The organism is Bacteroides sp. AM23-12, assembly GCF_003434395.1.
Classification (GTDB): domain Bacteria; phylum Bacteroidota; class Bacteroidia; order Bacteroidales; family Bacteroidaceae; genus Bacteroides; species Bacteroides thetaiotaomicron.
Genome location: NZ_QTLF01000018.1, coordinates 57,672 through 115,342, shown reverse-complemented (window position 1 = coordinate 115,342; position 57,671 = coordinate 57,672). Strand labels below are relative to the sequence as shown.

The following is a 57,671-nucleotide window of genomic DNA, read 5'->3' as shown; positions in this document are numbered from 1 at the left end:
ATATAATTACATAGATTACTCTAAAGCCTTTGCAATTTTACTCGTGATTACAGGTCACATCTGTTTATTTTGTATAAATAGAGGTAATGTGAATAATGCTGACAACATGAGAATATATAGTTGGCTTACAGTTTTCCAAATGCCATTGTTCTTCTTTTTAAGTGGAATTGTTATCAAACATAAAGACTACTCAATAAAAGAAACAATTAAACATCTATATAAAAAGACAAGACAACTTTTAGTTCCATTTTTCTTGTTCGGTACAATTTTTACGTTATTTATTCATCAAGGTTTTTGTGAATTCATTACTCCAGTTATGAAACAAGGCTATTAGTATCTTCTGGTATTATTTGAGCTCTATCTTATTTATTATTTTTTTAATCCCATAAGTTTATTGTGTAAAAGCAAAATGTTTTCATTTGTTGTGGATTTGATATTCATTGTTCTTCTATACTCCATGCTCCAATTGTTAAACAAAGGAGTTGATTTAAATAGTTCATGTTGGCAGAACTATCTAAGTTTAATCCAAGTAAAAAGATATGCACCATTCTTTTTTGTAGCAATATTTTTAAGAAAATACGATGCGGTTAATACGCTTTTCAATAATAAATATATTATGTTAGCATCCCTTCTAATTGCTGTCATAACGGAGCTCTTGAAATGTTTTAATTTTAACATACATGCAATTGGTTATTGGTTACCATGGATTTATATAGTTCTCAGTATATCTATTATTATGAAACTTGAAGTTTTAGATAATAAGATGACACAACTGCTGTCGTTTATTGGTGCACATACACTTGATGTATACGTACTTCATTTCTTTATTGTAAGGAGTATAAGCATGGCATTTTTGTGTTCTTATTTCGATAATTATAATTATCTGATCTTAGAATTGTTAATTATTAGTCCTATTTCTATTCTCATCGCCGTCATATCGGTATATATTGGCAGGGTAATCAGAGCTAATAAAAGAATTGAGTCCTTCATCTTTTTTAGATAATAATTTGTGCCTAATAAAGAATCTATCTCAGTAGGAAAATCTGACATTATTTGGAGCTATATTGCCAAATTTTTAGGAATAGCATCTGGTTTATTAGTCCTGCCTTTTATTTTGAATCGATTGACGGCAGAGGAAATGGGGCTTAATTATTTGATGCTTACTATAGGATCCATGGTGTCATTGTTGGACTTTGGCTTTTCACCTCAATTCGGACGAAACATTACATATGTATTTAGTGGGGCTAAGGAGCTTGCAAAGGAGGGATTTTCAAAGAAGGAAGTTGATAGCAAACCTAGTTACAGGCTGGTTGCTACTGTTATCATCACGGCAAAGATGGTATACAAGCGGCTATCATTATTGGTACTCCTAATCATGTTAACTGCTGGTACATGGTATATCCATTATGTTACCGATGGGTTTAGTCAAGTGCCTAACACTCTCTTGATATGGATTATCTATTCCTTATCTGTATATTTCAATATATATTTCAATTACTATAGCAGTCTGCTCACAGGTCGAGGGTTAATTAAGGAGAATTCCATTTCAATAATCCTATCAAAGTTATCATATATTATGATTACGCTTGGTATGATATTTATGAATTGTGGTCTTCTTTCCATTGTTGTTGCTAACTTTATTTCTCCGTTCATTCAAAGATTCTATGCATACAAGATGTTTTATGGCAGAGGATTAAAAAAGTTACTACCTGTTGATATTAAAAAGGATGAAATACAGAAAACATTCTCTACTATTGGGTATAGCGCAAAGAAACTTGGTCTTACGTTTGTTGGTGCATACGTTGTCAATAAAATGAATATGTTTATTGTTGGCATCTATCTATCCTTGGAAGTAACTGCGTCGTATGGATTGATGGTTCAGCTTGGCACCACAATGGTAACAATGGCGTCTGTTTTCTTTGTTTCGTATCTTCCAGTGTTCTCAAACTACCAAGTGACCCGAGAATATCAGAAGTTGACTGAACTTCTCTCATTCACTATGATCATATTTTGGGCGTTAATGATTTGTGGTTGTATAGGAATGTTCTTTTTCGGAAACTGGTTGCTTGATTTAATAGGTTCTCAAACGACTCTACCATCAAGATGGATTTGCCTACTATATTTTCTATTCTCAACCCTTGAATTGAATCAGTCTAATTTTGCAACAATTATAGTTACTTCCAATCGAGTTCCTTTTGTTAAGCCTACATTGATTTCTGGTGCAGTAATTTTTGTTGGCACTTTTGTTGTACTCAAATTGACAACGTGGGGTATACTCGGTGTTGTGCTTGTTCAGGCTGTTGTTCAGTTATCATACAATGATTGGAAATGGCCAAAACAGGTGTTTGAAGAGCTTAATGTGAGTCTTTTGCAATTTGTTAAACTTGGAATAATCAAATGCAATACATTAATAAAAAGAACGAAATGAGTAAAAAAATTGGAATATTACTCGTCGAATCTCTTCCTCTTCCTCCTGTCAAGGGGGGGGCTGTTGAGAACTTGACGCAACTCATTATTGATAATAATGAGGATAGGCATGATTTGGATATCTATGTGTTTTCAAAATATGATGGTGCTGCGGCAGCTGAGGCAAAGCAATATCATAATACCCAATATAAATATTGCAATCCGTCAGGAATCTACGTTCTGATAGATATTTTACTCAAAGTTGTCAGACGTATCTGTAGGAATTATTTGCATATAAATACCCCTTCACTTTATGAGATAAAGGCATATCGCTATTTCAAGCAGCAGGGTATCAAGACATTGATTCTTGAAAACTGTCCTGCATACGCTCTATATCAAAATCGCAAGTCTGAGTTTGAACTTATTCAGCATTTGCATAACGATTATCTCAATGCATCAAGCAAAATAAACGATCTAATATTCCAACATACCCAAAGGATATTTACTGTGAGTAACTTTATTAAGTCTCGCTTGCAACCTATTGTGCCTTCTTCTATTCCAGTGGATGTTTGTCACAATGGTATAGACTTGCAACGGTTTGAGTTGCCTATAGAAACACAGAAGAAGCAAGAACTACAGAAAAGGTATGGTATCAGTTCTACTGATAGAGTAATTACATTCACTGGGCGATTAGTAAATAACAAGGGTGTTAAAGAGCTTATGCTTGCTTTTGAGAAGGTTGCAGCAAAACATAATGATGCGAAATTACTAATCGTTGGGGGGCAGTCATTCTCTAATAATGTTAAGGATGATTACGTCATTGACCTTGAATTTATAGCTTCTAGAATAGGAAATGGTGTCATTTTTACTGGATATGTAGATTACTCAGAGATTACTTCTTACCTACAACTCTCTACCATTGTTGTCGTACCATCTACAAGTTTTGAGGCTTTCCCCCTTTCTATACTCGAAGCAATGGCTGCTGGAATCCCAGTTGTCGTGTCCGATGCTGGTGGAACGCTTGAGGTGATTGACGAAAGATCAGGGATAGTTGTGAATCGTGGAGAAGGTTTAATTGATGGTCTATCAACGGCTATTGAAGACCTGTGCTTTGATGACGAAAAACTCCACAAAATGTCTGTTGCTGCAAAGCGAAGATCAAAAGTCTTCTCCGACAAGACTATGTATAATAGATTTGTGGATTTATTGAAATGAACCTACTTTATATTTACAGTTCAAATATCAATCCTACGCATGGGGGGGTACAGAGAGTGACAAAAGTTCTATGTGACTACTTCCGCACTCTAGGACATAATTGTTACTATCTTTCCTCTCAACCTACTAATGGTGGTATTAAGAACCAATATGTACTTCCCAATACAGAACTGCTGAATGAGCAGAATATTTACTATATCCAATTATTGTTGAAGGAACAAAAAATAGATGTGGTTGTGAATCAGGATGGATTGTACAAGAATCTGACTAAACTTGTGCATACTAGCTGCTACGGTCATGCCAAGATATTTACGGTAGCTCATAATTCTCTCCTTGCTCCCGTTACTAGTTTTACTATTGTTCGTTATTCTCTATTTAAGAAATTTCATCTCGCATGGCTACTCCCTTTGCTTAGAACGTCAGTTGTCAAGGGAGTGATGAATGCTATGTATAAAAAGAAATACAAACAGCATTATCAAGATATTCTTAAGTATTCCAATCAATTTGTACTACTTTCTAATGCATACAAGAAAGAACTTGCATTTTTCCTACCCGATTTCCCTCAAGACAAGGTATGTGCTATCTATAATCCTTGTACCATTGTATGCAAAGATGATGAGATAATAGAAAAAAAGAAGATTGTACTTTATGTTGGGCGCATCTCATTTGCTCAAAAACGTAATGATCTCCTACTGCATGTGTGGAAGAATATCGAGCTACAACATGCAGATTGGCAACTTAAGGTAGTTGGCGAAGGTGAAGATCTTCCAAGACTCAAAATTATGGCAAAAGAAATGAGTCTTACAAATATATCGTTCGAGGGTTTCAAATCTCCAGAGCCATATTACAAGGAAGCCTCTATCTTCTGCTTGACTTCTGCATATGAGGGTTTTCCCCTTGTATTGGTAGAGGCTATGAGTTATGGTGTGGTACCTGTTGTTTTCAATAGCTACGGAGCAGCAGAAAATGTGATTGATAATTGTGTGAACGGATATCTTGTAAAGCCATTCGATAAAAAGGGTTATACAAAGATAGTTGAATACTTAATTGGAGATAATTTACGTTTGCTTGAAATGTCAACCCAATCGGTACTGAAAGCTAAAGCTTTTAGTGTTGATAATATTGGGAACCAGTGGGTAAAACTGTATCAGGAGAAGTAAAAATGGATAGATTATATAAGTTAAAATGTTGGATATATCCCCTTTCCTTTTTAGGTGCAGAAATGTTCTCGGCTTTCTGCGGAATTACAGGTTATAAACAGGAAGAAGGTAGTACGTTGTACCTTTATTATATGATATCATTGTTTGCATTTTCAATGCTATTAATTGTACATGATATTTTCATATTGGGTAAACCTTTTAGCAAGATGGTTTTATTAATCCCAATTATATTTACTGCATGTTATTTTTCTGATATTAGTTCTGAATCGCCTCCTTTAGAATGGACAAAAAAGGCTTATCAGTTTTTTTTATTCTTTTCGCTGTCACCAATGTTAATTGCTAGCTTAATTGCAAAAAACAATAGTATTGAAGGTATGTATAAATACTTAGATGTTATCTTGATTATTCTTGGTATAGGAATGATAGCAAGATTGCCTAAGATGATGATGCTAGGAGAATTAATAGAAGGTTATAATGGCATTTCTTACCAGTCAGCACTTGCCTTTGGAGCTATATATTATGGTTTATTGTCGAAACGAGAAGATAGATTTAAATTTCTAAAAAACAAAGTCTTTAAGTTAGTAAGTATCGTAATGTGTGTGCTGCTTCCTTTAACATGTCTTTCTTCTGGAGGAAGAGGTGGCGTAGTCTTTCTATTTGCATTAGCGGGGCTGATTAGTTTAATCTTTGTCAAGAAAAGAAATATATTTAAGGTCCTGTTTTTTGTCCTTCCGTTGGGTTTACTAGGAGTTGTCATTATATTTGATCTTGTTCAAAATTCAGTTCTTGAAAATACTTTTAATAGAGGTATGGATCGTGCCTTTTCCTATATTTCTTCAAGCGGTATTGATATGGCGCAAACATCTAATCGTGATATTGTATTTGAATTAGCACAAAAGAATATTGAGGCAAATCTATATACTGGTTATGGAATCTTTCATACTATTGGTGCATTTGGATATCCTCATAATATCTTTTTAGAAATTCTGGAAGGCGGTGGAATTTTCTATTTTGCATTTTGGATAATAATACTAATTATAAGTATAAAAAGAGCATATTTTATAATAAAAATAGAACGAAATCTTTTGTTCCTAGTACCCTTGTTTATATATCCGTCTGTAAATCTTTTATTTTCAGGATCATATCTTATGACTGGTATGTTTTGGTTTGTTCTTGTATTCGTTTTAATCTATAAACCGCAACAATATTGAATAATGGCAAAAGTATTAATCCTTCAAAACGAAATATCTGCGTATAATGTATCAACCTACAATTGTATTTCAGAACTTCACGAACTGACGGTTGCATATTACTCAAAAGATAAATCGTCAATTCCATGTAGTTTTCAAAAACATAAACTAAATTACATAAAGATCAAGTCTATAATTTTAGTTAGTGACTTAAAATCTCTTTGTAAACAATTTGATGTTGTCATATTCGTACCAGATTTCCATGTACCAGCTTATTGTTTATTGCCATTTGGTAATAGACGATATAAAGTAATCTCATGGAGTATTGGTTTCCGAGTGTCTTATGTCCATCCGTATATTACCTACAGAAAACACAATTTGTTGGATCGTTTTTTCCAGAAAGTGTTATCAGCATGTGATGCTAATATCTTCTATATAAATAAGTCACGAGAATTTTGGAAGAACACTAATTTACGGATGGACAATATATTTGAAGCAATCAATACTACCGATGTAGAGAAAATAGAATTCAAACCTGAGCTAAAGAAAGACTTTCTTTTTATAGGGACGCTTTATAAAGGAAAAGGGCTCGATTTGCTGCTTGAGGCTTACAATAAGTTCTACAAACAGAGTTCATGCAATACAAAATTGCGAATTGTTGGTGCAGGTTCTGAACGAGAAGTGTTGGAACAATATGTTAAAGATAATGGACTTCAAGACAATGTTGCTTTTCATGGAGCAATCTATGATGAGAAGGAAATTTTGAAGATCTTCCAACAGTCATTGCTGTGCTTTTCTCCGACACAAGCCGGTTTGTCTGTTCCAAAAAGTATGGGTTATGGCGTTCCGTTCGTCTCACGCAAGGATGCTATTACTGGTGGAGAAATCTATCATATACAGAATGGCGTAAATGGTATAATGTATGAGAAGGACGAAGATCTCTCGGCAATTATGTTAGATGCTTTTGAAAATCGTATTAAATATATCGATATGGGACGCAGGGCAATGGATTATTATTATAGTAAAGCGACTAATGAGATTAAAGCTGAAGGAGTGATAGATGCAATTAACTATGTAATTAGCTAATCACAATGATGAAGAATATAGCGATTATTAATAATGTAGATTTTGGTAGCACTGGACAGATATCACTAAATCTCCATCGGAATTTATTAGCTAAGGGATATCGATCATATTTTTGCTATGGTCGTGGTGCATCTCCAACTAATTCGTCTATGAAAAAAATAGGTAGTTTCTTATCTGTTAATATTCATGCTTTGATGGTTCGCATGACAGGACGACAGGGATTTTATTCTAGTTCTTCAACAACCAAACTTTTACGATTCTTCTCAAAAGCCAATATTGACACAATATACATAGTTTGTATTCATGGATACTATTTGAATGAGTATAAATTGTATAAATATGTGGCAGATAATAATATTGCTTTAGTTCACATAATGATAGACGAATATGCTTATGGTGGCAAGTGTGCATATAATAATGGTTGCAATCGTTATTTTTTGGGGTGCGGTAACTGCCCAAATAAGGCTTCATATCCAACTAGTCTCATTTTGGATGGATCAAAAGCAGTGTTTAAAATGAAACAAAAAGCGTACCAAATGTTATCAAAAGCTGCTTTTGTCGGTCCACGTTTTGTTGTCGAAAAAGCGAAAGAGTCTCCCTTGCTGCAAAATGCTAAAATTGTGGAATTAGATGAATCTATTGATATGGATATATACTATCCTAGAAATACAGATAATCTGTATAGTGAACTTGGAATAAGTGATAATAAAATCGTTATCACCTGTATTGCGCCATTTAATAATACAGTGAATGACCGTAAAGGATGTCGATTCTTTATCGAACTAGCAAGAAGATTTGAAAGCAATAATAACTACATATTTATTCATGTAGGATATATGTGTGAGGATAAATCATTTTTGCCAAAGAATTATATTCCAATTGGATTTATTCGTGACCAAAATAAACTGGCAGAGTATTTTTCTATCGGAGATTTATTTGTTTTCCCAAGTTTATTAGATACAATGCCAAATGCTTGTTTAGACTCATTGGCATGTGGTGTTCCCTTATTATGTTTTGATATATCTGGAATGCCTTATGTTTCAGATAATACTGTCGGCACCTTTGTGGAGGCACGTAATGTGACGGAATTACAAAAGGTTGTACAGAAAATTGTAAAGAAGAATAGCGACATTATTCAAAGGTGCAGAAGTTATGCATTGTCGAGATATGATTCAAAAAAATACAATGAGAGATTGATGCAAATTGGTGAATATTTAAATAAAATATAATTATGATTCCATTTAATAAACCCTATTGTTCTGGTCGTGAACTGAAATATATGGAGGAAGTTTGTCATTCTACAACAATGTCAGGTAATGGTGATTTTACAAAGAAGTGTCATACTTTTTTTGAGGAGAAGTATGGCTTCAAGAAGTGTCTGTTGACTACATCAGGTACCGATGCACTTGAAATGTGCGCAATGCTTTGTAATCTCCAGCCAGGTGATGAGGTAATTATCCCTTCATACACTTTCGTATCTACCGCTCTTGCATTTCTTCGTGAGGATACGAAGGTGATCTTTGCAGATTCAAGTAAAGAGACTCCTAATATGGAGGTCGCACAGATTGAACCATTGATTACAGAAAAAACTAAGGTCATTGCAGTGGTACATTATGCAGGTGTTGCATGCGATATGGATGTTATTATGGCATTGGCTGAGAAGTATAACCTTCTTGTAGTTGAGGATGCAGCACATTGTGTAGATAGCTTCTACAAGGATAAGCCCCTTGGTGGTATCGGTCATCTTGGGGCATTCTCTTTTCACGAGACAAAAAATATCAGTAGTGGAGAAGGTGGTATGCTTGTAGTGAATGATGATCGTTTCATTCGTCGTGCAGAAATTCTTTGGGAGAAGGGAACCAATCGTGCAGAGTTCTATCGTGGTATGGTCAACAAATACGGATGGGTGGACATGGGTTCCAGTTTTCTTCCTTCTGAGTTCAATGCTGCATTTCTATGGGCACAGTTGGAGCAATTGGATGACATTCAGGATAAGCGCAAGCATATTTGGGAAATGTACTACAATGGCTTGAACGGTAAGGTTGGTGATATGGTTCGTCTTCCATTTATTCCTGAGTATGCTACAAACAACGGACACATGTTCTATCTCCTTTGCCCATCACTGGAGTATCGTACAGCTCTGATGACATACCTTAAGGAGAATGATGTACAGACAACATTCCATTATTTGCCTCTTCATAGCAGTAAGTACTATGCAGACAAGTATTATGGTGCTGAATTGCCAAATTGTGACTATTATAGCGATTGCCTTGTTCGTCTGCCTCTGTATTATGAGTTGACAGACTTGGAGGTTAAGAAGATAATTAAACACATTATTGAGTTCTGCTCAAAGAACTAAAAAGCACATCCTTACCTGAAGACAATAAGTATAGCGAGATTCGAATTCTCGGTGAGGAACCAATAATCGTAACAATATTATGAAAGGTATAGTTTTAGCGGGAGGCTCAGGAACGCGCCTTTACCCAATTACTAAAGGCATCTCTAAGCAACTCATGCCTATTTACGATAAGCCGATGGTATATTACCCAATTTCGGTATTGATGCTGGCAGGTATTCGTGACATACTGATAGTATCAACACCATTTGACCTTCCGGGATTCAAACGACTCTTGGGAGATGGCTCTGATTACGGTGTTCATTTTGAGTATGCTGAACAACCATCGCCTGATGGCCTTGCACAGGCTTTTACCATTGGTAAGGACTTTATAGGTGATGATTCTGTTTGTCTTGTTTTAGGCGACAACGTATTCTTTGGTAGTGGTTTTACGGATATGCTGAAAGATGCAGTTCGTACTGCTGACGAAGAACACAAAGCTACTGTCTTTGGCTATTGGGTAAACGATCCAAAACGTTATGGAGTAGCTGAATTCGATCGTAATGGTAATTGTCTATCAATCGAAGAGAAGCCAGTAAAGCCCAAGAGCAACTATGCAGTTGTGGGATTGTATTTCTATCCAAACAAAATTGTTGATGTAGCATCAAAGATACAGCCGTCAGCACGAGGAGAATATGAGATAACTACAGTTAACCAGTGGTTCTTGAATGACAGGGAATTGAAAGTTCAGATTCTTGGTCGTGGATTTGCATGGCTGGATACAGGTACACATGATTCTCTTTCTGAAGCATCGACCTACATTGAGGTTGTTGAGAAACGTCAAGGATTGAAAATCGCATGTCTCGAAGCAATCGCCTACCGTAAAGGTTGGATTAGTGAAGAGCGCATGCGTGAACTTGCACAACCAATGATTAAGAATCAATACGGTCAGTATCTTTTCAAGGTTATTGACGAAATGAAGCAAGACATTAATTCAACTAATATACTTGATAAAGTGGGGAAATAAGATGAAAAAATATAGTAATCACTGGTAGTGTCGGTTTCATAAGCTCACTCGTTGTACATTTGTTTGTGAACAAATCCCTAAAGTTATAACATCATCAATTAGGATAAATTTACGCATGTAGGTAGCTGGGCTAATCTGAAAGAAATAGAAGACAAGCCTAACTATAAGTTTGTGAAGATGGATATTTGCGACTTCAATGCATTCCTAAATAATGAGGCTTGGATGGATAGCATTACAAGTGGTGAATATAAGAGATATTATAATGTAATATGTGGTGAAAGATCGTAATGGAAATGCTTTTAAGGACAATATTCTTATTTTTAAACTACTTGAAATATCGTTTAAAATATAAGGATAATATTTGGTTTCGTGGATTTGCTGTGATTTATGCAGAGAAGGGTTCATCAATAACATTTAGTAAGGTAGGTCGCTCTAACATATTCTCACACCCATTTAGCAATATGATTGGTCTTTCGCAAAGATGTATCATTGTTGCAAGAATGGGTGGTAAGATAAATATAGGATCTCATGTCTGTATGAGTGGATGCACACTCTACTCCATAGATTCAATAACTGTAGGTGACCATACTGATATTGGTAGTGGATGTAAGATTATCGATAATGATTTCCATCCTCTATCATATAGTCAGCGTTCTCCAGTTGAACGTTTAGATTTAGTCAAACATCGTCCTATTACCATCGGTGAGGGGTGCTTCATTGGGGCAAACTCAATCATTCTGAAAGGTACTACTCTCGGTAAGAATGTGGTGGTAGGAGCTGGCAGTGTGGTGTGTGGATCATTTCCTAATAACGTAATAATTGCTGGTAATCCTGCAAGAATAATAAAGGAGAATGAGCAATAAGTAATGATTTTTACTTAGTGAAATGATAGCATTGCTTTGGCTTCATTTAATAAAATCTAAGATTTAATGGGCGTTAATTATCTCAAGTGTGCATACATCCAAGAATAAAGGAGATTTAAATAACTAGCGTAGAAATTGGACGTTTACCGAAGTATGCTACAACATTCTTGAGGATATTATTGCTATATGGTGAGCACTTATTTTATCATTATGAAAAAACTTTTAATGCTTGGAGGTGGTTTCCTTCAAAATTTTGTTATTAAAAAAGCACGTGAAATGGGCTATTATGTTTTTTGCTTAGATGCGGACCCAAATGCATTGGGCTTTTTGTCAGCAAATGAACATGCAGTTATCAATATTGTGGATGAAGAAGCATGTCTTGCATATGCTCGTGGAAAAAATGTAGATGGCGTGCTTACAGCGGCGACTGATTATGGTGTACTTACTATGAGCTATATTGCTCAAGAACTAGAACTGCCAGGAATTAATTATGAAGCAGCTAAAAGAATAAGGAATAAAGCAGCTGTTAGAAAATGCCTTTTTGATGCAAAAGCTGATGATACAGGATATTCTTATGAGATACATAATGTAGAGGAAGCTGAAAAGTATAAGAATGGTATTAAATATCCTGTTATGGTCAAACCGTGTGATGGTTCTGGTAGTAGAGGGGCGTCAAGAGTTGATAGGGGTGAGGATTTGATTGAGGCTTGTGAACTTGCTATAAATAGTTCTATAACCCATAGAGCAGTGGCTGAACCATTTATTGTAGGTCGTGAATATGGTGTAGAGTCATTTGTAGATAATGGGAAAATTTATGTATTGGCAGTAATGCAGAAAGATATGACATTACCTCCATATTATGCAGAGCTGGGACACGCTATACCTTCTGGTCTTTCCTTATCCTTAGAGAATAAGGTAAAAGGATGCGTAAAGAATGCTCTTATAGCTCTTGGAGTTAATCATGGCTCTGTAAATATGGATTTGTTGATAAACAGTAAAGGTCAAGTACATATTGTGGATATTGGTGCTCGCATGGGAGGAAATCTGATTGGTTCTCATATAATACCGACAGGTACAGGTATTGATTACATGGGCAATATGATTAAAGCTGCTGTTGGTGATGAAACTAACTGGACTCCAGCCACATCTCCGCAGCCAGTCGCTACGAAACTTCTTGCTCTAAAACCAGGGATAGTTAAAGTTCTCCCTGATTTTGTTAAAATCGAGACTGAATTTAATGTAATAGTGGAACATCATCTTCATGTTGGAGACTCTATCACACCATATAGAACTAATCTTGATGGTTGTGGTTATGTTGTAGCGAAAGCATCCACAATAGAACATTCTATAGAACTTGCAGCAAAAGTAAGACAAATGATCGATATAACTATATTAAGAAAATAATTATGTATAAGCACTTTTTAAAAAGATTATTAGATATTGTATTTTCATTATTGGTCTTTCCGCTTTTTGGCTTAATATTAATTCCTGTTGCAATCGCAATTAAGTTAGATGATGGTGGTCCGGTATTTTATAAATCAGCAAGAGTTGGCAAGGGGTTTCAAAAATTTAATATGCTCAAATTCCGTTCAATGAAAGTAAATGCTCCTGATTTACGTAATGTTGATGGTGGCACATATAACTCTGCTAATGATTCGCGAGTTACTAAAATAGGAAAGTTTTTAAGAGAAACTAGTCTTGATGAGATTCCTCAAATATTGAATATCATAAAAGGTGATATGAGTATTATTGGACCTCGTGCGGGCGATTGGGAGAGTGTTGACACTTATGAAGATGATGAGAAAGACAAGGCAAAAGTTGTACCTGGGTTGACTGGTTATTGTCAAGCATATTTTAGGAATAATGCATCTGTAAGAGAAAAACGATTAAAAGATGCTTGGTATGCGAATAATGTAAGTTTCGTATTGGATGTGAAGATTTTTTTTAAAACCATTGAAACTGTATTGAAACACGAGAACCTTTATACTAACTGATAAAATGGATAGATTTATCATAGTAGACAGTCACAATTCTGAATATATAGGTATAATATTTCACATTTTACGTAAATGTGGCTACAACATGGCTTTAACAAAAAGATTATTTCATTGGATTCCTTCTTATTCAAAACGGAATATCAGAAGAGACTGCCAAACTAAGACTGTAGTCTTAGTTTGGAATGAGGAATTAAATGATTATACAAGTACATTTCAAATGTACAAAAATAGTGATAGTAGTCTTTATATAAGAAAGATTGCCACCTTACCTCAATATGAAGGAAAAGGAATTGGGAAAAGGAATCTTTTGTATATAGAACAATTTGCAATAAAAAATGGATGTTCCAGAATATGTTTGGATGTTTATATTAAAAGTAAGGGAGCAATATCTTTCTATTCACATTTGGGCTTTAAAGAGGTAGGAACCAAACGTTCAATTAGGTTTAAGGAACTTATAATGAAAAAACAATTAGATTAATGTCATTATGAAAATCTTGGTGTTACCTGCATATTATTATCCGGAGCAAGCTGCAAGTCCTTATTTAGGAGACAATATTCGTGAAGCTATGTGTAATGCTGGCTTCATATTAGATCTGTATGCTCCAATGCCAACGCGAGGAGTATCTGAAGAAATACGTGTTGAGTATAAAGAGCGTAAAATAGAGTACAAATACGATAATAAATTAGTGATTCATCGTTTTCCTATGTATAGTGAAGGAAAAAATCCCATTAATCGTGCTTTGCGATATGGGATTTGCTGGTGTGTACAATTTGGGAAAGGATTGTGTGCCAAGGATATTGATTTAATTTATCTAGCAAGTACACCTCCTATTCAAGGTGCATTGGGCTGTTTGCTGAAAAAAATCAAAAGAGTTCCTTTTGTGTATAATCTTCAGGATATCTTTCCTGATTCTCTTGCAGGTACCGGCTTGGTACGTAAGGATGGATTGATATGGAGGATAGGGCGTGTGGTAGAGAACTTTACTTATAAGCATGCGGACAAGATAATTGTTATTTCGGAAGGTTTCAAGAGAAATATCATGGCTAAAGGTGTACCTGAAGAGAAAATTGTAGTTGTCTACAATTGGGTGGATCAGAATGCAGTGAAGAATGTTGCCCGAAAGGATAATAAGTTGTTTGATAAGTATCATTTGGATAGAAATAAGTTTTATATCACTTATAGTGGAAATATAGGTCTGACCCAGAATATGGATTTGCTGCTCGATGTGGCTAGAAGTTTGGAAGACAATGAGGAAATCCAGTTTGTATTGATTGGAGAGGGGGCTTATAAGGAGCAAGTCAAGGAAGTTATTACTCGTAATAATATCAAGAATGTTACTCTTTTACCTTTTCAACCATATGAAGATATTAGCCATGTGTTTAGCCTTGGAGATGTGGGTATTATTATCTCTAAACCGGGTGTGGGTGAAAACTCAGTGCCAAGCAAGACTTGGAGCATAATGTCAGCATCGAGACCGGTACTGGCGAACTTTGATGAGAATGAGATTAAGACTATTCTTAGTGAGAACGAATGTGGTGTGTTTACGAAAGCCGGTGACAAGCAGGCATTTACAGATGCAATTCTTGAGCTTTGCCGGAATAGGGAGATGTGCCGGAAATATGGTGAGAATGGTCGAAAGTTTGTAATGGAAAATCTGACAAGGGAGATTGGCACGCAAAAATATATAGACGTTATAAAGAGTGTGGCGAAAGGTTAGTTTGGCTAAGCAGAAATGCTGATAAATAAAAGTGAATAGTTTTATAAAAGTATAATTCAACTATGAATATGAAGTTAAGGAATATTCCGTTTTCTCCCCCTGATATGAGCGATGCGGAAATCGAGATGGTAGCGGAAGCACTGCGTTCCGGTTGGATCACTACAGGTCCGAAGACAAAGGAATTTGAACAGCTGATTGCTATGTGTTGTGGTACGGAGAAGGCGGTATGTTTGAACTCGGCTACGGCTTGTATGGAATCAATCTTGAGAGCCTTGGGTGTAGGACCGGGTGATGAGGTGATTACCAGTGCATATACATATACCGCAACGGCAAGTATTACTTGCCACGTTGGTGCAAAGGTGGTGATGGTGGATACGAAGCCTGGGTCGTTTGAAATGGATTACGACAAGATGGCTGATGCTATCACTGAGCGTACAAAAGTGGTTATTCCCGTTGATCTGGCCGGTATCGTGTGTGACTATGATAAGATATTTGAGGTGGTGGAGAGTAAGAAATATCTCTTTAAGCCAGCTAATGATATTCAGAATGCATATGGCAGAGTGATTGTGATGGCTGATGCCGCTCATGCATTTGGAGCAAGACGTAATGGAAAGATGTGTGGCGCGATTGCTGACTTTACATCATTCTCATTCCATGCGGTGAAAAACCTGACTACGGCTGAAGGTGGTGCGTTGACTTGGGTGAACCGTGAGGGGTTGGACAACAATACACTGTATAAGCAGTTTCAACTGTTAAGTCTGCATGGACAGAACAAAGATGCACTGGCTAAGACGCAGCTGGGTGCATGGGAATATGATATCATTGCTCCTTTTTATAAATGTAACATGACGGATGTGATGTCAGGTATCGGACTGGCGCAACTAAAGCGTTATCCGGAGATGTTACGTCGCAGACGTGAGATAATAGGTCTGTATAATGAGGGAGTGAAGGGTACTTGTATTATTCCGTTGAATCATTATCCTGATAATGATGAGGGAACGTCTTCGAGTGGTCACCTGTATATCTGCCGATTGGAGGGTAAAACTATTGAGGAACGTAATGCGATTATCATCAAAATGGCAGAGCGGGGCATTGCTTGCAATGTACACTATAAGCCGTTGCCGATGATGACAGCGTATAAAGCACTGGGATTTGATATTAAAGATTATCCTAATGCATATGAGATGTATCATAATGAGATAACGTTACCGCTACATACTAGACTTACAGATAATGATGTGGCGTATGTAATTGAAAATTTTGTAGATATTGTAAAGAGTCACTAATAAGAGTCTGTTCGAAAGTAAGATGTTGTATATATTGTAAATAAGATAAAAGTTTTGATTAATGAGTAAAATAAAAAAGGTAGCCTTAATATCAGGAATCACCGGTCAGGATGGTTCATTTTTAGCCGAGTTTCTAATAGAAAAAGGATATGAAGTCCATGGTATCCTTCGTCGTTCTTCTTCTTTCAACACCGCACGCATCGAACACCTTTACTTGGATGAGTGGGTACGTGACATGAAAAAGGATCGTCTGGTCAATCTTCATTATGGGGATATGACAGATTCCAGTTCTTTGATCCGTATTATCCAGCAGGTACAACCGGATGAAATTTATAACCTGGCTGCACAAAGTCATGTGAAAGTATCTTTTGACGTACCTGAATATACAGCCGAAGCGGATGCCATCGGTACACTTCGTATGCTGGAGGCTGTCCGTATTCTTGGAATGGAAAAGAAGACAAGGATATATCAGGCTTCGACTTCCGAACTATTCGGTTTGGTACAGGAAGTTCCACAGAAGGAAACTACTCCATTCTATCCCCGTTCCCCGTATGGAGTGGCCAAACAATACGGTTTCTGGATTACCAAGAACTATCGTGAGAGCTACGGTATGTATGCTGTAAACGGAATCCTGTTTAATCATGAAAGTGAGCGGAGAGGAGAGACTTTTGTGACCCGTAAGATTACGTTAGCCGCTGCCCGTATTGCACAAGGGCTTCAGGACAAACTTTATTTGGGAAACCTGAACTCACTTCGTGACTGGGGATACGCCAAGGACTATGTTGAGTGTATGTGGCTGATTCTTCAGCATGATACTCCTGAAGATTTTGTAATTGCCACAGGCGAATACCATACTGTACGTGAATTTACGATACTGGCTTTCAAAGAAGTCGGTATTGAACTTCGTTGGGACGGTGAAGGCGTGGATGAGAAAGGCATTGATGTATCGACCGGAAAAGTCTTGGTTGAAGTCGATTCTAAATATTTCCGTCCTGCCGAAGTCGAGCAGTTACTGGGTGATCCTACCAAGGCCCGTACGTTACTTGGCTGGAATCCTACCAAGACTTCTTTCCCTGAATTGGTGAAAATTATGGTATCGCATGATATGAAGTTTGTGAAGAAGCTTCACATGAAAGAACTGATGAATAGAGAAGAATAAGAATGGATAAAGATACGAAAATCTATGTAGCGGGACACCATGGTTTGGTGGGATCTGCTATCTGGAGTAATTTGCAGAGTCGTGGTTACACGAATCTTGTAGGACGTTCCCATAAAGAGCTGGACCTTCTTGATGGTGCAGCCGTAAAACAATTCTTTGATGAAGAACAGCCTGATGCAGTTGTCCTTGCTGCTGCGCATGTTGGTGGGATCCTTGCAAACTTGCAGTATCGTGCCGATTTTATCTATCAGAATCTCCAGATTCAGCAGAATGTAATCGGTGAGAGTTTTCGTCATAACGTAAAGAAACTACTTTTTCTGGGTAGTACCTGTATCTATCCCCGTGATGCCGCACAACCGATGAAGGAGGACGCTTTGCTGACTTCTCCTTTGGAATATACGAACGAACCTTATGCCATTGCCAAGATTGCGGGTTTAAAGATGTGTGAAAGCTTCAATCTTCAGTATGGCACGAATTATATTGCCGTGATGCCTACCAACCTTTATGGTCCGAATGATAATTTCCATTTGGAAAACAGTCATGTTCTACCTGCCATGATTCGCAAGATTCATTTGGCTAAATGTCTGAATGAAGGAAATTGGAAGTCAGTTCGTAAAGATATTGACTTGCGTCCTGTGTAAGGTGTGACTGGTAGTAATTCTGATGCTGAAATATTGGATAAATTGGCAAAATTTGGTATTACTCCTGAATCGGTAACTCTTTGGGGTACCGGTACACCTATGCGTGAGTTTTTGTGGAGCGAAGAGATGGCTGATGCGAGTGTTCATGTATTATTGAACGTTGATTTCAAGAATACCTATACGGAAGGTAGTAGAGACATTCGTAACTGTCATATCAATGTTGGTACAGGTAAGGAAGTCAGTATCCGTGAAGTTGCCGGAATGATCATGAAAGAAGTTCAATTTAAGGGTGATTTGCGTTGGGATAGTTCTAAGCCTGATGGTACGATGCGCAAGTTGACAGATGTGTCGAAGTTACACAGTTTAGGCTGGCATCATAAGGTTGAGATTGATGAAGGAATTGAGCGTCTTTATGAATGGTATTTGAAAGGTGTCTAAATTTTATAATTTATATATTATGGAAAAATTGAATGGAAAGAATATCTTAATATTGTTGTTGACTTTGCTTTTTACAGCTTGCCAGTCTTATAAAAAAGTACCTTACTTACAGGATGCAGAAGTGGTACTGTATAGTACTCAGGATGCACAATTGTATGATGCAAAGATCATGCCCAAAGATTTGTTGACTATTGTAGTGTCATGTACCAGTCCCGAGTTAGCTGCTCCTTTTAACCTGACGGTAGCTACACAAGGTAATATGGCTTTGAACTATACCACCACTCAGCCCGCTCTACAGCAATACTTAGTGGATAATGAGGGAAATATTAACTTTCCGGTATTGGGTGAACTTCATGTAGGCGGATTGACGAAGAAGGCGACCGAACAAATGATTGTGGAAAAGTTGAAGCCTTATATTACGGAAACTCCTATTGTAACGGTACGAATGGTAAATTATAAGATTTCCGTGATTGGTGAAGTTGCCCGTCCCGGTACATTCACGATCTCCAATGAAAAGGTGAACATCCTGGAAGCTCTGGCTATGGCAGGTGATATGACCGTATATGGTCTGCGTGATGATGTTAAGCTGATACGGGAGAATGCCAATGGTAAGCAGGAAATTATTCCTTTAGATCTGAATAAGGCGGAGACTATTCTTTCTCCTTATTATTATTTACAACAGAATGATATTATTTACGTAACTCCGAATAAGGCGAAAGCTCGAAATTCGGATATCGGAACTAGTACAAGCTTATGGTTCTCTCTGCTACTTCGATCCTTGTTTCTATTGCCAGTTTGTTGTTTAATATCTTGAAATAAAAAGAAAGAGTTATGAAGGAAGAAAATCAAAACGTGAAGGAACGTGAAATGGCTGAGGATCAGATCGATTTCCAAGCGTTGCTTTTTAAATATATTATTCATTGGCCCTGGTTTGTAGGGGCAGTGTTACTATGCCTTGTTGGTGCGTGGTTTTATCTGCATTGGGCTACACCTGTTTATAATATTTCAGCCACTGTTCTTATGAAAGATGAGAAGAAGGGTGGAGGTGCAGGACTTTCTTCGGAATTGGAGGATATGGGATTAAGTGGTCTGATGACTTCTTCTAAGAATATTGATAATGAGTTGGAAGTTTTGCGTTCGAAAACGCTCGTTAAAGAGGTGGTTAATCAATTGGGACTGTATATAACTTATGCAGATGAGGATGAATTTCCCGCTAAAGGTTTATATAAGACATCTCCTGTCCAAGTGAGTTTGACTCCTCAAGAAGCTGAGAAACTAAGTTCTCCGATGGTAGTAGAGATGACTTTGCAACCTGAAGGTAGTATGGATGTGAACGTGACTGTAGGTGAGAAAGGGTATCAGAAGCATTTTGAAAAGTTACCTGCCATTTTTCCAACTGATGAAGGTACATTGGCTTTCTTTCAGGAAGTTGATTCGGTAACTTTACAGGATGGAACGAAGGTTCCTCGGATAGAGCAGAGTGTACGCCATATAACTGCGACAATAAACAAACCGATGAGAGTGGCAAAAGGCTATTGTAACAGTTTGTCTATTGCTCCTACTTCTAAGACTACTTCTGTTGCCGTGATTTCCTTGAAGAACTCTAGTTTGCAGCGTGGACAGGATTTCATCAATCAGTTGCTTGAAATGTATAATCGCAATACGAACAATGATAAAAACGAGATTGCTCAGAAAACGGCTGAGTTTATCGATGAACGTATTGGTATTATTTCAAAAGAATTGGGTAGTACGGAAGCGGATTTAGAGTCTTTTAAGCGTGACGCAGGTATCACGGATTTGACAAGTGAAGCTCAAATCGCCTTGGCCGGTAATGCTGAGTATGAAAAGAAGAGTGTGGAGAACCGTACTCAAATCAGCCTGGTAAATGACTTGCGTAAGTATTTGAGAAGCAATGAATATGAAGTATTGCCGAGCAATGTAGGTTTACAAGATGCTGCTTTGATCGGTGCGATTGAACGCTATAATGAAATGCTTGTGGAACGTAAACGTCTGTTACGTACATCAACTGAGAATAATCCTGCTATTGTGAATCTGGATACAAGCATACGTGCTATGAAAGCCAATGTGCAAGCTACTCTTGAAGGAACTTTGCAGGGGTTGATGATCACTAAATCAAACCTTGACCGTGAAGCGAGCCGCTATTCTCGTCGTATCAGTAACGCTCCGGGACAGGAACGTGCTTATGTAAGTATTGCCCGTCAGCAAGAAATCAAAGCAGGATTGTATCTGATGTTGTTACAGAAACGTGAAGAGAATGCTATTGCGCTTGCTGCCACTGCGAATAATGCGAAGATCATTGATGAAGCGATAGCTGACGATATTCCGGTATCCCCCAAACACTCTATGATCTATTTGATTGCATTGATGCTTGGTGTTGGAATTCCGGTTGGCATCATTTATTTGATTGAACTGACGAAATTCAAGATCGAAGGTCGTGCCGATGTGGAGAAACTAACGAGTGTTCCTGTTGTCGGTGATATTCCATTAACTGATGAGAAGAATGATAAGAATGGCTCTATCGCTGTCTTCGAGAACAAGAATAATCTAATGAGTGAAACCTTCCGTAATATTCGGACCAATCTTCAGTTTATGCTCGATAATGATCAGAAGGTGATCCTTGTGACCTCAACTGTCAGTGGCGAAGGAAAATCATTCGTTTCGTCGAATTTGGCTATCAGTCTTTCTCTTTTGGGAAAGAAGGTGGTGATTGTAGGTCTTGATATTCGTAAGCCGGGACTGAATAAAGTATTTAATCTTTCGAGCAAGGAGAAAGGGATAACTCAATATCTTGCCAATCCGGAAATGGATTTGATGAGTTTGATACAACAGTCCGATGTGAATAAGAATCTGTATATCCTTCCGGGTGGTACCGTTCCTCCCAATCCTACCGAACTATTGGCACGTGATGGATTGGACAAGGCTATTGAGATTCTGAAGAAGAATTTTGATTATGTCATTCTTGATACTGCTCCTATTGGTATGGTGACTGATACCTTATTAATTGGTCGTGTGGCGGATTTATCAGCATACGTATGTCGTACTGATTATACACATAAAGCGGAATACACATTGATCAATGAATTGTATCACGAAAAGAAATTGCCTAATCTTTGTACTATCATTAATGGTGTAGACCTGAAGAGGAGAAAATATGGCTACTACTATGGCTATGGCAAGTATGGTAAGCATTACGGTTATGGTAAACGTTATGGATACGGCTATGGGTATGGTCAAGAAAAGAAGAAGTAGATATTTGGCAATCTATACTATCAAGGACTATGATAAGGAGTTTCAACTTTATCGTCTGGCTTTCCCAAATGATGAGGTTCGTTATGGTTTCTTTAACTTTCTAGTTCCTTATTACACACCGGTGAATGAAGATGAACAGAATTTCTATATAGGCAAATTCGTTCAGGAATTGCGTGTCGGAGAGGTTGATGCTTTCCTTAAAGGAATATAGACCGATAGTTAAGGAATGTTATGCCTGACTAGCTATGTGTCGTTATCGTAAATATAAACCTGAGTCCGATAGAAAGAAGTTTGGTTGATTGCGTCAACAGTTCTTCTATCGGTCTCAGGTTGTTTTATTTAAACCCGTTTTTCAATGTAAATATCTCAAACGTTTTTAATGGTATGAGCAGGTGTTTTTCCGAAATGCTTCTTATAATTATCGCGGAAGTGATCCATATCCTTCATTCCGATATTCTCTGGTATTTCGTTTACGCGATATTTCCCACTCTCTAACATTTCATGTGCTTTTTCCATGCGGATTTTGAGAATGAATTTGTTAAGTGCTTCACCTGTTAATTGCGTCCACTTGTTGTAAAGACTGGTCCTGCTAATTCCAAGCTCTTTGGCAATGGAGCCTATGGTTAGTTTTTCATTATTCAGATTCTCCAGAATGATTTTAGTAACTTTACTTATCAAAGGGTGTTCACCATCCTGCAATATTTCTGACGCTTTTATCTCCAAAAACTCTTCTCCAAACAATCGTTGTAGAAATGATTTTCGAAGAAAACGATTGTTCTTGATAAGGATTGACATTTCAATCTTTAAATCTGCTATACTAAAGGGCTGTTGCAAGAATGTATCAGCTAAAGAAGTCTTTCTTCTATTGTATTGGTCAATATCTATATGCGAACTATAAAGAATGATAGGTATGATTGATGTTTCGCAGGATGTTTTCAATCTTGACGAGAGTTCGACACCATCCATGTTCTGAAGTTCTGTATCACAAATCACTAAATCAGGATATTCATTTTTTATGCAGGTCATAGCTTCGCCGCCATCTCTGAAACTTTTAATAGTAAATTCTTCCGTTAAACAACTTGTCAGATAGGATCGGAAATCATCATTACTGTCGGCAAGTACGACTGTCGGTTTGTGGGAATTTCTTTTGCAGGGAGCCTTTACGAGCAAACGGTCTATCTTTTCAATTTCAGTATGATTGGTGAAACACAGCGGCGAATGATTTGATTGGTCTTCACAAGAGCATTTCACAGGAAATCTTAATGTGACTGTATGATTTATATTGCTTACTAAGATCTTGCCATTACACAAATCTGCTAGTTTCTTCAATAACATGCTTTTGGAAAAATGGCATTCAAATTCTGCTTTCTGTCTTATCATCCGGTGTTTATTCTGATTATAAAGCTTTGTTAGTTTACCATTTCCTGAATCGGGTACACTTATTTCCCAATGTTCCTGACTGATAGAAATTAGCAATGTTATGTTTGACTCCGGCTCAGAACAGTCGATCGCGTTCGTTATGAATTTATCGATAATAGGTGAGATTTTGTTTTTGTCCAACCATACACTGGCATAAGTGAATTCTGTCTTGATTATTATTTTTATGTGTTTGTTCGTTGCATAACCTTGTAGGGAGCAAATTCTGTTTCTTAAATAGTTTCCTAATTCATGTTCGGTAATGTTTAGGACTTCGGGATGATTATGCAAATATTTTAATCCGGACAATTTGTCCAGATTCTCATTTAAACATTCTATATTTCGAATAGCCAGTGACAAATCATTCTTTATGTTCTCGGGACAGTTATCATTACAGATCGTTCGTAAAGGAACATGAACTAATGTAATTGGATTTCGAATACTTTGGAAAGAATCTATAAAATACTGGTTCTCTTCTTTGAGGAAATTTCTTTCTTTTTGTATGGAAAGATAATGAAATAAATGCCAGTAGAGAAAGAAACCTGCTACTATCAGCAATAAAACTAAATATGATTGATTTTCAAATATTGTTGCTATTAAGAAAGATGCAGCAATAGATATTGTCTTTAAATACATCATGTTATTATATTTTAAATGACGTCACTCGATGGAGTTTGCTTTTTCTTTCTGATTCAAGAGACATGAAAGATTATGTGCCAACTATGATTCCATAATTGTGCACATCCATAAACTCAAATAATATGATCTCTAATTTGTTTGTTTTGGGGGAGGTCAATATTTGGTTATGAGTTATGCTTATTGAGAATTCAGATTCTAAATGTCTTGAACTATCAATAAAAAAGCAATGTCCCCCAAGTAACAATAATTATTTTCATTTATTTGTATTAGGCGTAGTAAACTAGCCTCAGGTGAATAATCAGGGAAGGAGGTGGTCTAATATTAAGTATGCTATCGGACCATGATGTCTCAATAGCTGTTTGTTTGTGCTCAATCATGAATTAATATCAAATAAAATACATTTGTCCCCTTCTGATAAAGTAGGAAATTGTATTTACGATGTAAATGTAACTTGTAATAACATAAAAACAATAGTTTTGTTTGTGTGATTTGACGAATTGTTGTAGAATTATTTATTTAATTGATTAATCGAAGCAGAAAGTTGTATAATAGATTTAGATTAATACTAAATGTATTGTATATGAAATGTTGGAAATTCTATATGTAAGATGGAATGACTGGTTTTTGTTTTAAAATATGAATATAAATATTTGATATTATATTGTACTTATATGTATTAAAAGGTGATAAATATGCACCTTCGTTCGGTAAATATCGAAGGATTGGGGTGTTTTTTCCTGTCTGCCCAAAGTAAAGGTGAAACCCCGAATCCAGGTGGTGGATCGGGTGACGATGATGAAGCATCGGACTCGACAGTATAATGGGAAAGTAAGGTAGCTCATTACAACAGAGTGATTATAAGGATGGGGCTTCGGCCTCATTCTTTCTTATAAGCTTTTCGAAAGCTAATTAAAGTTTCGACTTATTTACAAGTAAATAAGAGTATGCAAATAACAACAATCCTTGCTTTTATTACTGCTATGGGCGGTCTGGAAGCGGTGAATGGATAGTACGATATATCTTCTGTCGTAAGACGGATGTCAGAAAAGAGGAAGCTTCGGTCTGTAATCTGGAAGAAGAAAACCGACGTAAGAAGGTGGACTGGCTGGAAGATCGCTTGACTCAGCGGGATGAAAAAACAGATGGCCTCTATATCGAACTTCGTAAGGAACAGGAGGAGAAAATAAACTGGATACATAAGTGTCATGAAGTGGAGCTGATTAAAAAGGAATCTGAAGTGAAAAAGTGTGAGATTAGAGGATGCACCCAAAGGTTTGCTTCAGCAGGTGGTTGCCGGTAGCGGATATAGGTGGATGAAGAGATATATAATAAGCATTGATTAATGAACGATATTAAAAATCGAAAGTTATAGTAATGGAATATAGAAATAATGATTATCTTTGAATCACAAAAAATGAAGAATAATGATGGATGGCATAATGCGTAAACTTCCAATTGGGATACAGACTTTTGAGAAACTCCGCGAAGGGGGATATCTTTATGTAGATAAAACGGCTTTTGTATGGAAAATAGCTTCTACAGAGACTCCTTATTTCCTAAGTCGCCCCCGTCGTTTTGGAAAAAGTCTTCTTCTTTCCACTTTCGAAGCATACTTTGAAGGCAGGAAGGAATTGTTTGAAGGACTTGCTGTTGCCGAACTTGAGAAGGAATGGAAGAAGTATCCGGTGTTTCATTTGGATTTGAATGCAGAAAAATATGATTCATCCCAAGCTTTGGTTGAGATTCTTAGCCGGCATTTGACGCAATGGGAGTTGAAATATGGAAAAGGAGAGGATGAGGAAACTCTTTCCGGACGTTTTGCAGGAGTGATCCGTCGCGCCAGTGAACAGGCAGGCTGTGGAGTAGTGGTATTGGTAGATGAATACGATAAACCTCTGTTGCAGGCTTTGGGTAATGGTTCTCTATTGGATGATTACCGTAGGACTCTGAAGGCTTTTTATGGAGTATTGAAGAGTTCTGACCGTTATCTCCGTTTTGTATTTCTGACAGGTGTGACCAAGTTTGCACAAGTCAGTGTGTTCTGTGATTTGAATCAGTTGAATGATATTAGCCTGGATTTTGCTTATGCTACATTGTGTGGGATTACAAAGGAAGAACTTGGCTCAACTTTTGTTCCTGAACTGGAGCGACAGGCGGCAGTCAATGATATGACTTCAGAAGCGGTTATGGAAATGATGACACGACGATATGATGGTTATCATTTTCATCCGAAAGGTGCGGGTGTGTTTAATCCGTTCAGTGTGCTCAACTCATTTTCAAAACAGGAGTTTGGTAGTTACTGGTTTCAGACCGGAACACCTACTTTCCTTGTCGAGTTGCTCAAAGAGAGTGATTATGACCTGCGCACTTTAATTGATGGGATAGAAGCCAGTGCATCTTCATTTATGGAATATCGGGTGGATGCCAACAATCCGATTCCGTTGATTTATCAGAGTGGTTATCTGACTATCAAGGACTATGACAAAGAGTTTCAACTTTATCGTCTGGCTTTCCCCAATGATGAAGTGCGTTATGGCTTTCTCAATTTTCTGGTTCCTTATTATACACCGGTCAATGAAGATGAACAGAATTTCTATATAGGCAAATTCGTTCAGGAATTACGTGCCGGAGAGGTAGATGCCTTCCTTACCCGTCTTCAGGCTTTCTTCGCAGATTTTCCTTATGAGTTGAGCGATTCGACCGAACGTCATTATCAGGTCGTGTTTTATTTAGTGTTCAAGTTAATGGGGCAATTCACCGAAGTTGAGGTCCGTAGTGCTCGTGGACGTGCCGATGCAGTGGTGAAAACGCCTAAATATATTTATGTGTTCGAATTTAAACTGAATGGAACCGCTGAACAAGCTTTGCAGCAGATTGATGAGAAAGGTTATTTAATTCCCTATCAGGCAGACGACCGTGAAGTGGTGAAAGTGGGAGTGGAGTTCAGTGCGGAGAAAAGGAATATAGATCGATGGCTGTTGTAGTGCGGAGATATGCCAGGCATGTTTTCGCAAATTTTTTATATATATGGAGAAAAAACTTGTCCAAGGTTGATTATTTTAGCTTCCCGTTTCCTCTTCCTGTCCCTTTTTTCGTCTTAACTAGCTTTTCTTTCTTATAAATCTCTTCCCAGTACTCTTTAATCATGATTTAATCTTGTCCTTTCATTCCTAATGAAGATGGCGCATCTTTGCATCGTTAACGTTAGCGAAGTAATAATCATTAGTATTTATCTTAAAAAGAAAGGACCAAAATTATGGCAATTAGATTTAGAAGAGTGTCTCGTTTGTGTGACCCTACCAACAAAGAATTAGGAAAGAAAGTGTATCCGGTAATCTCTTATCAATACGATACGAGTGCAACTTTGAAAGAAATTGCAAAAGAGATTTCCTCCAATTCGGGAGTAAGTGAGGGTGAAACAATTAGTGTTTTAAAGGACTTTCGTACTTTATTGAGAAAAACATTACTGGCGGGGCGTTCAGTAAATATCGAAGGACTGGGTTACTTTTTCTTGTCTGCCCAAAGCAAAGGGACAGAGAAAGCGGAAGACTTTACCTCAGCTGATATTCAAGGATTACGCATCTGTTTTCGTGCCAACTCGGATATTCGTCTGTCTACCGGAACATCAACTCGTTCGGATGGCTTGAAATTCAAGGATCTGGATCATATTAATAAATCGGATGTTATCGGAGGAAATCCGGATGACGGGAATGATGGAGAAAACCCGAATCCGGGTGGTGGATCGGGTGACGATGATGAAGCACCGGATCCGACAGTATAATATGAAAAGTAAGGTAGCTCATTATAACAGGGTGATTATAAGGATGGGGCTTCGGCCTCATTCTTTCTTATAAGCTTTTCGAAAGCTAATTATAAAGTCTCAACTTAACTATAAGTAAATAAGAGTATGCAAATAACAACAATACTTGCTTTTATTACTGCTATGGGCGGTCTGGAAGCAGTGAAATGGATAGTACGATACATCTCCTGTCGTAAGACGGATGCCAGAAAAGAGGAAGCCTCGGTCTGTAATCTGGAAGAAGAAAACCGACGTAAGAAGGTGGACTGGCTGGAAGATCGCCTGACTCAGCGGGATGAAAAAATAGATGGCCTCTATATCGAACTGCGTAAGGAACAGGAGGAGAAAATAAATTGGATACATAAGTGTCATGAAGTGGAGCTGATTCAAAAGGAATCTGAAGTGAAAAAGTGTGAGATCAGAGGATGTACCCAAAGAATGCCACCTTCGGATTATTAAATAATGACTAATATATGAATATCATGAGAAAAATAGATTCTATTATTATACATTGTTCGGCTACAAAAGTCGGGCAGGATTTTACAGCAGCAGATATTGACCGTTGGCATCGTGAACGTGGATTTAATGGTATAGGGTATCACTATGTTGTCTGTCTGGACGGAAGATTGGAGAGAGGGCGGGATATTTCTTTGGCGGGGGCTCATTGCAAAGGCTGGAATGAGCATAGTATCGGGATATGCTATATTGGTGGGCTGGATGTAAACGGGCATCCTGCGGATACTCGGACGAAGGCTCAGAAAAGGGTGCTTTATCAATTGATCATGGATTTGCAGAAAGAGTATGGTATCCTTCAGGTTTTGGGACATCGGGACACTTCGCCGGATTTGAATGAAGATGGGGTAATTGAGGCTAATGAATACGTAAAGGTTTGTCCTTGTTTTGATGTGAAGGAGTTTCTGAGAAGTGGGAGGGAAGCCTTGTTTGTATGGTTGGTGGCTTTAATGATTCCTTTTTTGTGCTTGGGGTGCAGAGGTAAGAAGGAGATTGTCTGTAAGAGCCGGGAGATTAAAGTTGATTCGAGTTCTACGGTCGGACGCAGGAACAGTTTGCTTCAGCAGGCTTTCATTTCGAGAAGTGATTCGGAAGTAGTGGAAGAGCATTTGGAACAGATCGTTTTCATATATCCTGTGGATACGGCTTCGCAGGTTTCTGTGAAGATCATGAAGAATTCTCTTGACCGAAGGACAGGGAAGCTGCAGCAGGTGGTTGCCGGTAGTATGTCAGCGGAAGAAGATTCTCTGTCTTTGGAGTCCGGGGTAGAGTTCAGAACGAGTGAAGAGGTGAAGAAAACTGTTTCTGTGAAACGTGTCAATAGGTGGAAAAGAGGGATATTTATATTGGGGGGAATAGCTCTGATTTATGGTGGATGTAGATGGATGAGAAGATTTAAAGTATAAACCGACCTGTGAATTTCAACTTCCATCTTTTTTTAGTAATTTTGCCCAATCAACTCAATAACAAATAAATAATGGATGAATTAAACAATGGGGAACAAGGGCAATATGTTGAACCCGGGAAAAATGAGAAGAAAAATAATACACGAAAAATTGTAAAAAGGACTTTGCTTACGGCAGGACTAGCTTTGGCTGTATACATGGTATACTCCATCGTTTATCTGTTTATTTCGCCCGACCGTAATATTCAGCAGATCTATCTGGTGCCGGAGGATGCGGCATTTATTATTCAGTCATCTGCTCCGATTGAAGATTGGGAAAAGTTTAGTGGAAGCGAAACCTGGCAATGTCTGAGAAAAGCGAAATCATTTGAAGAAGTTGCGAAGAGTGTAGAAAAGCTTGACTCGGTTGTCAAAAGCAATAAAGTGCTGTTATCACTGGTCGGTCAGCGGGATCTGCTTATCTCACTTCATAAGACCCGCGCTACCGATTGGGATTTTCTGCTTATAGTAGATATGCAGAAAGCTTCTAAAATGGATTTATTGAAAGATCAGGTCGAAACAGTGCTGGCAATGTCCGGCTTTACCGTCACTAATCGAATGCATAATGGAATTAACATTCTTGAAATGCGTGATCCGGATACCCGTGATGTCTTTTATACTGCTTTTGTAGATAATCACCTGGTAGGTTCTTATACTTCCGGACTCGTTGAATCTGCCATCAACTCCCGTAATAAGCCTAAGATCGGACTTGACCAGTCTTTTATTGAAACGGAAAAATTAGTTTCCGGTAAAGGGCTTGTCAGGGTATTTATCAACTATGCCCGTATTCCTCAGTTTATGTCCATTTATCTGGGAGCGAGAAATGAATATGTCGATCTGTTCAGTAATTCTATGAATTTTGCGGGCCTTTACCTGAATATGGATAAAGACCGGATGGAGGTGAAAGGTTATACGTTGAAGAAAGATTCGGTGGATCCTTATATCACTGCCTTGCTGAATTCGGGGAAGCATAAAATGAAAGCTCACGAGATTTTGTCCGGGCGAACGGCTCTTTATACAAATATCGGCTTTGATAGTCCGGTAACTTTCGTGAAGGAACTGGAGAATGCTCTGTCTGTTCATGATAAACTGTTGTATGACTCTTATCAGAGTTCACGGAAAAAGATAGAAAGCCTGTTTGGTATTTCTCTGGAAGAGAACTTCCTGAGCTGGATGTCCGGAGAGTTTGCCATAACGCAATCCGAACCGGGGTTATTAGGACATGATCCTGAAGTGATTCTGGCTATTCGGGCAAAAAGCATCAAAGACGCCCGTAAAAATATGGAGTTTATTGAAAAGAAGATCAAACGCCGGTCTCCGGTTAAGATAAAGTCTGTTAATTATAAGGACTTTGAAATCAATTATGTTGAAATGAAAGGTTTCTTCCGTCTGTTCTTCGGAAAGCTGTTTGATAAATTTGAGAAGCCATATTATACTTATGTGGATGATTACGTCGTTTTCAGTAATAAAGCTGCTTCCTTGCTTTCTTTTGTAGAAGACTATGAGCAGAAGAATTTACTGAAGAATAATGCAGGATTTAAGGATGCTTATTCGTATATGAAATCAAGTTCCACAATCTTCTTGTATACAGATATGCACAAGTTCTACTCACAATTGAAACCTATGATGAATCCTGCTACATGGAATGAAATACAATCGAATAAAGATGTCTTGTATTCATTCCCTTACTGGACGATGCAGGTGATCGGAGATAACAATCTGGCTTCTCTGCAGTATGTGATGGATTACCGTCCATACGAGCCGGAAGAGGTAGTTGCCGTTGTCAGCGATGAGGAAGATCAGGATATGGACGAAGAGGCTGTGACCGAAAAGGAGCAGATGAGCGAGTTAAAGCGTTTCTATATTGAGAAGTTTGAAGGAAATGTTCTGCGTGAGTTCTATCCGGAAGGAGCACTGAAAAGCGAAGCGGAAGTGAAAGAAGGAAAACGTCACGGACGTTATCGTGAATATCACGAAAATGGAAAGCTCAAGCTTCGTGGGAAATATTCAAATAATCAGCCTAAAGGCACATGGAAGTATTACACCGAGGAAGGTGAATTTGAACGTAAGGAGAAGTTTTAAATGAACTTCTCCTGATAGGTATATATCTTATTTAATATTTTCTTCTGTGCTGGGACAAGAAGTTATCTATAAAGCGGACGATATAAACGACAGCAACTCCGGCTATGACCAATACGATAATACGACTCAACATAGTTTTTGATTTTATATTTAACGGTGTACAAAGATAAATAAGATATATGATATATGGGATATCGGGATAAGAAAAAATAATTCAACCCTAGAACAGGGGTCTGAATAGTACTTTTATAAATTACTGATTTCTAGCTATAAAGAAAAATATGAATAAAAAAGTGTCGAAAAGTTTTTGAGTTCTCGCAAAAAGCACTACCTTTGCATCCGCAAATAAGGATGGTTCCGTAGCTCAGCTGGATAGAGCAACGCCCTTCTAAGGCGTGGGTCAAGCGTTCGAATCGCTTCGGAATCACTGATGTAAACGTTGATTATTTAATAATAGTCAACGTTTTTCTTTTGTTTGGGGTACATCAATTTTATTGAATTCTGAGTGGTTTCATATTGCGATTATCCCCTATAAAACAGTAAATGTCCCCCTATGTCCCCCTTTACTGTATACTATATTGATTTGATAAACAGGCAAATATTTGATTTAATTAAGAATATATTTATACCCCCTATTTTATAAAGCAACTCCCATTATTATTCCTACATTTGCATTCAGAGATTCGTCTCTTTAGTTGGGAAACATAAACCTTTTGTTCATGAAGCATTTACGACAAACTTTACTTTTTATATTATTAGGATTCTTATTGAGTGCTTGTCGTCATACAGCCGACCGATTGTTATCTATCGAACAATTAATCAGGCTGAAACCGGACAGCGCCCTTTCTTTGCTTCGCCAAATTCAGTATCCGGAGAGGCTGTCGGATTCAAATGGCGCTTTATATGCGCTGCTAATGACGCAAGTGATTAATCAGTCATCTGATGAGGGGCATAAAAGTGATTCACTTATATCTGTTGCAATCGATTATTATAAAGGTACGAAGGACTCTGCTCATGCGGCACTGGCTTATTATAATGCCGGTCTGGTAGCAATGGATAATGAAGATTCGGAAGCTTCCCTGCATAATTTCCTAAAGACAATCGATTGGTTGGGAGAGAGTGATAACGATGAACTTCAGTTCATGGTCAGGTATAAAATGAGTCGTCTTTTCAACTTGCGACTGATTCCTGACGAGGAACTACGGTTGGGGAAGGCAGCGTTACCTTATGCCGAACGGATTGGTAATCTTTTGTATATTTGTGCACTGTTGCCATATATCACTCACGGATTTATGCAGACAAATCAACTGGATAGCGCCTATAAATATTCTGTGCAAGCGATACAGCTGGCTGAGAAAGAGAATCTGGTCCGGACATTATCACATATTTATTCACAGCATGCCCATCTTTGCATGGCAATGAAGGACTATAAACAGGCGTTGATGTATCGCGATAAAGATTTGGCTATTCTATTTGAACTTTTCGGAGAGGAAAATGAATATATCTATGATCATTATATAAATAAGGCAAACACACTGACTGAACTGCATCAGTATGATTCTGCTTTCTACTACATTAATAAAGCGGTGGAAGATACAACAGATATACAATATACAACTCGAAAGTCTTTGGCTAAGGCTGAAATTTATGCTGCTACCGGGCAGATGGATTCGGCATATTATTATATGAACCGACATGCTGACTTGCGGGATAGGCTCATAGAGGAGAGAGATAAGGAAGGTTTACTGACTTTGCACCGGAATTATCACAATGATGAATTGAAAAAAGCCAATACCCGTCTTTGGCAACAGGCGGTGGAAAGGAAGCTGCAACTGTACGTTGTGACTATTGTTTGTTGCCTGGCGATTTTGTTAGGGGTATGCATCTACTTCTTTTTATATAAAAGGAAACAACAGGAAGTATTGCGTCAGAAAGGACAGATTGCCCATCAGCAGGAGTTGTTGAAGTACCGTGAAATAGAAAAACTACAGGCAGAAAAAGACTTGTCGGAAGCTAAGGAAAGGGAAGCGCAGATTCGGGAGAAAGAGGCTTTACTAAAGGTTGAGTTTTTTAAGCGCCTGAATGAAACTTGTATTCCTGTGATTGAAAATCCGAAAACCCAGCAGAATATAATGCTCAAGGATGAGGACTGGAAAGTAATATTCAAGAATGCCAACAGTATCTTCCTGAATTTTACAGAACGTCTGAAGAATCAGTATCCTGCACTGAATGAGGAGGATTTGCGGTATTGCTGTATGGTGAAAATGCAGTTTTCGCAGACTGATATTGCTAAGATCATGCATCTGGAGAAAGATTCGGTGAAGAAAAGACTGAAACGAATTCGTACCGAAAAGATGGGGATAGCGCAGGAAACAACATTGGAGGCTGTGCTTCGGGACTTTTAAATGATTAAGAATGAGAATGAAATAATTTGTTAAACCAAACATTAGAATTATGAAACAAACACTGAGTTTTCATAGTCCGATCATTGCTTCTACACAGAGCAAGGTGGATGTAGAAGCTTTTGAGAAGAGTACAGATGCTTTTGAAAAGGGAGAGCACTTACAGTCTTTTTATCTGTTGCTGGATTATATTGATCCGGAGTTACGCAGCAAATTTGGTAATGCAGAAGGGACAGAGTTTGCCGTACCTCATGGTTCCATTATGGTCTATCTGAGGCTGGAGGGTGACCAGCTGAATATTACAGCTCCATTTCTGTTGTTGCCGGAAAAGGGGAGGATTCCTTTGCTGCGCCAGGTGGCAGCTTTGAATCTGACAGAACTGACGTTAGCATGTATCTCTTTGCAGAATGATAAGTTGTTCTTTGACTTTCATTGTCCGGTGGCTTTATGCAATCCTTACAAGATATACTATGTGCTTGAGGAAATCTGCCGGATAGGAGATAAGTATGATGACGAATTTGTGACTAAGTTCAAGGCCGAGCGCATTTATGAGCCCAAAATTACTCCATACGACAATGAAACGGTGGATAAGGTATACGAAGCCCTCCAGCAGAGCTGTAAGGAATGTATGGACGCTGTAAAATACTTCGAGACAGAACGAAAATATGGTTATGCCTGGAATATATTATCCAGTACGCTTCTTAAAATATGCTATTTTGTCTGTCCGCAAGGGCAACTGCTGAATGATCTTGATAAAGCGATTACAGATCATGGGCGGGAGGATATGCCGTTGCCGGAGATCGTATCCCGTACCAAATCTGTTGTCACACGCCTTCAGGAAATGACGAAGGAGCAACTGGCTGCCGATCTTTACTTTGTTGAAACTTTCATTTCGGACAGACGCCGTTCCGTACTGAAAAACATTCAGGATAACTTTGAAGATACATACGAGAAAGCCGGCTCGGCATTGGAATCAGGTGACTTCATCGTTTGCTGCCTGCTTATTATTAATAAATTCTATGAATTGTACTATTATAATAATGTGCAGAATGATGTGAATGCGGTAGTTGTGAAAGCAATGAAGGCTACCTCTGCCATGTCATGGGAAGAAGCTGCTCCGATATTATATGAAGCGATGGATAATATCATGGAAGGAGAACTGGATGTAGATGATGACGAAGAAGGTGGTGACGAAGACGGAGAAACAATGGGCTTCGATACGTCACAGCTTCAACAGATGCAACAGGAAATGATGCAGCAGGCGATGCAGAATATTGATATGGAGCAAATACAGAAGATGCAGCAACTTGCTATGGAGAATATGCAAAAGATGATGGCCGGTATGTATGGCAACAATAACAATACGGAAGAGGACACTAACAAATAAAGAACAAGACTATGGAACAGAATATATACAATGCCATTTATAAAGTGAATCATGCCGGTGGCTGCGGCAGTTGTTTTTATCTGAAACAATATGATCTGTTTGTTACCAATTATCATGTAGTAGAGGGATTCCGTCAGGTAGCGATCCAGGATAATGATAAGAATTCGTTTCTGGCCAGGGTCGTTATGGTAAATTCCGTATTGGATATTGCTTTGCTGTCGGTGGAAGGGGATTTTTCTGCTCTTCCGGATATCCGGTTATCGGAGTTGAAAGAAGTCGCGATCGGACAGAAGATAAACGTGGCCGGCTATCCGTTTGGTATGCCGTTCACAGTGACTGAAGGTACGGTTTCTTCTCCCAGACAGCTGATTAACAACAGTTATTATATTCAGACAGATGCTGCGGTCAATCCGGGAAATAGCGGAGGTCCCATGTTCAATGAACGTGGTGAATTGATCGCCATTACCGCCAGTAAGATCACCGATGCGGATAATATGGGATTTGGTATCCCTGTGGATACACTGAAAAAGGTACTGGAGAATATAGAAAGTCTGGACCGCTCTGTTTTTAATGTGCAGTGTAATAGTTGCGATGAATTCATTTCCGAAGAAGATGAATATTGCCCTTGTTGCGGTGACAAGTTGCCGGAAGAAATCTTTAAAGAGAGGGGACTGACCGATCTGGCTGTATTCTGCGAAGAAGCCGTTGAAGCGATGGGAATCAATCCGGTATTGGCACGTGTGGGATACGAAGGCTGGAAATTCTATAAGGGAAGTTCGGAGATACGTATGTTTGTGTACGACCGTTCTTATTTGTTTGCCACCTCTCCGCTGAATATTCTGCCAAAAAAGAATCTGGAACCTGTGCTGACCTATTTACTTCAGACAGAGATTGCTCCTTATCGTTTCGGACTGGATGGAAATCAGATTTATCTTTCTTATCGTGTGCATATATCTGATATATTCTCCGATTATTCGGAAAATGTCAAGACGAATCTGACCCATCTGGCTTTCAAGGCAGATGATCTGGATAATTATCTGGTGGATACTTTTGGCTGTGAGTTTTCCGAATATGCTAATAAAAACGCTATCTGACCAATAACTAAACTATTTGAATATCACTCCTTTCGCTGAATTATTGAGGCGGAAGGAGTGTCTTTTTTCCTCCCTGCCGGACACTCGCAAATCTATTTTTACGAAGAATAACGAACGTTATATAGGTTTCAAAAAGCTCAAAAAAGGTAAAATGATGTTGCGATTCTCTGTTATTACTTATACTTTTGGACGATTAACAACTAAAAAACACAATAAAGTTATGAAGAAATTGATTTTTTTATTTGCATTTTGCCTTACTGTGACTAACATTTTCGCTCAAACTGACCCTAGCCAATTGAAAAAAGAAGGAAGCGACGCTTTTAATGCCAAGAACTATCCCGTAGCTTATGCTAAATTCAGCGAGTATCTGAAACAAACGAATAACCAGGATTCTGCAATCGCTTATTACTGTGGTATGGCTGCAGATGAAGTGAAAAAGTATGCAGAAGCTGTGACTTTCTTTGATATTGCTATTCAAAAGAAATTCAATATAGGTAATGCTTATGCCCGTAAAGCGCTGGCACTGGATGCTATGAAGAAGACTGACGAGTATGTTGCTACCTTGGAAGAAGGTCTGAAAGTAGACCCGGACAATAAAACAATGATTAAGAACTATGGTCTCCACTACCTGAAAGCAGGTATCGCTGCGCAGAAAGCCGGAAAAGCGGAAGAAGCAGAAGAATGCTTTAAGAAAGTGATTCCTTTGGATCATAAAACATATAAAACCAATGCTTTGTATAGCCTGGGCGTTTTATGCTATAACGACGGTGCGAATATCCTGAAAAAGGCTGCTCCTCTGGCAAACTCTGATGCAGACAAATATGCTGCAGAAAAGGAAAAGGCAGATGGCAGATTTAAAGAAGCCATAGGTTACTTGGAAGAAGCTACCAAAGTTTCTCCGGAAGATACAAAGTCTAAAACTATGCTTTCTCAAGTGCAAGCAGCTATGAAGTAAACTACCAATTCCAGATAGAAAGGGTTGCCGGGGAACGTTTTGGCAACCCTTTTTTATTGCTTCTTTTTTTGAATGATCTACTTTTTGCGTACTTTTGCTTTCCCAAAAAGAAAGACTTTATGCAATTATATACAAGAGAAGAAACGATTCGGAGAATAAACCATTTAGGGCAATCCTGCAGGCCTTTTATTTTTATCATTAATTATTTGCAGGATGCCTCTTATGTAGAAGAAGTTGCTTCTGTTGACCCTTCTGAAGTAGTGTATAACCTGAATGGGTTTACCAATCAATCTTTCTCGAATGATGTGCTTTCTTGCTCTGAAAAGCCTGTCCGCTGGAATTCTTATCCCGAATCTTTCGATAGTTACCGTCGGTCATTTGATATCGTTCAACGGAATATATTTGCCGGAAACAGCTTTCTGACCAATCTGACATGCCGCACGCCGATAGAGACGAACCTTAGTCTGAAAGATATTTTCTTCCGTTCAAAAGCAATGTATAAATTGTGGGTCAGGGATCAGTTCACAGTTTTCTCTCCCGAGATATTTGTCAGAATCCAACAGGGAAAAATCAGTTCTTATCCGATGAAAGGTACTCTTGATGCATCATTGCCTTCGGCTGTCCGGCAACTGATGGATGATCCGAAAGAGGCTGCCGAACATGCTACTATCGTAGATTTGATCCGCAATGATTTAAGTATAGTGGCCGATCGGGTATCTGTGTCCCGATACAGGTATATTGATAAGTTGCAGACGAATCGCGGAACTATTCTTCAGACGAGTTCTGAAATACAGGGAACCTTGCCGGATAATTATCGGGAAAATCTGGGACACATTCTTTTCAAACTCTTGCCTGCCGGTTCTATCACCGGTGCTCCCAAGAAAAAGACGATGCAGATTATCAGTGAAGCCGAGACGTATGAGAGAGGATTCTATACGGGTGTGATGGGGTATTTCGACGGAAGTAGCCTTGATAGTGCCGTTATGATACGTTTTGTGGAGCAGGAAGGCGACAGAATGTATTTTAAGAGCGGAGGCGGAATAACCTGCCGTAGTGAAGTGGAAAGTGAATATCATGAAATGAAACAAAAAGTATATGTGCCAATTTATTGAAACGATTCGCATAGAAGACGGACAGGTTTATAATCTGTCGTATCACACAGCGCGCATGAACCGGACTCGTGCCGCCTTTTGGAAAGAAGCGGCTCCCATTGATTTGTCCGGCTTTATATCTCCTCCGTCTCTGTCCGGTATCTGGAAGTGCCGGATTGTGTACGATAAGGAAATCGAAGAGGTCGGATACACTCCTTATCAAATGAGAATGGTTTCTTCCTTGCGTCCGGTTGCTTCGGACACTATTGATTATAGTTACAAGAGTACCAATCGGGAAGAATTGAATGATCTGTTTGCCCGGAGAGGGAAGGCAGACGATATTCTGATAGTGAAAGACGGATATCTGACTGATACCTCCATTGCCAACATAGCGCTGTATGACGGACATACATGGTATACTCCGGCTCATCCCTTGCTTCAGGGGACGAAGCGTGCGGAACTGTTGGATAATCGGTTCATAGTGGAGAAAGATATCCGGCAGGCGCAATTGGGCGATTACTCCCATATCATGTTGTTCAATGCGATGATAGACTGGAAACGGCTCATCATACCTGTCAATGAAAAATATTTTATTCTATAACTAAAATTAACGGAAATATATACAGAACCGTTGAACAAAGCCTCTTTTTAATCTGTTATATTTATGTGTTTTTCATAGTATTAGATAAAGATTAATTAAAAGAGATTGTACTTCACTTGTGAAAGCTTAGAGTACATCAGAAGCAGAAGAGTCTGTTTTTTTGATAAATGTGTTAGAGCATCGGTTTTACCAGGCCGATGCTTTTTTTATGTCCTTTTGTTGCGTTTTGTAGTTTATATGAAATAAAATTTGTACGTTTGTAGGGTAATAATAGAAAATGATGAAGATGAACATACCCGTTATCTTTCAGTTTTTAAAAGATCTTTCTGCGAATAATAATCGTGAGTGGTTTAATGAGCACCGGTCAGAATATGAAGTAGCCCGTGCCGAGTTTGATAACTTTCTGGCAACAGTAATCGCCCGCATTTCTTTGTTCGATGAAACAATCCGGGGAATCCAGCCCAAAGATTGTACCTATCGTATTTATCGGGATACCCGCTTCTCTGCGGATAAGACACCCTATAAGATACATTTTGGCGGTTATATCAATGCCAAAGGCAAGAAGTCCGATCATTGCGGATACTATGTGCATCTGCAGCCTGACGGAAGTATGCTTGCCGGAGGAAGCTTGTGTTTGCCTCCCAATGTACTGAAAGCTGTCCGCCAAGCCATTTATGACAATGTGGAAGAGTATATCTCCATTGTAGAAGACCCCGAATTCAAAAAATATTTTCCTGTAGTGGGAGAGGACTTCATGAAAACAGCTCCCAAGGGATTCTCGAAAGATTTTAAATATATTGATTATCTGAAGTGCAGACAGTTTGTCTGTTCTTATCTTGTTCCCGATGATTTTTTCACTCGGGCAGACACGATGGAGCAGATAGAGAAAGCATTCCGACAGTTCAAGAGATTTGCCGATTTCATCAATTACACAATTGATGATTTTGAATAAAATAATACCTAAAAATAATACCTAAAAATATAAACTTAAAAATTAAACTCATATGGTAGTAGATACTTTAGAAAATCTGGAAAAATACGCGTCTTTGAATCCTTTGTTTGCACAAGCTATTGAGTTCTTGAAATCTCATGACCTCCAAGCCATGGAAATAGGCAAGACTGAACTGAAAGGAAAAGATCTGCTAGTGAATATCGCACAGACAAAGCCTAAGACTAAGGAAGAGGCGAAATTGGAAACGCATAATGAATTTATTGATATTCAGATCCCATTGTCGGGAACAGAAGTGATGGGGTATACTGCTGCCAAAGATTGTGTGCCTGCCGACGCTCCTTATAATGTCGAAAAAGATATTACTTTCTTCGAAGGACTGGCAGAGACATATGTAGCTGTGAAACCGGGAATGTTTGCCATCTTCTTCCCGCAAGACGGACATGCTCCCGGCATTACTCCTGATGGAGTGAAGAAAGTGATCGTAAAAGTAAAAGCATAAACCTAATTCAATTCTGATATGAAAGAGACACTCAACATTATCAAAAACGATCCCTGGCTGGAACCTTTCGCAGATGCCATTACCGGTCGTCACCAGTATGCACTGAACAAGGAAGCCGAGTTGACCAATAAAGGAAAACAAACTCTTTCGGACTTTGCATCAGGCTATCTTTATTTTGGTCTGCACCGTACTCCCAAAGGATGGACGTTCCGCGAATGGGCACCGAATGCTACTCATATTTATATGGTAGGTACATTCAACAACTGGGAAGAGAAAGCTGCTTATAAGCTGAAAAAACTGAAAAACGGTAATTGGGAAATCAATCTTCCGGCAGATGCCATTCAGCACGGAGACTTATATAAGTTGAATGTGTATTGGGATGGCGGACAAGGTGAACGCATTCCTGCATGGGCTACACGTGTGGTGCAGGACGAGCAGACCAAGATATTCAGCGCACAAGTCTGGGCACCGGAAAAGCCATATAAATTCAAGAAAAAGACATTTAAGCCTACTACGAATCCTTTGTTGATCTATGAATGTCATATTGGAATGGCACAACAGGAGGAAAAAGTAGGCACATACAATGAATTCCGCGAAAAAACACTTCCACGCATAGCACAGGAAGGCTATAACTGTATTCAGATTATGGCCATTCAGGAGCATCCTTATTATGGTAGTTTTGGCTATCATGTATCCAGTTTCTTTGCTGCTTCCTCCCGCTTTGGTACGCCTGACGAACTGAAAGCGCTGATTGATGCTGCTCATGAGATGGGGATTGCCGTTATTATGGATATTGTCCATTCTCATGCGGTGAAAAACGAAGTGGAAGGTTTGGGCAACTTTGCCGGTGATCCGAACCAGTATTTCTATCCGGCTCCTCGGCGTGAGCATCCGGCATGGGATTCACTATGCTTTGATTATGGCAAAAATGAAGTGATCCATTTCTTATTGTCCAACTGTAAATACTGGCTGGAAGAATATAAGTTTGACGGATTCCGTTTTGACGGTGTGACGTCTATGTTGTATTATAGCCACGGGTTGGGAGAAGCATTCTGTAATTATGGAGATTACTTCAATGGTCATCAGGACGGCAATGCCATTTGCTACCTGACATTGGCGAATGAGTTGATTCATCAGGTCAATCCGAAGGCTATCTCTATTGCTGAAGAAGTTTCCGGTATGCCGGGACTTGCGGCCAAAGTAGAAGATGGCGGTTACGGATTTGATTACCGTATGGCTATGAACATCCCTGATTACTGGATCAAGACTATCAAGGAAAAGATTGATGAGGACTGGAAACCTTCCAGTATGTTCTGGGAAGTAACCAACCGTCGTCAGGATGAAAAGACGATCTCTTATGCGGAAAGTCATGATCAGGCATTGGTAGGAGACAAGACTATTATTTTCCGTCTGATTGATGCCGATATGTATTGGCATATGCAGAAAGGCGATGAGAATTATGTAGTCAATCGCGGAATCGCTTTACATAAGATGATCCGCTTGCTGACATCTTCGACGATCAATGGCGGTTATCTGAACTTTATGGGTAATGAGTTCGGGCATCCCGAATGGATCGATTTTCCGCGTGAAGGTAATGGATGGTCTTGTAAGTATGCCCGTCGTCAGTGGGATTTGGTAGATAACAAGAATCTGGCTTATCACTATATGGGGGACTTTGATGCTGAGATGCTGAAAGTGATCAAGAGTGTGAAAGATTTCCAGGCGACTCCGGTCCAGGAGATCTGGCATAATGATGGTGATCAGGTATTGGCTTATGGACGTAAGGATCTGATATTTGTATTTAACTTCAATCCGAAACAGTCTTTTGTAGATTATGGTTTCCTCGTTAGTCCGGGAGCTTATGAAGTAATCTTGAATACGGATAATGTTGCATTTGGCGGAAATGGTCTTGCAGATGATTCAGTAGTTCATTTCACGATTGCCGATCCGTTGTATAAGAAGGAAAAGAAAGAGTGGCTGAAACTCTATATTCCTGCACGTACAGCTGTTGTTTTGAGAAAGAAGAAATAACTCAGGGAATAAAAAATAAGAAAGCCCTTGCCGAGCATTTAATGTTTGGCAAGGGCTTTTTTTATAAGAATGTTCCCGGACCGAGAATGTCGTGCATATAACTGACATTGCGGGTTTTTAGCAACATTCCTTGCGGGGAATAAAAGAGCTGGTATTTGATATCTACATTATCTTGTCCTACCTTAATGACGATGATTGCCTGCCATTTAGGAAACTCCACCATGGTTACATCATTTACTACCCAACTGGCATAAGGACTGGATACAAAGGCATTGTATACGGTAGGTGTCACCCGGTCGAGACTGACAAGGTCCGTCTGTGTCATTTGCCATTGAGCCTGCGTATTGAACCAGACGTTTTTAGTGAATCCATTCATAACAAAGTTAGCGCAATAATAGCCATCATCCTGCGACCATGCTATACCGTTGGCTTTGGGGTACATCTTTTTGAAGGCAGTCTGTATATTGCCGGGAGGTAAGATTGCGAAGGCAGATACAGACAATAATAATATGACTGCCAAAAAACTAATTTTCTTCATAAGGTTCTGGTTTAGGAAATTATTTATCTAACTAAACAGCCTTTGAGAATTTTTGTTTTCAGTTGGGGGGAATAAATCAGTAGTATCTCCATTGGGGCTGCCTAAAAAGTCAATAGTATCATCAATTCCCCTCCCTTCGGGAAGGAGGAGAGTTAAGATACTATTGATTTATCATTTGCCTTCAATCGGAGCAGATCAGAATGTAATCTTCAGAATCTTCCCATTATAGGCCCCAACGGAAACCTCAGTGGCTTTGTAAGGCAATAAACAGATTTCCTCTTTGGCACCGGTCAATAAGTCTGTAGCCTGATATTTTTCCATTTGTGGTATCTGTAAGAAATCAAACGCGTGAGAAGGTACGTTGATTGCTACATCAACCAGTTGGCTATCGAAATTGACGATGATGAACAGCAATTCATTCTTATACTTTCGCATAAAAGTATATTGCTTATGTTCGTCGAAACGCCATCCGTTTTTATTGGCGTACATCAGGTCGAAGAATACTCCTTTGGCGATGGATGTCTCTTCATTACACAGCGTAAGTACTCTTTGGTAAATGCTGTACAGGCGTTTATGCTCTTCGGTCAGCATTTTGCCGTCAAACTTACCGCCATTGCGCCAGCGACGAATAGTATCCACGCTCCAGTAATCGAATATCGTAGTCCGTCCGTCTCTTCCGCTGAAACCTTCGCTGTCCATTCCCAGTTCTCCAAACTCCTGACCAAAATAAATCATCATAGGATTGGTGTTCATACAAGCAGAAACGATCAGAGCAGGGATTCCTTTACGTGGATCTCCTGCAAAGAAATCGGAAGCGATGCGCTGTTCGTCATGGTTTTCCAGGAAGTTCAGCATTTGTTTTTCTATTCCGTTCAGACTTTGCCAGCAGTGGGTGATGGATACCGCGGATTCGTAGCCGCAAGCTACATTGCGGAGTGTATCGTATAAACCGACCTTATCATATAGATAGTCAAATTTCCCACGGAAGAGATAATTGCGGTATTCGTTGGGATTATAGACCTCGGCAATGAAAAGGATTTCCGGATGTGCTTCCTTTACTTGTGGAATAGCCCATTCCCAAAATTCTACAGGAACCATTTCCGCCATATCGCAGCGGAAACCGTCGATACCTTTTGAGGCCCAGAATAAAAGAATGTCCAGCATCTTTATCCAGGTATCCGGAGTCGGGGAGAAATGGCAAGTGCCGCCATTCAGATAATCTACTCCATAGTTCAGCTTGATGGTTTCGTACCAGTCGTTGATGTTCGGTGTAGCGTCAAAACGGTTGTTACCTGTCGCTTTGGCCGGATATTCATGGTAAGGCTCTGCTGCACCTTCTTTCATATCGAACTGGGCACGCAACTCGGATTGCGGTATATAGTAGAAATTGTTGTACGGGCTGAAAGCGTAGTTTGGGTCATCGTTTGCTCCCAGTTCGGTAGTGCCGTCCGGTTGTGCATCCGAGTGATACTGGCGTGCTACATGGTTGGGGACAAAATCTATAATAACTTTCAGTCCGGAACGGTGAGTGCGATGTACCAGATTCTCGAACTCCTTCATTCGTTCCGGCACATCGGTTGCCAAGTCCGGATCTACATCATAATAATCCTTGATGGCGTAGGGAGAGCCCGCTTTGCCTTTCACGATGGCGGGGTGGTCGGGCCGTATGTTGAAGCGACGGTAATCCGTCTCCGTTGCATGCTCGATAATGCCTGTATACCAGATATGGGTAGCACCCAGTTTCCTGATTTCTCCAAGTGCCTTGAGGGTGAAGTCGGCCATTTTACCACATCCGTTGGCGGTAATGTCTCCATTATAGACACAATGGTTGTTATTGTTTCCGAACAGGCGTGTAAACACCTGATAGATAATCATTTTATTTTCGTTGTTCATATAGAGTAGATTTTATTTCATATCATAAATATTTTCGGGAAAAGTACGGAGTTACTTCCATATTTTCCCTTTTTCCGCCAGTGTCTGGTCAAGTAAGTCATTGGCTATCTTATAGCCTTGCTCAAAGATTTCTTCTGCTTTTTCCAGTTCGGTGTTGCTGTATCCATAGAGGTTGTATGGCTCGATCAGCAAGTCACATTTTTCTCTTTCGGGGAAAGTATTGGCACGGAACATAAAGTGGAAGGAGCGCATGGCAATGCTTACGATATTCATTTTATAGTCTTGCGCCATGATGGGACTTACGTTAACGGCTACCACCTTGTCGCATATTCTGCGGAGGGTGGAGACCGGAAGGTTCATCATTAATCCGCCATCTACGTAATTGGTTCCGTCGATATTGACCGGAGCAAACATGACAGGCATACAGCAGGAAGCAGCCACACGTTCGGCTATGGAACCACGGTGGAAATGAACCATACGTCCGTGGTCCAGATCGGTAGCCGTGATGATTAAGGGGATTTGCAACTCTTCCAGATTCTTGGCTTTCAGATTGGTATGGAGAAAGTCAATAAATTCACAGAGGTCAAATAGTCCTTTCTTGGGGATGACTAACTTTGTCAGGTCCTGAAACTTATGGCCGGAGAAGTATTCAATCACTTGGTGAGGTTCATTTCCGTCGGCATAAAAAACTCCGGCAAGCGCACCGGCACTTACTCCGGAGATAATGTCCGGTTTGATGTCATGCTCCAGCAGAGCCTGCATCACCCCCAGATGCGCAAATCCTTTAATAAATCCTCCGCTTAAAGCATAGCCTATCTGATATTTACGGCTATTCCAGTTATTTGTGAATACCTCCATGAGTTACTTTCTTTTTTAGTTCGCCACGAATTTAGTGAATTTATTGAAAGTAGGAGGAATATAATGGATAGTTTTTTTGAATTGTATACAATCCTCTGAAAGCTATCCATATTTAGGCTGATGCGGCTAGAATCCGAAATCGTCTATCTCAACTTTATGTTCTTCTGATTCTTTGAAAGGTTTCGCTTCTTTCTGCACAGGGTTTCCTTCGATATATACGGCACGGAACGGGCGGGCAGGGCAGACGTATTCGCAGCCGCCACATCCGACGCAGATCTCTGTATTGACGTGGGGAAGAGTCAGTCCGTCTTTGTAGGGTACCATAGCAATGGCTTGCGTAGGACAATGCTCTGAACAGGCTCCGCAACTGGTTCCGTCAGTGAGGACAATGCAATTTTCTTCTATAAAGACGACATAGCCCATCTGAGTGAGATGTTTCTGTTCTACCGTCAACGGAGGGATGGCACCGTTGGGACAGACATCGCTGCATACGGTACAGTCGAAATTACAGAATCCTTTTTCGAAACTGACCGTTGGCTGCATCACCCCCCCCAGACCGTATTCCATGAAAGCGGGCTTCAGTACATGTGACGGGCATTTGCTGACACAAAGGTGGCATGATGTACAATGTTGCTGGAAACGTTTCTGGCTAACAGATCCCGGAGGAGTAATAGGATTTTCTTTTTTGTATGCCTTTTTGCCTTCCATCGTCGCAATGGACTCTTGCGCTTTCGTAAGAAGCGTGGGAGCTGCTCCGGCAGTAGCCAGTCCGGCAAGCAGAAAACGACGTTTGGAAGAATCTGCAGCAACGGAAGATGATTCTGTTGTCACCGGTTGTTTTTCTGTAGCGGAAGAACGTTGTTGTCCCTTTGAAGCAGGGGCGTAAACCAGCGCTTTCTGTTTGCAGGCACCGAGACAGTCGAAACAGTCTACACAGCGGCTATAGTCAATAGCGTGTTCTTTGCTGTGGATACAGGCAGCTTTGCATTTGGTAGCGCAAAGTCCGCAACCATTACATTTTGCGGTATCGATACGGACTTTGAACAAAGAGTAACGGCTCAAAAATCCTAATACCGTACCTACCGGACAAATGGTATTACACCACGTGCGTCCGTGTTTCCATGCCAATATAAGAATGGCGGCAAAGGTCAGTATCGCTATAAGAAGGGAAGAAAGGCTTAATACCGAGGTGTCTACCTGATAAAACGTGTAGTTGTCGAATCTGGAAAATACGGATTCCAGCAGGTTGTTTCCCAGCATATACACCGGTTTGAAGATGTGTACTACAATGCGTCCGTATGCGCTATACGGGTCCAGCAATCCCAATACCACTGAGAAGCCGCATACGGAGGCAATTACAGTCACTCCGAGCACGGTCCATCTCAGTATATTCTTTGCAGGACTGTACCGATATCTTTTTTTCTTCTTTCCCACAGACTTTGAAATGCGTGCTATAACATCCTGCCATATTCCCATCGGACAGATGGTAGAGCAATAGATACGTCCGAACAACAGGGTTAACGCAATCAGCACAATCAGTATGCCTATGCTGAGAGATAGCACGGCAGGGACAAACTGTATATGTGCCAACCGATGAAAACTGTTCGGCAGAATATTAGCAAAATCGAGAAAATAAAAAGTAATCAGTGCAAAAAGGACAACTGATATTCCGATACGTATCTTTCTTAGCATGGTGGTTTACATCTTAATTCGCTTGACATTCAGTTTGTCGATGTCCATCGTTCCTACTTTCAGTGCTTCTCCTTTGGCAAGGTGACCTACAGTGTCCAGCGGCATTTCGCGTACTTGATTGAAGAATTTGGCTGCGGCTGTATCTACGGCTACGATATCCGGTGAGATAAAGAGACCTTTCGCCAGCACCACGTCCGAAGCGGAACGCCCTCGCGGTCCGTTGGTCTTCATGATACGGTAGGCGTCTACGACATTAAGCACAGCTTTCTTTTCCAGTGTACAGATGTCCGCAATGCATTGCTGCAGGTCGTTCTGGTGGAAGAAGCCGCGGTCCCAGACGATACCCATATGGTTTTTCATGGAGATAGTCAGGTTGGCGCCTCCGTGATTCTTCAGGATAGGGACGTTAATCCATACATCACAATTCAGGATGGCTTCATGTATTTTCGCCTTCTTCATCTTTTGTCCTTTTGGCAGGTCAACGGGTTTGTAGTAAGACTCCAGGTGGGCCGGCATAACTTTGGCTCCGGCTTCTTTTGCTGCCGCTTCGATACCGCTGTTTTTGTAGCACTTCTGCCAATCGTCGCAGGTATGGTCGAATACGGTGACCTCTTTGGCTCCGGCGGCAAAACATTGTTTGATGATTTCCGTGATCAGTTTCGGATTCGTGTTTCCTGCCAGTTCGGGCACTTTATCCCATCCGATATTGGGCTTTACCACCACTTTCTGTCCGGGTTTGATGAATTGCTTCATACCGCCCAGCTCGCTGATAGCACGACGGAACATGGCTTCCGGTTCGCCGCCCATGACGGCTACCAGGTCCGGTTTATCACCATTTGCCTTATTGATTGTCTGAGTCAGTATCTCCATCGCCTCTGAACGCTGTATAGTCATGGCGGCACCAGTAATAGCTACTGTCTTTAAAAAATCCCTTCTGTCCATCTTTCTTTTTTAGTTTAGAGTTTTGCAATTGCCTTTAGCAGGGCGTATCCGCCAAACCATTGAATGAGCATCCCCGGAATGCCGATACGGAAATCTTGTACTGCGATATAGAAATCTCCCTCGATCATCCATTCAAAAGCGGTTCCTATGAGTTGATAGGAGAGAATTACTCCAAGGACGGCTAACAAAGAAACGGTTTTCACGGTACGCGCAGCAAGGGCGGAAGCACCGGCAAGCAAGGTTGATTTTATCAGTATAATCGGGAGAACGGCTTCGGATGGCATGGCAAACAAGACATGATTGATGACAGGAGAAAGAACAGCTGTCAGCAATCCTACCCGAAAGCCGTATTTATAAGCGGCAATTAAGGTAAAAAAGTAAATTGGTAATAAAGTCGGTCCACCGTAAGGAACGAGGTGGCACAGTTGTGGAAGTGCGATGTTGCCTGCTACGAATAACAGGGCGAACAGGTAAGTTTTCACATTGCTGTAATTCAGCGAATAGAGTTTGGCGGATGTTTCCATTTTCATTGATGACTTTAATGTTTAGATTGATGATATCTTAAAGATTAGACTATTCTCGTTTGAAAAAGTTTAATCGGTCTCATAATTTCTTGGCCGGTCAAATCATGATTGGGCTTTGATGTTTACAAAAGTAGTACAAATTTTCAATGAAACGTATTATTTTATCGCTTTTTGTTTATTCATTGAAGTGCGTGAACCGGAACAGTGGATTTCTCCTTCCGGTGACAATGAAAAAAATGTATGATTTATGAATCATCGGTGTTTGTGTTTATAATAAACTTTGTGATAGTTTTAGTAAAACGGTATCTGAGTTTATTATAAACGATGTAATCCCGTTTATGGCTTTCTGTGCTGAAATTTGGCAACAAAAAAGGCTGCGATTTCCATTGGAAGTCGCAGCCTTCAGCTTGTATACCGATGACTCATATCTTATTCGTTATAGGGAAATAGATATGTCTTGTTGTAATATTGTACTTTCCTTACGGACTGATCAATCTTGACTGTATGTTGCCGTTCATGTGATACATTACAGCAGGTGTGTTGAAAGACAGACTTCTTTTCATTGGTTACGGTTTTATAGGTTTATTATTGTTCTGCTTACAAATATACAACATTAAAAAGGCTTTGTCAAGTCCTGACAGTAATAACCCGTTAAACTCTGAAAAAGTATCCTGTTTAGAAATTAATATCGGATACGTTCTTCTTGCATTCTTCAAGTCTTTCCAGCGCCTCCTTGGATAACTGCGGATAATGTAAGTCCAGTTTTTCCATGCGTTCACAGATAATTTGCCCGACGGCATATCGCATGAACCACTTGTTGTCTGCCGGAATCACATACCACGGGGCAATCTCTGTTGAAGTTTCTGTCAGTACATCCGAGTAGGCTTTCATGTAGTCGTCCCAGTATTGGCGTTCCTTGACGTCGGCAGAAGAGAATTTCCAGTTCTTTGATTCATCGTTCAGTCTCTCCATGAATCGTTTCTTTTGTTCGGCTTTCGAAACGTTCAGAAAGAATTTGATGATGACCGTCCCGTTTTCAGTCAGATAACGTTCGAAATCATTAATCTGCCGGTAGCGGCGTTTCCAGAAGCCGTTGTCTATATCTTCCGTTTTTAGTATTCCGGGTAGCTTGCTGGATAACAGGATTTCGGGATGCACTTTGGCTATCAGTACATCTTCATATTGGGAACGGTTGAAGATTCCGATTCGTCCCCGTTCGGGGAGCGAACGATTGATTCTCCATAAGTAGTCATGATCCAGTTCTTCGGCAGAAGGTTGCTTAAAGGAGTACACCTGACACCCTTGCGGATTGATACCGGACATTACGTGCTTGATCGTTCCGTCTTTTCCGGCAGCGTCCATCGCCTGAAAAATAACCAGAACTGAGTAGCGGTCTTGTGCATAAAGCATACTTTGCAGTTCTGATAGCTTTTCTATATTTTGGACTAATTGTTCTTTGGCATCCTGTTTGGACATATCAGCAGTAAATGAGGGATTGAAATCGGATACATGATGTTCTTTGCCCGGTTTGGCTGTAAGCTCTTTTAAGACTTCTTTTTTCATTGTTGTATAATTAGGTTGTTATAGGTATATAACAGTTGAATAAAGAAATCAGTTCTTGCCAAATTAAGAGTGTTGAATAGTAATTCCCCAATTATGTATCAACAGATTCTACATAATTCCACACTAATTCCACAGTTATATTTATATCGTCTGCTGTTTATGTGTTTGATTATCAGTTGTGTATATCAGAGTGAAACGTTTGGCATCTGCTTTGCCATATATTAAGTACAAGAAACAATAAAAACAATAGTTCTATTATTTACACTTAAAAAATTACGATTATGAAAAAGTTATTAGTAGCAGTAGCATTGGTATTGGGATTAGGCAGTTCTGTAGCATTCGCACAGGAAGTAAGTAACACTCCGGCAGTGGAAACTCAGACACAAGCTCCACAGGATGAGTATACAAAGATTGAAGTGAAAGATTTGCCGGAAGCAGTGACACAGGCAATAGCGAAAAGCTATGAAGATGCTACCATCAAGGAAGCGTATGTTGCCGAAAAAGAAACCGGTAAGGTTTATAAAGTAATTCTTACTACAAAAGACGCTCAGGAAGTAACCGTACTTCTGAATGAAAAAGGAGAAGAAGTTAAAGAGATAAAGTAAAACTTCGAAAGTAATAACTCATAGAGAGGTTCCGGTTCGTGATGAATCGGGACCTTTCGTTCGATGTATTAGGTTCTGTAAAATATAGTCGGTAGTAATATATATAGTAACAAAGCAAGGAGGCTTACGACTTATTTTTAAGTAATTCATAATAATGTGCATCAATGAACTGGCCATTCTTGAAGCAAGCTTTATGATGTATTCCTGTTTTCTGAAATCCTGCTTTCTCCAACACACGCATTGATGCGGCATTGTGTTCATAGACCGTAGCATATAGGCGTATTACGTCTGTACGCTGAAAATAATGTTCTATGGCTCTTTTCAAAGCAGCTGTTGCAAGGCCCTTGTTCCAGTATGTTTCCGAAATCCAGTAACCGACTTCTGCATTGAAGCGTTCGACATCCGTTCCGCGGACGAATCCGATATTGCCGATTGCCTCATGATTCGCCTCGATGCAATATTCATTCTGTTCCACTTGTTCCGAAGCGTATTTAATGAAGGTATCAGCATCTGTTTCTGTATATGGAAAAGGCAGCCCATCACGGCAGTTATCCCATATCTTCTTATTATTCAGATGCCTTGCTAAGGTTTTGGCATCCGATTCTTTCCAGGGACGAAGTATAAAATCCATATTCTTATTCTTTGTAGCTATTATGGTTTCTTTCCCGAATCTTTCCCCATGCGTGTGTGTCAAACAGGCAACTGCTGCGCATAGTCTCATACATCACCTTAAATCTCGACATCGGAATGGTATAACTCAGTATATCAGCCTCAAAATAAGGGCGTACAGAAGGATCAAAGAATCCGATGAATGTTCTGTATCCGCCTTTACGATTCTCCAGAATCGTCTGTGTGACCACAGAACTGCATCCCGACCCGAAAGTGGAAATCACTGTATCCTCCTTATTATTATCGAAGAAAGCCCAGGTGGTCAGTCCGGATAATATATCGGGATTGACCAGAAAAAGGATTCCTTCCAAATGATCGAACGTTTCCACTTTATCTATACGGGCAAAATGCAGATATTCCTTTTCTGCCCTTGGTACTCCCAGTTGCTCAATAAAGCTTTTTACCATCTCCGGTGTCTGCTTATATCGTTCCTTTAGAGATACGAACGTCGGCACGTGCTCGGGCATATCGGTGAATCCGGTATAAAACTTACCGCCGCCGCAACCAATTGTTTCCGCATTCAGGCTGATGGTATTACCTTCTCTGACTTTACTCATGCTTTTAAAGAAGCATCCGTTCACTTTCACCGTTTCATTTTCAAGAATGTCCGAGTACCAGAATACGATAGGCAATTCAGCATATTCGCCAAAAGCTTCCCGATAGTTTTCGATGAATTTTTTTATTTCCATAATTGGTTATTTTATCTACGTACAAAGTTAAACTAAAAAAGCAAGGAGCAAAGAATAAAGTCCGAAAATATACGTTTGGTATACGGAGCAATGGAGCACTGAGGGACGCTATCAGATCAAAGTTTCTATGATGAATGCGATGGAACTATCGGCAAGAATGAATCTGAATAAATGTCTGAAACTAAGTTTGGTAGCAGAGATGAATGGCGCATTAGCACTGGTGGAAAGGGAAAGATGCCATGTTCTCTCAGCAATACATCATTGTAGGATTACAGTTGGAACTGAATCTTAGTTCTTCTTTCGCCATAACCGCTACCGGAGGATTATCGTGCAACCAGATTGTTTATTACACAACACGTACACTGAAGACCTTTTTCGAAGATATGTCCAGAGATACGGACCCTTATTTCAAACTGGCTGTATATGTTTCGATGGGAATGAAGTATAAGTTTTGAAAAAGTAGTAACTTTATCGCCATGTCAGTGAAACGAACATTATATTCAGCATTAAAAGTCATAGGGGTATTTCTGATCATATCCTTGATATTCAGGTGCCCGGTATCACCGGGATAGAGTTTGCGCAAAGCATTCAATATGGCTTCTGACTTTATTACAGACTCTCACTGGAACACCCATACGTTAAGTTTTGGTCTTATTTCATAAAAAAGGGTATTTTGCAAAAGAAAAAGGAGAGAACATAGTGCATTATTCCCGCGAAATGCCGTTATTTGCACTCACTAAACAATAAAAGGTTTATTTCGATTTGATTATTTCACATGAATCTTCTCATTTATTGAGCATATCCATCTCTGATTAAGAACTTCCAAAGAACTTTGTTATTGAAATTATTAATTTTTTATATTTGTATTTTATGAATTTGTACATTGGAAATCTTAACTATAACGTTAAGGAATCAGACTTGAGAAACGTAATGGAAGAGTATGGAGCAGTTGCTTCAGTTAAATTAATCACAGATCGTGAAACAAGAAGATCAAAAGGCTTTGCTTTTATTGAAATGCCGGATGATACAGAAGCAGCTAACGCTATCAAAGAATTGAATGGTGCTGAATATGTAGGCCGTCCGATGGTAGTTAAAGAGGCTTTGCCGAAGAACTAATTGACTGAATAACAATCAGTATATAAAAAGAAGGTGTGTTGGTGATCCTAACACACCTTCTTTCGTTTCTGCAGAATCCTGTCGGACTATTTCTTAAAGTCCAAAGAATTTATCTCTCTTTTTATTGTCTGCGGTTATTTTTTTCTTACCTTTGGTTCACTAACAACAAACCGATAGAAGATGAATCAAGAACTTTTAATGAATCCTAACTGTCTGGTGGCTGCTTTGGAAAAGCCTGCCGCCGAGTTTACTAAGGCAGATATTATTTCTTTTATTCAGAAGAATAATATCCGTATGGTCAATTTCATGTATCCTGCCGCTGACGGGCGACTGAAAACATTGAATTTTGTAATTAATAATGCGGCTTATCTGGATGCGATCCTTACTTGTGGAGAGCGGGTGGACGGTTCCAGCCTGTTTCCTTTTATAGAGGCGGGGAGTAGCGACCTGTATGTAGTGCCTCGTTTCCGTACCGCTTTTGTCGATCCGTTTGCAGAAATACCGACACTTTCGATGCTTTGTTCTTTCTTCAATAAAGACGGTGAGCCATTGGAAAGTTCTCCGGAACATACTTTGCATAAAGCGTGTAAAGCATTTACTGATGTCACAGGTATGGAGTTTCAGGCGATGGGTGAGCTGGAATACTATGTTATTTCACCGGATACAGGAATGTTTCAGGCTACAGATCAACGTGGTTATCATGAATCTGCTCCGTATGCTAAGTTTAACGATTTCCGTACGCAGTGTATGTCGTATATAGCTCAGACGGGTGGGCAGATAAAATATGGTCATTCCGAGGTTGGTAATTTTACATTGGATGGCATGATTTATGAACAGAACGAAATAGAGTTCCTGCCTGTTCGTGCCGAAGATGCGGCAGATCAATTGATGATTGCCAAATGGGTGATTCGTAACTTGGGATACAGATATGGGTATAATGTGACATTTGCGCCTAAGATTACGGCTGGAAAAGCCGGATCGGGTTTACATATTCATATGCGTATTGTAAAGGACGGACAAAATCAGATGCTGAAAGACGGTGTATTGTCGGAAACAGCCCGTAAGGCAATCGCCGGAATGATGGAACTTGCTCCTTCTATTACAGCCTTTGGAAATACCAATCCTACTTCTTACTTCCGTTTGGTTCCTCATCAGGAAGCACCGACCAATGTTTGCTGGGGAGATCGCAACCGTTCTGTATTAGTGCGTGTACCGTTGGGCTGGGCTGCCAAGACCGATATGTGTACTTTGGCAAATCCATTGGAAAGCGAAAGTCATTTTGATACCAGCCAGAAACAAACGGTAGAAATGCGTTCTCCGGATGGTTCGGCAGATTTGTATCAGCTGCTTGCGGGACTGGCTGTTGCCTGCCGTCATGGTTTTGAGATAGAACAGGCTTTGGACATTGCAAAGAGAACGTATGTAAATGTAAATATCCATCAGAAAGAGAATGAGGACAAGCTGAAAGCATTGGCTCAATTGCCGGATAGTTGTGCGGCATCTGCCGAATGTTTGCAAAAACAACGTGCTGTCTTCGAGCAATATAATGTATTTAGTCCGGCTATGATTGACGGTATTATACGCAAACTCCGTAGTTATGAGGACAAAACATTACGTGCCGATCTGGAAGGCAAACCGGAAGAAATGCTGGAACTGGTACATAAGTATTTCCACTGTGGATAAGCAATAAAAGCATTCTGCTTATAAAAATACTACAAATAAAGGAGGGTGCACTTCACAATCGCGGTGGCACCCTCTTTTATTTAATCTTCATTGTTATCTTCTTCGTCATCTACCAGGTTATTGAGTTCAAGTTCCAAGTCTACCAAGTCTTGTTTCCATAACTTTATGATATCTTTCGGTGTATCTTTGGCTGCCTTCTTGATTCTTTCCTGAGCAACAGATACTTCATGCTCTAATTGACTACGTCTGCTCATACAATTCAATATTTAATTAATAAAATTATAAACAAACAGTAAGGAGAATAGTTCGATGGGATGAATTTAAAAATGGACGGGATGAACTATTTATAAATAAGGGCTGTTGTAGTCTAAAATCTTTTTAAATATACAATTATGCTCAATTTATTAGCCGTGTTTTTAGTCTGTTCAGGTATCGGAATTGCAGTTCACATAGCAATCGATCTGACACATCGTCCACAATCAATGAAGATAATGAATGCAGTATGGATATTGACTGCATTGTGGGGAAGTTACTTAGCTTTATGGGCTTATAATAAGTTCGGACAAGGTGCTCCTATGAAGATGGGAGGTGGTGAAATGAAAATGGATATGTCGGACATGAAGGGGATGGAGATGTCTGATATGAAAGGGATGAGCATGTCCGGTATGAAAGACATGAATATGGATATGTCAATGGGAGATATGTCCATGAACCGTCCTCATTGGCAGTCTGTGGCTTTATCGGCTTTACATTGTGGAGCAGGCTGCACATTGGCTGATATAATAGGAGAGTGGTTCACTAATTATATTCCGGTAACCGTTGCAGGAAGTCAGCTTATAGGAAACTGGGTACTTGATTTTATATTGGCGCTGATCATCGGAGTTTATTTTCAATTCTATGCTATTCGGGAGATGGAAAGGATATCGGCGGGAAAGGCACTGTCCCGTGCTTTTAAAGCAGATTTCTTTTCTCTGTTGTCTTGGCAAATCGGAATGTATGGCTGGATGGCAATCGTTTATTTTGTTTTATTTGTCAATGAGCCTTTACCTAAAGATACATGGATATTTTGGTTTATGATGCAGCTGGCTATGCTTTTTGGCTTTTTCTGTGCTTATCCGATGAATGCTTTGTTAATAAAGTTAGGCGTGAAAAAGGGAATGTAAATTTCAGATATTACTTTATCATCGCGGGGATATATTGGTACATAAAATAGAACCACACGGAGAAACAAAAGCCCAAAGCTCTATTTCTCCGTGTGGTTCTATTTATCTTTTCAGTAACTTAGGAATATCCGAAGGTTCTTGTGCAACTCGTATGCCGGCAGCTTCTAAAGCCTCTATTTTGTCTTTTGCCGAGCCGGAACCTCCCGAGATAATGGCTCCTGCGTGGCCCATCTGTTTTCCCGGAGGAGCAGACTGTCCGGCAATAAATGCTACTACAGGCTTATTTACATGACTGTGAATATATTCAGCAGCCTGTTCTTCCGCGTTTCCTCCGATTTCTCCGATTAACACAATTGCTTTCGTTTCAGGATCATTCTGGAACATTTCCAGTAGTTTAAGGAAATGCAGACCTACCACAGGATCTCCTCCGATGCCGATTGCAGTAGACTGTCCCATACCATTGATCGTTAAATGATATACTATTTCATAAGTGAGTGTTCCGCTACGGCTGATGACACCGACATTTCCTTTCTGAAAGACTTGTCCCGGAAGGATTCCTACCATACTTTCTCCGGGAGAAATAAGTCCCGGACAGTTGGGGCCAACCAACATTGCCCCTCTTTGTTCGGCAAACCGATGTGCTTTAATGACATCCAGAGTCGGAATACCTTCTGCAATACAGACTATTAGCCGGATGCCTGCATCCGCAGCTTCCATAATGGCATCTGCTGCAAAACGGGCCGGCACAAAGATGATGGAAGTATTAGCCTGTGTCTGTTTTACAGCTTCATACATCGTATTGAATACCGGAATACCGTCTACTTCCGTACCTCCCTTGCCCGGAGAAGTGCCGCCAACGACATTCGTTCCGTATTCTTTCATCTTCTTGGCATGAAAAAGCCCGTCTCTACCGGTGATACCTTGTACAATCAAACGGGTGGATTTATCTATTAATATACTCATCGTTCCTTCATTTTTTATGTGATTTCATCTTAAGATTTGATAGCCATTAAAGCGGCTTCCTGCATAGTTGTAGCTATTTGAAAACGGCTATGGCTGCGTAAAAGATCACGTCCGATATGCTCATTGGTTCCTGTGAGCCGGACAATGACAGGTATATCACTCTTAATCTGATCGAATGCCTGAATAAGACCGATAGCTACATCGTCACAACGGGTGATTCCTCCGAAAATGTTTATCAGGACGACCTTTACTTTCTCGTCCTGTAATAGAAGTTTCATAGCTTCAACCACCTTGACAGGGTTCGAGCTACCGCCAATATCAAGGAAGTTGGCAGGATTTCCCCCATGAAGTTTTATCATATCCATTGTTGCCATAGCAAGTCCGGCGCCATTTACCATACAGCCTATATTTCCATCCATGTGAACGTAGCTGAATCCTTTGTTTTTAGCATCTGCTTCTACTTTTTCTTCTTCTGTAGGATCAAACAAACTCAGTACATCCGGATGGCGGTAAAGAGCATTATCGTCAAAAACAATTTTGGCGTCAATAGCCATCAATATGCCTTTGGCGGTAAGAGC

General features: G+C 39.6%; 48 protein-coding genes, 1 tRNA gene and 7 pseudogenes (2 of these 56 cut by a window edge). 43 read left to right on the top strand and 13 right to left on the bottom strand.

The window, feature by feature from the left end; genetic code table 11:
• The 21 genes and pseudogenes from DW640_RS24405 to DW640_RS24000 all read left to right on the top strand — a co-directional run.
• Window positions 1-1,003, top strand: a pseudogene (locus tag DW640_RS24405) (acyltransferase family protein) (it extends 11 nt beyond the left edge of the window).
• Window positions 1,004-1,009: 6 nt separating this feature from the next.
• Window positions 1,010-2,428 carry an O-unit flippase-like protein gene (wzx, locus tag DW640_RS15255; RefSeq protein WP_080979762.1) on the top strand — a complete coding sequence of 473 codons (1,419 nt, stop codon included), beginning with the start codon at window positions 1,010-1,012 and terminating at the stop codon, window positions 2,426-2,428.
• On the top strand, window positions 2,425-3,621 hold the full coding sequence (locus tag DW640_RS15250; protein ID WP_158562601.1) for a glycosyltransferase family 4 protein: 1,197 nt from the start codon (window positions 2,425-2,427) through the stop codon (window positions 3,619-3,621). Before wzx ends, DW640_RS15250 begins: the two co-directional genes overlap by 4 nt.
• A gap of 56 nt (window positions 3,622-3,677) precedes the next feature.
• On the top strand, window positions 3,678-4,781 hold the full coding sequence (locus DW640_RS15245; RefSeq protein WP_158562600.1) for a glycosyltransferase: 1,104 nt from the start codon (window positions 3,678-3,680) through the stop codon (window positions 4,779-4,781).
• Window positions 4,754-5,992 carry an O-antigen ligase gene (locus tag DW640_RS15240; protein ID WP_118201974.1) on the top strand — a complete coding sequence of 413 codons (1,239 nt, stop codon included), beginning with the start codon at window positions 4,754-4,756 and terminating at the stop codon, window positions 5,990-5,992. Before DW640_RS15245 ends, DW640_RS15240 begins: the two co-directional genes overlap by 28 nt.
• 3 nt (window positions 5,993-5,995) lie before the next feature.
• On the top strand, window positions 5,996-7,057 hold the full coding sequence (locus tag DW640_RS15235) for a glycosyltransferase (RefSeq protein WP_048692418.1): 1,062 nt from the start codon (window positions 5,996-5,998) through the stop codon (window positions 7,055-7,057).
• A gap of 5 nt (window positions 7,058-7,062) precedes the next feature.
• Window positions 7,063-8,286, top strand: coding sequence for a glycosyltransferase (locus DW640_RS15230; RefSeq protein ID WP_080979763.1), 1,224 nt, complete (start codon window positions 7,063-7,065; stop codon window positions 8,284-8,286).
• A gap of 2 nt (window positions 8,287-8,288) precedes the next feature.
• Entirely contained in the window at window positions 8,289-9,416 is a 1,128-nt protein-coding gene (gene rffA, locus DW640_RS15225; RefSeq protein ID WP_048692422.1) for a dTDP-4-amino-4,6-dideoxygalactose transaminase, read from the top strand.
• A 79-nt stretch (window positions 9,417-9,495) separates the two neighbouring features.
• A complete protein-coding gene (rfbA, locus tag DW640_RS15220) occupies window positions 9,496-10,419 on the top strand; it encodes a glucose-1-phosphate thymidylyltransferase RfbA (RefSeq protein WP_008761447.1) in 924 nt (307 codons plus the stop codon).
• Between the two features lie 11 nt (window positions 10,420-10,430).
• Window positions 10,431-10,623: pseudogene (locus tag DW640_RS24010) on the top strand (GDP-mannose 4,6-dehydratase); the annotation flags it as partial.
• 83 nt (window positions 10,624-10,706) lie between these two features.
• On the top strand, window positions 10,707-11,282 hold the full coding sequence (locus tag DW640_RS24335; RefSeq protein ID WP_008761448.1) for a DapH/DapD/GlmU-related protein: 576 nt from the start codon (window positions 10,707-10,709) through the stop codon (window positions 11,280-11,282).
• A 210-nt stretch (window positions 11,283-11,492) separates the two neighbouring features.
• Complete coding sequence (locus tag DW640_RS15205; protein WP_048692434.1) at window positions 11,493-12,686, top strand: ATP-grasp domain-containing protein; 1,194 nt, start codon at window positions 11,493-11,495, stop codon at window positions 12,684-12,686.
• A gap of 2 nt (window positions 12,687-12,688) precedes the next feature.
• The gene (locus tag DW640_RS15200; protein ID WP_048692425.1) at window positions 12,689-13,276 is read left to right on the top strand and encodes a sugar transferase; all 588 of its coding nucleotides are present in this window, start codon (window positions 12,689-12,691) and stop codon (window positions 13,274-13,276) included.
• Window positions 13,277-13,364: 88 nt separating this feature from the next.
• The gene (locus tag DW640_RS15195) at window positions 13,365-13,757 is read left to right on the top strand and encodes an N-acetyltransferase (protein WP_158562599.1); all 393 of its coding nucleotides are present in this window, start codon (window positions 13,365-13,367) and stop codon (window positions 13,755-13,757) included.
• Window positions 13,758-13,764: 7 nt separating this feature from the next.
• On the top strand, window positions 13,765-14,997 hold the full coding sequence (locus DW640_RS15190; RefSeq protein WP_048692430.1) for a glycosyltransferase family 4 protein: 1,233 nt from the start codon (window positions 13,765-13,767) through the stop codon (window positions 14,995-14,997).
• A gap of 68 nt (window positions 14,998-15,065) precedes the next feature.
• Window positions 15,066-16,283, top strand: a complete 1,218-nt coding sequence (locus DW640_RS15185) for a DegT/DnrJ/EryC1/StrS aminotransferase family protein (protein ID WP_008761453.1) — start codon at window positions 15,066-15,068, stop codon at window positions 16,281-16,283.
• A gap of 61 nt (window positions 16,284-16,344) precedes the next feature.
• A complete protein-coding gene (gmd, locus tag DW640_RS15180) occupies window positions 16,345-17,442 on the top strand; it encodes a GDP-mannose 4,6-dehydratase (RefSeq protein WP_117578612.1) in 1,098 nt (365 codons plus the stop codon).
• Window positions 17,443-17,444: 2 nt separating this feature from the next.
• Window positions 17,445-18,521: pseudogene (locus DW640_RS15175) on the top strand (GDP-L-fucose synthase family protein).
• A gap of 19 nt (window positions 18,522-18,540) precedes the next feature.
• Window positions 18,541-19,340, top strand: a pseudogene (locus tag DW640_RS15170) (polysaccharide biosynthesis/export family protein).
• A gap of 12 nt (window positions 19,341-19,352) precedes the next feature.
• Window positions 19,353-21,791 carry a tyrosine-protein kinase gene (locus DW640_RS15165; RefSeq protein ID WP_055228724.1) on the top strand — a complete coding sequence of 813 codons (2,439 nt, stop codon included), beginning with the start codon at window positions 19,353-19,355 and terminating at the stop codon, window positions 21,789-21,791.
• 16 nt (window positions 21,792-21,807) lie between these two features.
• A pseudogene (locus DW640_RS24000) lies at window positions 21,808-21,990 on the top strand (AAA family ATPase); the annotation flags it as partial.
• Between the two features lie 167 nt (window positions 21,991-22,157).
• Here the strand turns inward: DW640_RS24000 and DW640_RS15155 are convergent.
• Window positions 22,158-23,843, bottom strand: coding sequence for a response regulator (locus DW640_RS15155; protein WP_161800176.1), 1,686 nt, complete (start codon window positions 23,841-23,843; stop codon window positions 22,158-22,160).
• Window positions 23,844-24,529: 686 nt separating this feature from the next.
• Between DW640_RS15155 and DW640_RS23585 the strand changes: the two genes are divergently transcribed.
• The 17 genes and pseudogenes from DW640_RS23585 to DW640_RS15075 all read left to right on the top strand — a co-directional run bounded on the left by DW640_RS23585 (window position 24,530) and on the right by DW640_RS15075 (window position 42,195).
• Entirely contained in the window at window positions 24,530-24,667 is a 138-nt protein-coding gene (locus tag DW640_RS23585; RefSeq protein ID WP_155520512.1) for a hypothetical protein, read from the top strand.
• A gap of 123 nt (window positions 24,668-24,790) precedes the next feature.
• Window positions 24,791-25,146 (top strand): annotated as a pseudogene (locus DW640_RS15150) (hypothetical protein).
• 127 nt (window positions 25,147-25,273) lie between these two features.
• Window positions 25,274-26,830 (top strand): ATP-binding protein, encoded by a 1,557-nt coding sequence (locus DW640_RS15145; protein WP_117578620.1) that lies wholly within the window; start codon window positions 25,274-25,276, stop codon window positions 26,828-26,830.
• 272 nt (window positions 26,831-27,102) lie between these two features.
• Complete coding sequence (locus DW640_RS15140) at window positions 27,103-27,627, top strand: HU family DNA-binding protein (protein WP_016267497.1); 525 nt, start codon at window positions 27,103-27,105, stop codon at window positions 27,625-27,627.
• A gap of 126 nt (window positions 27,628-27,753) precedes the next feature.
• Window positions 27,754-28,104 (top strand): hypothetical protein, encoded by a 351-nt coding sequence (locus tag DW640_RS15135; protein WP_008761463.1) that lies wholly within the window; start codon window positions 27,754-27,756, stop codon window positions 28,102-28,104.
• 23 nt (window positions 28,105-28,127) lie between these two features.
• Window positions 28,128-29,063: an N-acetylmuramoyl-L-alanine amidase gene (locus tag DW640_RS15130; RefSeq protein ID WP_016267498.1), complete on the top strand. Its 936-nt coding sequence runs from the start codon at window positions 28,128-28,130 to the stop codon at window positions 29,061-29,063.
• A 71-nt stretch (window positions 29,064-29,134) separates the two neighbouring features.
• Entirely contained in the window at window positions 29,135-31,183 is a 2,049-nt protein-coding gene (locus DW640_RS15125; RefSeq protein ID WP_016267499.1) for a DUF3352 domain-containing protein, read from the top strand.
• Between the two features lie 353 nt (window positions 31,184-31,536).
• Window positions 31,537-31,610, top strand: a tRNA-Arg gene (locus tag DW640_RS15120).
• Between the two features lie 292 nt (window positions 31,611-31,902).
• Window positions 31,903-33,588, top strand: a complete 1,686-nt coding sequence (locus DW640_RS15115; protein ID WP_117578610.1) for a tetratricopeptide repeat protein — start codon at window positions 31,903-31,905, stop codon at window positions 33,586-33,588.
• A gap of 49 nt (window positions 33,589-33,637) precedes the next feature.
• Window positions 33,638-34,972: a hypothetical protein gene (locus DW640_RS15110; RefSeq protein ID WP_048696444.1), complete on the top strand. Its 1,335-nt coding sequence runs from the start codon at window positions 33,638-33,640 to the stop codon at window positions 34,970-34,972.
• Between the two features lie 11 nt (window positions 34,973-34,983).
• A complete protein-coding gene (locus DW640_RS15105; protein WP_117578608.1) occupies window positions 34,984-36,066 on the top strand; it encodes a trypsin-like peptidase domain-containing protein in 1,083 nt (360 codons plus the stop codon).
• A 220-nt stretch (window positions 36,067-36,286) separates the two neighbouring features.
• On the top strand, window positions 36,287-37,021 hold the full coding sequence (locus DW640_RS15100; RefSeq protein ID WP_008761468.1) for a tetratricopeptide repeat protein: 735 nt from the start codon (window positions 36,287-36,289) through the stop codon (window positions 37,019-37,021).
• A gap of 119 nt (window positions 37,022-37,140) precedes the next feature.
• Window positions 37,141-38,133 (top strand): aminodeoxychorismate synthase component I, encoded by a 993-nt coding sequence (locus DW640_RS15095; protein WP_117578606.1) that lies wholly within the window; start codon window positions 37,141-37,143, stop codon window positions 38,131-38,133.
• A complete protein-coding gene (locus DW640_RS15090) occupies window positions 38,117-38,713 on the top strand; it encodes an aminotransferase class IV family protein (RefSeq protein WP_011107438.1) in 597 nt (198 codons plus the stop codon). Before DW640_RS15095 ends, DW640_RS15090 begins: the two co-directional genes overlap by 17 nt.
• A 277-nt stretch (window positions 38,714-38,990) precedes the next feature.
• Window positions 38,991-39,665: a DUF2461 domain-containing protein gene (locus DW640_RS15085; protein ID WP_182014791.1), complete on the top strand. Its 675-nt coding sequence runs from the start codon at window positions 38,991-38,993 to the stop codon at window positions 39,663-39,665.
• A gap of 52 nt (window positions 39,666-39,717) precedes the next feature.
• The gene (locus tag DW640_RS15080) at window positions 39,718-40,164 is read left to right on the top strand and encodes a YhcH/YjgK/YiaL family protein (RefSeq protein WP_008761472.1); all 447 of its coding nucleotides are present in this window, start codon (window positions 39,718-39,720) and stop codon (window positions 40,162-40,164) included.
• Window positions 40,165-40,182: 18 nt separating this feature from the next.
• Window positions 40,183-42,195, top strand: coding sequence for an alpha amylase C-terminal domain-containing protein (locus DW640_RS15075; protein ID WP_008765635.1), 2,013 nt, complete (start codon window positions 40,183-40,185; stop codon window positions 42,193-42,195).
• Between the two features lie 61 nt (window positions 42,196-42,256).
• Here DW640_RS15075 and DW640_RS15070 read toward each other — a convergent pair whose 3' ends face one another.
• The 7 genes from DW640_RS15070 to DW640_RS15040 all read right to left on the bottom strand — a co-directional run bounded on the left by DW640_RS15070 (window position 42,257) and on the right by DW640_RS15040 (window position 50,205).
• Window positions 42,257-42,733 carry a PepSY-like domain-containing protein gene (locus DW640_RS15070; RefSeq protein WP_055228731.1) on the bottom strand — a complete coding sequence of 159 codons (477 nt, stop codon included), beginning with the start codon at window positions 42,731-42,733 and terminating at the stop codon, window positions 42,257-42,259.
• Between the two features lie 195 nt (window positions 42,734-42,928).
• Window positions 42,929-44,626 (bottom strand): alpha-amylase family protein, encoded by a 1,698-nt coding sequence (locus DW640_RS15065; RefSeq protein WP_055228734.1) that lies wholly within the window; start codon window positions 44,624-44,626, stop codon window positions 42,929-42,931.
• 51 nt (window positions 44,627-44,677) lie between these two features.
• Window positions 44,678-45,484, bottom strand: coding sequence for a patatin-like phospholipase family protein (locus DW640_RS15060; RefSeq protein WP_008761475.1), 807 nt, complete (start codon window positions 45,482-45,484; stop codon window positions 44,678-44,680).
• 126 nt (window positions 45,485-45,610) lie between these two features.
• Window positions 45,611-47,176, bottom strand: coding sequence for a 4Fe-4S binding protein (locus DW640_RS15055; RefSeq protein ID WP_117578604.1), 1,566 nt, complete (start codon window positions 47,174-47,176; stop codon window positions 45,611-45,613).
• A 6-nt stretch (window positions 47,177-47,182) separates the two neighbouring features.
• Window positions 47,183-48,118, bottom strand: a complete 936-nt coding sequence (locus tag DW640_RS15050) for a DUF362 domain-containing protein (protein WP_016267504.1) — start codon at window positions 48,116-48,118, stop codon at window positions 47,183-47,185.
• Between the two features lie 14 nt (window positions 48,119-48,132).
• Window positions 48,133-48,642 (bottom strand): hypothetical protein, encoded by a 510-nt coding sequence (locus DW640_RS15045; RefSeq protein WP_008761477.1) that lies wholly within the window; start codon window positions 48,640-48,642, stop codon window positions 48,133-48,135.
• A gap of 675 nt (window positions 48,643-49,317) precedes the next feature.
• Window positions 49,318-50,205, bottom strand: coding sequence for a polyphosphate kinase 2 family protein (locus DW640_RS15040; RefSeq protein ID WP_054959125.1), 888 nt, complete (start codon window positions 50,203-50,205; stop codon window positions 49,318-49,320).
• A gap of 281 nt (window positions 50,206-50,486) precedes the next feature.
• Here DW640_RS15040 and DW640_RS15035 point away from each other — a divergent pair, with 281 nt between their 5' ends.
• Complete coding sequence (locus tag DW640_RS15035) at window positions 50,487-50,810, top strand: hypothetical protein (RefSeq protein ID WP_008761479.1); 324 nt, start codon at window positions 50,487-50,489, stop codon at window positions 50,808-50,810.
• Window positions 50,811-50,934: 124 nt separating this feature from the next.
• Here the strand turns inward: DW640_RS15035 and DW640_RS15030 are convergent, their stop codons facing one another.
• Both DW640_RS15030 and DW640_RS15025 read right to left on the bottom strand, forming a co-directional pair.
• Window positions 50,935-51,441, bottom strand: coding sequence for a GNAT family N-acetyltransferase (locus DW640_RS15030; RefSeq protein WP_008761480.1), 507 nt, complete (start codon window positions 51,439-51,441; stop codon window positions 50,935-50,937).
• A gap of 4 nt (window positions 51,442-51,445) precedes the next feature.
• Window positions 51,446-52,168 carry a DUF169 domain-containing protein gene (locus tag DW640_RS15025; RefSeq protein WP_008761481.1) on the bottom strand — a complete coding sequence of 241 codons (723 nt, stop codon included), beginning with the start codon at window positions 52,166-52,168 and terminating at the stop codon, window positions 51,446-51,448.
• A 127-nt stretch (window positions 52,169-52,295) separates the two neighbouring features.
• Here DW640_RS15025 and DW640_RS15020 point away from each other — a divergent pair.
• From DW640_RS15020 to DW640_RS15005, 3 genes and pseudogenes are all read left to right on the top strand, one after another.
• Window positions 52,296-52,623: pseudogene (locus tag DW640_RS15020) on the top strand (DUF6268 family outer membrane beta-barrel protein).
• 415 nt (window positions 52,624-53,038) lie between these two features.
• Entirely contained in the window at window positions 53,039-53,284 is a 246-nt protein-coding gene (locus DW640_RS15010; RefSeq protein WP_008765643.1) for an RNA-binding protein, read from the top strand.
• A gap of 180 nt (window positions 53,285-53,464) precedes the next feature.
• Window positions 53,465-54,967: a glutamine synthetase family protein gene (locus DW640_RS15005; protein WP_055217978.1), complete on the top strand. Its 1,503-nt coding sequence runs from the start codon at window positions 53,465-53,467 to the stop codon at window positions 54,965-54,967.
• An 80-nt stretch (window positions 54,968-55,047) separates the two neighbouring features.
• On the opposite strand, the gene DW640_RS23780 is transcribed toward DW640_RS15005, so the two are convergent.
• Window positions 55,048-55,221 (bottom strand): hypothetical protein, encoded by a 174-nt coding sequence (locus DW640_RS23780; RefSeq protein ID WP_165360389.1) that lies wholly within the window; start codon window positions 55,219-55,221, stop codon window positions 55,048-55,050.
• A gap of 138 nt (window positions 55,222-55,359) precedes the next feature.
• Here DW640_RS23780 and DW640_RS15000 point away from each other — a divergent pair, with 138 nt between their 5' ends.
• Entirely contained in the window at window positions 55,360-56,130 is a 771-nt protein-coding gene (locus tag DW640_RS15000; RefSeq protein WP_074855601.1) for a DUF4396 domain-containing protein, read from the top strand.
• Window positions 56,131-56,232: 102 nt separating this feature from the next.
• Here the strand turns inward: DW640_RS15000 and sucD are convergent, their stop codons facing one another.
• Both sucD and sucC read right to left on the bottom strand, forming a co-directional pair.
• The gene (sucD, locus tag DW640_RS14995; protein ID WP_074855604.1) at window positions 56,233-57,093 is read right to left on the bottom strand and encodes a succinate--CoA ligase subunit alpha; all 861 of its coding nucleotides are present in this window, start codon (window positions 57,091-57,093) and stop codon (window positions 56,233-56,235) included.
• A gap of 29 nt (window positions 57,094-57,122) precedes the next feature.
• A protein-coding gene (gene sucC / locus DW640_RS14990) for an ADP-forming succinate--CoA ligase subunit beta (RefSeq protein ID WP_074855606.1) crosses the window boundary here: on the bottom strand, window positions 57,123-57,671 show its final stretch. The gene runs 582 nt beyond the window's last position; 549 of the gene's 1,131 nt are visible here — the last part of the coding sequence; its start codon lies beyond the right edge, outside the window — the gene reads right to left on this strand; it ends in the stop codon at window positions 57,123-57,125.

Bases quoted from the DNA above. Each gene is read 5' to 3' on its own strand.
- DW640_RS15065 (WP_055228734.1), bottom strand. From the start codon at position 44,626: ATGAACAACGAAAATAAAATGATTATCTATCAGGTGTTTACACGCCTG.
- DW640_RS15030 (WP_008761480.1), bottom strand. From the start codon at position 51,441: ATGGATTTTATACTTCGTCCCTGGAAAGAATCGGATGCCAAAACCTTA.
- DW640_RS15125 (WP_016267499.1), top strand. From the start codon at position 29,135: ATGGATGAATTAAACAATGGGGAACAAGGGCAATATGTTGAACCCGGG.
- DW640_RS15195 (WP_158562599.1), top strand. From the start codon at position 13,365: ATGGCTTTAACAAAAAGATTATTTCATTGGATTCCTTCTTATTCAAAA.
- DW640_RS15000 (WP_074855601.1), top strand. From the start codon at position 55,360: ATGCTCAATTTATTAGCCGTGTTTTTAGTCTGTTCAGGTATCGGAATT.
- DW640_RS15115 (WP_117578610.1), top strand. From the start codon at position 31,903: ATGAAGCATTTACGACAAACTTTACTTTTTATATTATTAGGATTCTTA.
- DW640_RS15080 (WP_008761472.1), top strand. From the start codon at position 39,718: ATGGTAGTAGATACTTTAGAAAATCTGGAAAAATACGCGTCTTTGAAT.
- DW640_RS15050 (WP_016267504.1), bottom strand. From the start codon at position 48,118: ATGGACAGAAGGGATTTTTTAAAGACAGTAGCTATTACTGGTGCCGCC.
- DW640_RS15060 (WP_008761475.1), bottom strand. From the start codon at position 45,484: ATGGAGGTATTCACAAATAACTGGAATAGCCGTAAATATCAGATAGGC.
- DW640_RS15235 (WP_048692418.1), top strand. From the start codon at position 5,996: ATGGCAAAAGTATTAATCCTTCAAAACGAAATATCTGCGTATAATGTA.
- DW640_RS15085 (WP_182014791.1), top strand. From the start codon at position 38,991: ATGATGAAGATGAACATACCCGTTATCTTTCAGTTTTTAAAAGATCTT.
- DW640_RS23780 (WP_165360389.1), bottom strand. From the start codon at position 55,221: ATGAGCAGACGTAGTCAATTAGAGCATGAAGTATCTGTTGCTCAGGAA.
- DW640_RS15135 (WP_008761463.1), top strand. From the start codon at position 27,754: ATGCAAATAACAACAATACTTGCTTTTATTACTGCTATGGGCGGTCTG.
- DW640_RS15165 (WP_055228724.1), top strand. From the start codon at position 19,353: ATGAAGGAAGAAAATCAAAACGTGAAGGAACGTGAAATGGCTGAGGAT.
- DW640_RS15130 (WP_016267498.1), top strand. From the start codon at position 28,128: ATGAGAAAAATAGATTCTATTATTATACATTGTTCGGCTACAAAAGTC.
- DW640_RS15105 (WP_117578608.1), top strand. From the start codon at position 34,984: ATGGAACAGAATATATACAATGCCATTTATAAAGTGAATCATGCCGGT.
- rffA (WP_048692422.1), top strand. From the start codon at position 8,289: ATGATTCCATTTAATAAACCCTATTGTTCTGGTCGTGAACTGAAATAT.
- DW640_RS15035 (WP_008761479.1), top strand. From the start codon at position 50,487: ATGAAAAAGTTATTAGTAGCAGTAGCATTGGTATTGGGATTAGGCAGT.
- DW640_RS15155 (WP_161800176.1), bottom strand. From the start codon at position 23,843: ATGTATTTAAAGACAATATCTATTGCTGCATCTTTCTTAATAGCAACA.
- DW640_RS15185 (WP_008761453.1), top strand. From the start codon at position 15,066: ATGAAGTTAAGGAATATTCCGTTTTCTCCCCCTGATATGAGCGATGCG.
- sucD (WP_074855604.1), bottom strand. From the start codon at position 57,093: ATGAGTATATTAATAGATAAATCCACCCGTTTGATTGTACAAGGTATC.
- DW640_RS15100 (WP_008761468.1), top strand. From the start codon at position 36,287: ATGAAGAAATTGATTTTTTTATTTGCATTTTGCCTTACTGTGACTAAC.
- DW640_RS15145 (WP_117578620.1), top strand. From the start codon at position 25,274: ATGGATGGCATAATGCGTAAACTTCCAATTGGGATACAGACTTTTGAG.
- DW640_RS24335 (WP_008761448.1), top strand. From the start codon at position 10,707: ATGGAAATGCTTTTAAGGACAATATTCTTATTTTTAAACTACTTGAAA.
- DW640_RS15005 (WP_055217978.1), top strand. From the start codon at position 53,465: ATGAATCAAGAACTTTTAATGAATCCTAACTGTCTGGTGGCTGCTTTG.
- rfbA (WP_008761447.1), top strand. From the start codon at position 9,496: ATGAAAGGTATAGTTTTAGCGGGAGGCTCAGGAACGCGCCTTTACCCA.
- DW640_RS15025 (WP_008761481.1), bottom strand. From the start codon at position 52,168: ATGGAAATAAAAAAATTCATCGAAAACTATCGGGAAGCTTTTGGCGAA.
- DW640_RS15055 (WP_117578604.1), bottom strand. From the start codon at position 47,176: ATGCTAAGAAAGATACGTATCGGAATATCAGTTGTCCTTTTTGCACTG.
- DW640_RS15205 (WP_048692434.1), top strand. From the start codon at position 11,493: ATGAAAAAACTTTTAATGCTTGGAGGTGGTTTCCTTCAAAATTTTGTT.
- DW640_RS15200 (WP_048692425.1), top strand. From the start codon at position 12,689: ATGTATAAGCACTTTTTAAAAAGATTATTAGATATTGTATTTTCATTA.
- DW640_RS15090 (WP_011107438.1), top strand. From the start codon at position 38,117: ATGTGCCAATTTATTGAAACGATTCGCATAGAAGACGGACAGGTTTAT.
- DW640_RS15075 (WP_008765635.1), top strand. From the start codon at position 40,183: ATGAAAGAGACACTCAACATTATCAAAAACGATCCCTGGCTGGAACCT.
- DW640_RS15040 (WP_054959125.1), bottom strand. From the start codon at position 50,205: ATGAAAAAAGAAGTCTTAAAAGAGCTTACAGCCAAACCGGGCAAAGAA.
- DW640_RS15095 (WP_117578606.1), top strand. From the start codon at position 37,141: ATGCAATTATATACAAGAGAAGAAACGATTCGGAGAATAAACCATTTA.
- DW640_RS15045 (WP_008761477.1), bottom strand. From the start codon at position 48,642: ATGGAAACATCCGCCAAACTCTATTCGCTGAATTACAGCAATGTGAAA.
- DW640_RS15010 (WP_008765643.1), top strand. From the start codon at position 53,039: ATGAATTTGTACATTGGAAATCTTAACTATAACGTTAAGGAATCAGAC.
- DW640_RS15140 (WP_016267497.1), top strand. From the start codon at position 27,103: ATGGCAATTAGATTTAGAAGAGTGTCTCGTTTGTGTGACCCTACCAAC.
- DW640_RS15070 (WP_055228731.1), bottom strand. From the start codon at position 42,733: ATGAAGAAAATTAGTTTTTTGGCAGTCATATTATTATTGTCTGTATCT.
- DW640_RS15190 (WP_048692430.1), top strand. From the start codon at position 13,765: ATGAAAATCTTGGTGTTACCTGCATATTATTATCCGGAGCAAGCTGCA.
- DW640_RS15110 (WP_048696444.1), top strand. From the start codon at position 33,638: ATGAAACAAACACTGAGTTTTCATAGTCCGATCATTGCTTCTACACAG.
- gmd (WP_117578612.1), top strand. From the start codon at position 16,345: ATGAGTAAAATAAAAAAGGTAGCCTTAATATCAGGAATCACCGGTCAG.
- DW640_RS15230 (WP_080979763.1), top strand. From the start codon at position 7,063: ATGATGAAGAATATAGCGATTATTAATAATGTAGATTTTGGTAGCACT.
- DW640_RS15250 (WP_158562601.1), top strand. From the start codon at position 2,425: ATGAGTAAAAAAATTGGAATATTACTCGTCGAATCTCTTCCTCTTCCT.